Origin of the sequence: Sulfitobacter indolifex, assembly GCF_022788655.1 — a bacterium.
GTDB lineage: Bacteria > Pseudomonadota > Alphaproteobacteria > Rhodobacterales > Rhodobacteraceae > Sulfitobacter > Sulfitobacter indolifex.
The window spans coordinates 1-56,679 of record NZ_CP084956.1 but is presented as its reverse complement, the minus strand read 5'-3'; the positions used below and the strand labels follow the sequence as shown (position 1 = coordinate 56,679).

General features: G+C 56.1%; 56 protein-coding genes (1 of these 56 only partly in view). 35 read left to right on the top strand and 21 right to left on the bottom strand.

Features of this window, described 5'->3' with window-relative positions:
• Positions 1–1,278, top strand: partial view of a phospholipase effector Tle1 domain-containing protein gene (locus tag DSM14862_RS20850; RefSeq protein ID WP_040701697.1) — the 3' portion only. The gene continues 144 nt to the left of window position 1, outside the view; only the last 1,278 of its 1,422 coding nucleotides appear in the window; its start codon lies off the left edge, out of view; its stop codon occupies positions 1,276–1,278.
• Between the two features lie 40 nt (positions 1,279–1,318).
• On the top strand, positions 1,319–2,044 hold the full coding sequence (locus DSM14862_RS20845) for a helix-turn-helix transcriptional regulator (RefSeq protein ID WP_243254684.1): 726 nt from the start codon (positions 1,319–1,321) through the stop codon (positions 2,042–2,044).
• Positions 2,045–2,287: 243 nt separating this feature from the next.
• Here the strand turns inward: DSM14862_RS20845 and DSM14862_RS20840 are convergent, their stop codons facing one another.
• The 4 genes from DSM14862_RS20840 to DSM14862_RS20830 all read right to left on the bottom strand — a co-directional run bounded on the left by DSM14862_RS20840 (position 2,288) and on the right by DSM14862_RS20830 (position 4,977).
• Positions 2,288–2,857, bottom strand: a complete 570-nt coding sequence (locus DSM14862_RS20840; RefSeq protein ID WP_007120574.1) for a contact-dependent growth inhibition system immunity protein — start codon at positions 2,855–2,857, stop codon at positions 2,288–2,290.
• On the bottom strand, positions 2,854–3,201 hold the full coding sequence (locus DSM14862_RS20835; RefSeq protein WP_040701632.1) for an endonuclease toxin domain-containing protein: 348 nt from the start codon (positions 3,199–3,201) through the stop codon (positions 2,854–2,856). The genes DSM14862_RS20840 and DSM14862_RS20835 overlap by 4 nt, the downstream gene beginning before the upstream one ends.
• Before the next feature lie 15 nt (positions 3,202–3,216).
• On the bottom strand, positions 3,217–3,345 hold the full coding sequence (locus DSM14862_RS21850; protein ID WP_007120576.1) for a hypothetical protein: 129 nt from the start codon (positions 3,343–3,345) through the stop codon (positions 3,217–3,219).
• A 258-nt stretch (positions 3,346–3,603) separates the two neighbouring features.
• A complete protein-coding gene (locus tag DSM14862_RS20830) occupies positions 3,604–4,977 on the bottom strand; it encodes an aspartate aminotransferase family protein (RefSeq protein WP_040701702.1) in 1,374 nt (457 codons plus the stop codon).
• A 551-nt stretch (positions 4,978–5,528) separates the two neighbouring features.
• Between DSM14862_RS20830 and DSM14862_RS20825 the strand changes: the two genes are divergently transcribed.
• The 9 genes from DSM14862_RS20825 (at position 5,529) to DSM14862_RS20785 (ending at position 17,071) form a co-directional block, all read left to right on the top strand.
• Positions 5,529–6,491 carry a helix-turn-helix domain-containing protein gene (locus DSM14862_RS20825; protein ID WP_007120578.1) on the top strand — a complete coding sequence of 321 codons (963 nt, stop codon included), beginning with the start codon at positions 5,529–5,531 and terminating at the stop codon, positions 6,489–6,491.
• Between the two features lie 87 nt (positions 6,492–6,578).
• Entirely contained in the window at positions 6,579–8,606 is a 2,028-nt protein-coding gene (locus tag DSM14862_RS20820) for a hydantoinase/oxoprolinase family protein (RefSeq protein WP_007120579.1), read from the top strand.
• A gap of 4 nt (positions 8,607–8,610) precedes the next feature.
• Positions 8,611–10,566: a hydantoinase B/oxoprolinase family protein gene (locus DSM14862_RS20815; RefSeq protein WP_007120580.1), complete on the top strand. Its 1,956-nt coding sequence runs from the start codon at positions 8,611–8,613 to the stop codon at positions 10,564–10,566.
• 83 nt (positions 10,567–10,649) lie between these two features.
• Positions 10,650–11,390, top strand: a complete 741-nt coding sequence (locus DSM14862_RS20810; RefSeq protein WP_007120581.1) for an ABC transporter ATP-binding protein — start codon at positions 10,650–10,652, stop codon at positions 11,388–11,390.
• Positions 11,390–12,124 (top strand): ABC transporter ATP-binding protein, encoded by a 735-nt coding sequence (locus tag DSM14862_RS20805; protein ID WP_007120582.1) that lies wholly within the window; start codon positions 11,390–11,392, stop codon positions 12,122–12,124. Before DSM14862_RS20810 ends, DSM14862_RS20805 begins: the two co-directional genes overlap by 1 nt.
• Entirely contained in the window at positions 12,121–13,035 is a 915-nt protein-coding gene (locus tag DSM14862_RS20800) for a branched-chain amino acid ABC transporter permease (RefSeq protein WP_007120583.1), read from the top strand. Before DSM14862_RS20805 ends, DSM14862_RS20800 begins: the two co-directional genes overlap by 4 nt.
• Positions 13,036–13,038: 3 nt before the next feature.
• The gene (locus tag DSM14862_RS20795; protein WP_007120584.1) at positions 13,039–14,067 is read left to right on the top strand and encodes a branched-chain amino acid ABC transporter permease; all 1,029 of its coding nucleotides are present in this window, start codon (positions 13,039–13,041) and stop codon (positions 14,065–14,067) included.
• A gap of 41 nt (positions 14,068–14,108) precedes the next feature.
• Positions 14,109–15,278: an ABC transporter substrate-binding protein gene (locus tag DSM14862_RS20790; protein WP_007121029.1), complete on the top strand. Its 1,170-nt coding sequence runs from the start codon at positions 14,109–14,111 to the stop codon at positions 15,276–15,278.
• 518 nt (positions 15,279–15,796) lie between these two features.
• Positions 15,797–17,071: a helix-turn-helix domain-containing protein gene (locus DSM14862_RS20785; RefSeq protein WP_007121030.1), complete on the top strand. Its 1,275-nt coding sequence runs from the start codon at positions 15,797–15,799 to the stop codon at positions 17,069–17,071.
• Between the two features lie 577 nt (positions 17,072–17,648).
• Here the strand turns inward: DSM14862_RS20785 and DSM14862_RS20780 are convergent.
• Both DSM14862_RS20780 and DSM14862_RS20775 read right to left on the bottom strand, forming a co-directional pair.
• Entirely contained in the window at positions 17,649–17,981 is a 333-nt protein-coding gene (locus DSM14862_RS20780) for a type II toxin-antitoxin system HicB family antitoxin (RefSeq protein ID WP_007121032.1), read from the bottom strand.
• A complete protein-coding gene (locus DSM14862_RS20775; RefSeq protein WP_007121033.1) occupies positions 17,978–18,232 on the bottom strand; it encodes a type II toxin-antitoxin system HicA family toxin in 255 nt (84 codons plus the stop codon). The genes DSM14862_RS20780 and DSM14862_RS20775 overlap by 4 nt, the downstream gene beginning before the upstream one ends.
• Positions 18,233–18,386: 154 nt before the next feature.
• Here DSM14862_RS20775 and DSM14862_RS20770 point away from each other — a divergent pair, with 154 nt between their 5' ends.
• Positions 18,387–18,839 (top strand): helix-turn-helix domain-containing protein, encoded by a 453-nt coding sequence (locus tag DSM14862_RS20770; RefSeq protein ID WP_083790418.1) that lies wholly within the window; start codon positions 18,387–18,389, stop codon positions 18,837–18,839.
• A gap of 17 nt (positions 18,840–18,856) precedes the next feature.
• On the opposite strand, the gene DSM14862_RS20765 is transcribed toward DSM14862_RS20770, so the two are convergent.
• Positions 18,857–19,435, bottom strand: coding sequence for a hypothetical protein (locus tag DSM14862_RS20765; RefSeq protein ID WP_007121035.1), 579 nt, complete (start codon positions 19,433–19,435; stop codon positions 18,857–18,859).
• Between the two features lie 132 nt (positions 19,436–19,567).
• On the opposite strand from DSM14862_RS20765, the gene DSM14862_RS20760 reads away from it, so the two are divergent.
• The 13 genes from DSM14862_RS20760 (at position 19,568) to virB11 (ending at position 30,823) form a co-directional block, all read left to right on the top strand.
• Entirely contained in the window at positions 19,568–19,882 is a 315-nt protein-coding gene (locus tag DSM14862_RS20760; protein WP_007121036.1) for a hypothetical protein, read from the top strand.
• Positions 19,845–20,519: a lytic transglycosylase domain-containing protein gene (locus DSM14862_RS21845; protein ID WP_279291309.1), complete on the top strand. Its 675-nt coding sequence runs from the start codon at positions 19,845–19,847 to the stop codon at positions 20,517–20,519. Before DSM14862_RS20760 ends, DSM14862_RS21845 begins: the two co-directional genes overlap by 38 nt.
• 14 nt (positions 20,520–20,533) lie before the next feature.
• Entirely contained in the window at positions 20,534–20,815 is a 282-nt protein-coding gene (locus DSM14862_RS20750) for a TrbC/VirB2 family protein (protein WP_039965702.1), read from the top strand.
• Positions 20,816–20,830: 15 nt separating this feature from the next.
• Positions 20,831–21,109: a type IV secretion system protein VirB3 gene (locus DSM14862_RS20745; protein ID WP_007121039.1), complete on the top strand. Its 279-nt coding sequence runs from the start codon at positions 20,831–20,833 to the stop codon at positions 21,107–21,109.
• Entirely contained in the window at positions 21,084–23,474 is a 2,391-nt protein-coding gene (locus DSM14862_RS20740; protein WP_007121040.1) for a VirB4 family type IV secretion/conjugal transfer ATPase, read from the top strand. Before DSM14862_RS20745 ends, DSM14862_RS20740 begins: the two co-directional genes overlap by 26 nt.
• Positions 23,475–23,673: 199 nt before the next feature.
• Positions 23,674–24,786 (top strand): transglycosylase SLT domain-containing protein, encoded by a 1,113-nt coding sequence (locus DSM14862_RS20735; RefSeq protein ID WP_007121041.1) that lies wholly within the window; start codon positions 23,674–23,676, stop codon positions 24,784–24,786.
• On the top strand, positions 24,783–25,550 hold the full coding sequence (locus tag DSM14862_RS20730) for a type IV secretion system protein (RefSeq protein WP_007121042.1): 768 nt from the start codon (positions 24,783–24,785) through the stop codon (positions 25,548–25,550). The genes DSM14862_RS20735 and DSM14862_RS20730 overlap by 4 nt, the downstream gene beginning before the upstream one ends.
• A 119-nt stretch (positions 25,551–25,669) precedes the next feature.
• Positions 25,670–25,969, top strand: a complete 300-nt coding sequence (locus DSM14862_RS20725; RefSeq protein WP_007121043.1) for a hypothetical protein — start codon at positions 25,670–25,672, stop codon at positions 25,967–25,969.
• Complete coding sequence (locus DSM14862_RS20720) at positions 25,970–26,983, top strand: type IV secretion system protein (protein WP_007121044.1); 1,014 nt, start codon at positions 25,970–25,972, stop codon at positions 26,981–26,983. It abuts the gene before it with no gap.
• A 19-nt stretch (positions 26,984–27,002) separates the two neighbouring features.
• Positions 27,003–27,674, top strand: a complete 672-nt coding sequence (locus DSM14862_RS20715) for a virB8 family protein (RefSeq protein ID WP_007121045.1) — start codon at positions 27,003–27,005, stop codon at positions 27,672–27,674.
• A 4-nt stretch (positions 27,675–27,678) separates the two neighbouring features.
• Positions 27,679–28,410 carry a TrbG/VirB9 family P-type conjugative transfer protein gene (locus DSM14862_RS20710; protein WP_007121046.1) on the top strand — a complete coding sequence of 244 codons (732 nt, stop codon included), beginning with the start codon at positions 27,679–27,681 and terminating at the stop codon, positions 28,408–28,410.
• A gap of 2 nt (positions 28,411–28,412) precedes the next feature.
• Complete coding sequence (locus tag DSM14862_RS20705; RefSeq protein ID WP_007121047.1) at positions 28,413–29,846, top strand: TrbI/VirB10 family protein; 1,434 nt, start codon at positions 28,413–28,415, stop codon at positions 29,844–29,846.
• Between the two features lie 11 nt (positions 29,847–29,857).
• Entirely contained in the window at positions 29,858–30,823 is a 966-nt protein-coding gene (gene virB11 / locus DSM14862_RS20700; protein WP_040701958.1) for a P-type DNA transfer ATPase VirB11, read from the top strand.
• 139 nt (positions 30,824–30,962) lie between these two features.
• Here virB11 and DSM14862_RS20695 read toward each other — a convergent pair whose 3' ends face one another.
• Positions 30,963–31,781 carry a heme-copper oxidase family protein gene (locus DSM14862_RS20695; protein WP_007121049.1) on the bottom strand — a complete coding sequence of 273 codons (819 nt, stop codon included), beginning with the start codon at positions 31,779–31,781 and terminating at the stop codon, positions 30,963–30,965.
• A 315-nt stretch (positions 31,782–32,096) separates the two neighbouring features.
• Positions 32,097–32,729 (bottom strand): tyrosine-type recombinase/integrase, encoded by a 633-nt coding sequence (locus DSM14862_RS20690; RefSeq protein WP_040701957.1) that lies wholly within the window; start codon positions 32,727–32,729, stop codon positions 32,097–32,099.
• A gap of 384 nt (positions 32,730–33,113) precedes the next feature.
• Here DSM14862_RS20690 and DSM14862_RS20685 point away from each other — a divergent pair, with 384 nt between their 5' ends.
• From DSM14862_RS20685 to DSM14862_RS20660, 6 genes are all read left to right on the top strand, one after another.
• On the top strand, positions 33,114–33,965 hold the full coding sequence (locus tag DSM14862_RS20685; protein ID WP_152467648.1) for a transketolase: 852 nt from the start codon (positions 33,114–33,116) through the stop codon (positions 33,963–33,965).
• Positions 33,962–35,005 carry a transketolase family protein gene (locus DSM14862_RS20680; RefSeq protein ID WP_007120917.1) on the top strand — a complete coding sequence of 348 codons (1,044 nt, stop codon included), beginning with the start codon at positions 33,962–33,964 and terminating at the stop codon, positions 35,003–35,005. The genes DSM14862_RS20685 and DSM14862_RS20680 overlap by 4 nt, the downstream gene beginning before the upstream one ends.
• 49 nt (positions 35,006–35,054) lie before the next feature.
• Complete coding sequence (locus DSM14862_RS20675) at positions 35,055–35,807, top strand: SDR family NAD(P)-dependent oxidoreductase (RefSeq protein ID WP_007120918.1); 753 nt, start codon at positions 35,055–35,057, stop codon at positions 35,805–35,807.
• Positions 35,808–35,880: 73 nt separating this feature from the next.
• Positions 35,881–36,846: a TRAP transporter substrate-binding protein gene (locus tag DSM14862_RS20670; RefSeq protein WP_040701884.1), complete on the top strand. Its 966-nt coding sequence runs from the start codon at positions 35,881–35,883 to the stop codon at positions 36,844–36,846.
• Complete coding sequence (locus DSM14862_RS20665) at positions 36,846–37,418, top strand: TRAP transporter small permease (protein ID WP_007120920.1); 573 nt, start codon at positions 36,846–36,848, stop codon at positions 37,416–37,418. The genes DSM14862_RS20670 and DSM14862_RS20665 overlap by 1 nt, the downstream gene beginning before the upstream one ends.
• A gap of 12 nt (positions 37,419–37,430) precedes the next feature.
• Positions 37,431–38,687, top strand: coding sequence for a TRAP transporter large permease (locus DSM14862_RS20660; protein ID WP_007120921.1), 1,257 nt, complete (start codon positions 37,431–37,433; stop codon positions 38,685–38,687).
• Here the strand turns inward: DSM14862_RS20660 and DSM14862_RS20655 are convergent.
• The 8 genes from DSM14862_RS20655 to DSM14862_RS20620 all read right to left on the bottom strand — a co-directional run bounded on the left by DSM14862_RS20655 (position 38,684) and on the right by DSM14862_RS20620 (position 47,350).
• The gene (locus DSM14862_RS20655) at positions 38,684–39,670 is read right to left on the bottom strand and encodes a LysR family transcriptional regulator (RefSeq protein ID WP_007120922.1); all 987 of its coding nucleotides are present in this window, start codon (positions 39,668–39,670) and stop codon (positions 38,684–38,686) included. The genes DSM14862_RS20660 and DSM14862_RS20655 overlap by 4 nt on opposite strands.
• A 404-nt stretch (positions 39,671–40,074) precedes the next feature.
• Positions 40,075–41,988, bottom strand: coding sequence for a type IV secretory system conjugative DNA transfer family protein (locus tag DSM14862_RS20650; protein WP_007120923.1), 1,914 nt, complete (start codon positions 41,986–41,988; stop codon positions 40,075–40,077).
• 15 nt (positions 41,989–42,003) lie between these two features.
• Positions 42,004–43,932, bottom strand: coding sequence for a relaxase/mobilization nuclease domain-containing protein (locus tag DSM14862_RS20645; protein WP_007120924.1), 1,929 nt, complete (start codon positions 43,930–43,932; stop codon positions 42,004–42,006).
• Positions 43,925–44,647: a helix-turn-helix domain-containing protein gene (locus DSM14862_RS20640; protein ID WP_007120925.1), complete on the bottom strand. Its 723-nt coding sequence runs from the start codon at positions 44,645–44,647 to the stop codon at positions 43,925–43,927. Before DSM14862_RS20640 ends, DSM14862_RS20645 begins: the two co-directional genes overlap by 8 nt.
• 512 nt (positions 44,648–45,159) lie before the next feature.
• On the bottom strand, positions 45,160–45,336 hold the full coding sequence (locus tag DSM14862_RS20635; RefSeq protein ID WP_007120927.1) for a hypothetical protein: 177 nt from the start codon (positions 45,334–45,336) through the stop codon (positions 45,160–45,162).
• Positions 45,337–45,721: 385 nt separating this feature from the next.
• Positions 45,722–45,883, bottom strand: a complete 162-nt coding sequence (locus DSM14862_RS20630; protein ID WP_007120928.1) for a hypothetical protein — start codon at positions 45,881–45,883, stop codon at positions 45,722–45,724.
• Positions 45,884–45,885: 2 nt separating this feature from the next.
• Positions 45,886–46,551, bottom strand: coding sequence for a DUF6088 family protein (locus tag DSM14862_RS20625; protein ID WP_040701892.1), 666 nt, complete (start codon positions 46,549–46,551; stop codon positions 45,886–45,888).
• Positions 46,552–47,011: 460 nt separating this feature from the next.
• Entirely contained in the window at positions 47,012–47,350 is a 339-nt protein-coding gene (locus DSM14862_RS20620; protein WP_007120930.1) for a DUF736 family protein, read from the bottom strand.
• A 560-nt stretch (positions 47,351–47,910) separates the two neighbouring features.
• Here DSM14862_RS20620 and DSM14862_RS20615 point away from each other — a divergent pair.
• From DSM14862_RS20615 to DSM14862_RS20600, 4 genes are all read left to right on the top strand, one after another.
• Positions 47,911–48,243: a helix-turn-helix transcriptional regulator gene (locus DSM14862_RS20615; protein ID WP_050770458.1), complete on the top strand. Its 333-nt coding sequence runs from the start codon at positions 47,911–47,913 to the stop codon at positions 48,241–48,243.
• On the top strand, positions 48,233–49,549 hold the full coding sequence (locus tag DSM14862_RS20610) for a type II toxin-antitoxin system HipA family toxin (RefSeq protein WP_007120932.1): 1,317 nt from the start codon (positions 48,233–48,235) through the stop codon (positions 49,547–49,549). The genes DSM14862_RS20615 and DSM14862_RS20610 overlap by 11 nt, the downstream gene beginning before the upstream one ends.
• A 182-nt stretch (positions 49,550–49,731) precedes the next feature.
• Positions 49,732–50,286, top strand: a complete 555-nt coding sequence (locus DSM14862_RS20605; protein ID WP_208855124.1) for an ankyrin repeat domain-containing protein — start codon at positions 49,732–49,734, stop codon at positions 50,284–50,286.
• A 206-nt stretch (positions 50,287–50,492) separates the two neighbouring features.
• On the top strand, positions 50,493–51,221 hold the full coding sequence (locus tag DSM14862_RS20600) for a hypothetical protein (protein ID WP_007120933.1): 729 nt from the start codon (positions 50,493–50,495) through the stop codon (positions 51,219–51,221).
• A gap of 163 nt (positions 51,222–51,384) precedes the next feature.
• Here the strand turns inward: DSM14862_RS20600 and DSM14862_RS20595 are convergent, their stop codons facing one another.
• The 4 genes from DSM14862_RS20595 to repA all read right to left on the bottom strand — a co-directional run bounded on the left by DSM14862_RS20595 (position 51,385) and on the right by repA (position 56,679).
• Positions 51,385–52,671: an ATP-binding protein gene (locus tag DSM14862_RS20595; RefSeq protein ID WP_007120934.1), complete on the bottom strand. Its 1,287-nt coding sequence runs from the start codon at positions 52,669–52,671 to the stop codon at positions 51,385–51,387.
• A 629-nt stretch (positions 52,672–53,300) separates the two neighbouring features.
• Positions 53,301–54,353, bottom strand: coding sequence for a helix-turn-helix domain-containing protein (locus tag DSM14862_RS20590; protein ID WP_243254683.1), 1,053 nt, complete (start codon positions 54,351–54,353; stop codon positions 53,301–53,303).
• 170 nt (positions 54,354–54,523) lie between these two features.
• Positions 54,524–55,495, bottom strand: a complete 972-nt coding sequence (repB, locus tag DSM14862_RS20585; RefSeq protein WP_007120936.1) for a plasmid partitioning protein RepB — start codon at positions 55,493–55,495, stop codon at positions 54,524–54,526.
• Complete coding sequence (repA, locus tag DSM14862_RS20580; protein ID WP_040701888.1) at positions 55,495–56,679, bottom strand: plasmid partitioning protein RepA; 1,185 nt, start codon at positions 56,677–56,679, stop codon at positions 55,495–55,497. Before repA ends, repB begins: the two co-directional genes overlap by 1 nt.

The window sequence follows — 56,679 nt, the reverse complement described above, 5'->3', positions numbered from 1 at the left end:
GCTTTTTACGACCCGGGCTTGGGAACAGGAGAACGCGGTGGGTTTTTCGGTCGGATCAAGCCCATCCTGGAAAGCGCCGTCGGAACTGGCATCGACCACAACATAATCGATTGCTACGAGCAGATCATCGCCCATTACGAGCCCGGCGACCGTGTGTTGCTGTTTGGGTTCTCGCGCGGGGCCTACACAGTAAGAGCACTTGCAAACGTTATGAACCTCTGCGGTGTCCCGACGCAGATGCCAGATGGTTCGCCGGTCCCGCGTTACGGCCCCGGATTGCGCAAGATCGCCAAGGACGCTGTAAAATTCGTGTATAATCACGGTGCTGGAAAACCGCGCGGACAAGATCCTTACTTCAAGAACCGTGAAGAACTCGGCAAGCGATTTCGCAAGAAGTATTCGAGCTTTCCGCTCGTAGGCGAAGAAAATCAGGGAAACGTTCAGCCAACATTCATCGGGGTCTTCGACACGGTGGCATCACTGCGAACGGCAGTTGTCCGCACCTTGGTCTGGGGCGTCACGTTCGGGGTCGGGGCGGCTTTGGCCGCAGGCGTTGCACTCGGATGGTCTTGGCTTTTGGTTGTTCCGCTTGGCGTACTTCTAGTCGCGCTTCTTTGGCAGCTAGGTTCCCTGTTGCTCGACAACTTCAAGTATTTCTCGGACGATCCCGAGCGCAAACTGAAGCTCTGGCGCCCAACCGATTGGCCGCAGATTCTCAAGACGGGTCATTTCGCGGCTTGGAACAAGCGCAACTACGACAAGTGGCTGGATCCCGATGTCCAACACGCCCGTCACGCCATGGCGATCGACGAAGACCGTGCTGACTTTCCAAGGGTTGGATGGGCATCGAAGGCGGCCGCGATTGAGACCAAAGATCGAGAGCCGAAGTGGTTGAAGCAGGTCTGGTTCCCGGGCTGTCATAGCGACATCGGTGGAAGCTATCCTGAGGCAGAGTCCCGCCTGAGCGATATCGCCCTCGATTGGATGGTCGACGAATTGAAAGACTGCGTGCCGTCGATCCAGATCAACGAGAACGTCTTGAACCGCGCCCCTGACCCTCTGGGTTTGCAGCACCGCGAAGACGCGATGGTAGCATTTGGCCCCCTCCGCATCCGCTGGAAGAAGGGAATTCGCGCAGTTGGCGACGACTTCCCGCTCCATCCTTCAGTCGAAGAGCGCATGCGAGCCAAGGCCGTCGCCCAGTGTGGCGAGGTCAAACCCTACCGACCTGCCCAATTGAAAGAGCGACGCGACTTGAAATTCTACTACGACGAATAGGGGACTAGTCGACGGCGCTCACCCTCCCAACAATTCCTCGATGAAGTCCTCCTGCCGGTCGAGCGCCGCCTTCCAATCCTTCGGCACGGCGGCTTCCCTTTCGAGCGTCTCGGGCTCGGGCTGCCCGCGTCCGGCCTCAATCGGCATCACGCTCCTGCGCGACATCGCCGCCTTGCGTGACGAAGGCTTTGTCATCCATTCCGAAAGCGGGCGCGGCGGTGGCGTGCAGCTTGACCCCCAGTCCATGCAAACAACCGCCCGCCTCTCTGTGGCCGAAGTCTTCGCGCTGCTGATCAGCGTGGCCGCCGTGCGCGCCGCCCAGAACCTGCCCTTCTCCGATCTCGCAGATGCAGGCCTCGCCAAGATCGAGCGCGCCCTGCCGTCTGACAAAGTGCGCGATCTGCGCCGCTTCCTCGCCTGCCTGCACATCGGCCAACTCTCGCCCAAACAGGACCTGTCTGACCTGGGCACAATCGACCCCGCCCTGCTGCCCGCTTTTGAAAAAGCCTTTCTGGCGCGCCAGCACCTCCGCTTTGAGTATCGGGATGCCAAAGGCGCGCGCAGCCTGCGCAATGTCGAGCCGCAGGCCATGCTCATCTTGCAACCGCTCTGGTATCTTGTCGCATGGGATCCGGCGCGCGAAGATTTCCGGCACTTCCGCATGGATCGCATCACAGGCCCTGAGCTTGTCAGCGGCCCGCCCTTCCGGCGCAGGCATGTGCCCTTTGAAAAAGATGTTTGTCCCTACAACGACCTGCCGCGCTGACCCCCAAAACCGCGCCACCCTCAGGCGCGCACACATCACGCTCAACATCAGAGGCTTTCGCAATGAAGGAGCGGCCGCCCCACAAGCATGCCCGGCACTCAAGACTGCGTTCCGCGCAAAGGGCAAACCGCAGAAACCACGAATTCGCTGCGTCCGCACCAAAGGCCCGCGGTGCGGTACTTTGTGAGCTTTCGCTGCGTTTGTGCCAATGGTTGCTTTAGCAGGCGTCGTCGACTCAGGGACCTACGCTGAGCGGCTTATGTCCAGTGCGTCCAGAATAGCCCTGCCAAGCTCTTCGACTGACACGTCTTCCGGCAAGACCGTATCTTCTTGGCCGCGAATACCCTCCCAATGGCCATGTCCGCGATAGCGCGTTGGCTTGATTGCGATCTTGCCGTCCCGCAATGTTAACGAAACATGGCCCGCACCGTTAAACAGCGCTTTCAAAGTCTTGACACCAGCGCGCGCCTTGTCTGCTTCCTCCCACGCCTTGAATTCTTCCTTTGTCGGAATCCGGATGACGTCGTCCCACTCTGGATGTTTTGGCGTGATGAACCGGCTGGCCAAAAGGGCGGCCCGCGCGTGGCCAGCGATTTCGAGCGCAGTTAGGTCTGGCGGTAGATACTCATGATATCCCTTGGGGTCCAAATGCGCGCTACCATACACCGCTTGTGAGGCGATTTCCGTGAATTTGCGATAGCTCGTAACAAAGGCACTTTTGCGTTCTTTGGGAGGCTTGGAGCGCTTTTTTCGCTCCGCCGCTTCAGCACGCCGTTTCGCAATCCATTCTTCTGTGGTCAGGACTTTTTTCATCGGATACGGCTCACTTCTACGTCGATCCCCAAACTCTCAGCGTAGTCTATCGCACGTTGAATTTGAGTAAACTGTTCCGGGGTGGTTCCGTCGGGCACGGCAAGTTCCAGGCGTTTGATGTCGATTTCGTCCGCGCTGATTTCAATGCCCTTCTTGTTGTCGTACTCGAAGTGGTCAATTTGGTCGATGTAACGCTTCAAAGCACCAAAAATACGACTGGGCCGGTCCACATATCCCGGCGCGCGGGTTTCGAGCGTCTTTGCGCTTGTGGCAAGGCCTCGATCTTCGTCGAAGAAATCGAACGTCTTGAAGTTGTCGGGCGTGCGCTCTCCCAAACCGCCCAATCGTTCCAGGTGATCCTACCACGGTCCACCCTGCTCCCTGATCGGCCCGCCCCAGGTGAGGCCGGAGTTTTCGATGACGTCCCAGTCAGGATCAGAGGGCAAGCGGCGCGCCTCTGCCGCCTCATGCAGAAGCGCGTCGCGCATGTCGTCCGCGTCCTGCGCGTCACAGCTCGGCCCGCGCCGCCGCAACGCACCAAAGCAACGAAGAGGCCGTCAACAAGAACGGAGTCTCGCCGGTCTGAAAGCCGCTCAGCAAAGGTTCACCCGAAGAAGCTCTTGGTTGAACGAGATTTGTAAAGATCAGCTCGCGTGACAGGCGCCACCCGGAAAATGTGTAGACAGGCCGACCCAAGTTTTTCCCGGATGGGAAAGGGTAAGAGTTCTGGCTTGTCGTTCCCCTGACTAGGCGGCCCCGTTTATGTCTGCGGCCAGTTCCTCCAGACTCTTTTTTGTGATCTGGATGATTTCTCGCACGTCATTCGCGCCCACTATCAATGGCGGACAAAATGCCATCGCGTCTGTCATATTACGTGAGATGAGGCCGTTGCGCAGCATGATTGCGTTCATTTGGGCGCCGAGTTTTCCAGGGGCAAAATCGCCTGATTTACCCTCTGGGGCGATCAATTCAAGTGCGCCTATGAGGCCAATGCCACGTGCCTCTCCAACGAGAGGGTGGGACGTCAGGTCGGTCAATCCAGCTTGCAATTCTGCACCGCGTTCGGCGGCATTGGCCACAAGATCGCGCTCTTCGATAATCTTGATGTTTTCCAGCGCTACGGCTGCGCCGACGGGGTGGCCACCGCCCGTATAGCCATGCCCCAGAACACCGATGCGCCCGCTTTCGTCGGCGATTGGCTGATAGACCCGATCGTTGATCATGAAAGCCGAAAAGGGGAAATAGCTGGAGGTGATCTGCTTGGACATGGTGAGAATGTCGGGCTTTATGTCAAAGGTTGTAGAGCCAAACATGTTGCCCGTGCGGCCAAAACCGCAAATCACTTCATCTGCGATAAGAAGGATATCGTATTTCGCCAGAACCGCTTGGATTTTCTCCCAGTAGGTCGCCGGAGGAACAACAACACCGCCCGCGCCCATGACAGGCTCGGCGATGAATGCGGCTACAGTTTCGGGGCCCTCTGATTGGATCATATCATCAAGATCTTGGGCACAGCGTGACGCAAAAGCTTCTTCGCTTTCGCCGTCCTGACCTTCGCGCCAGTAGTGCGGGCAAGTGGTGTGCAAGATGCCCTCCATCGGCAGATCGAAGGACTTGTGGTTATAGGGCAGACCCGTCATCGACGCGGCTGCGACTGTCACGCCGTGATAGCCGCGCAGGCGCGAGATGATCTTCTTTTTCTCGGGCTTGCCGAGCGCGTTCGAGCGATACCAGACCATCTTGACGATCGTATCGTTCGCCTCGGAGCCCGAGTTGGTATAGAAAACCTTGCTCATTGGCACGGGGGCTATTTCGATCAGCTTTTCAGCAAGATCAATCGCCGGACCATGCGAGCGGTGCGAGAAGTTGTGGTAGTAAGGCAGCTTTTGCATTTGCCGGCTGGCGACATCCACAAGGCGTTGTTCGTTGAACCCGACTGCCACGCTCCAAAGGCCGGACATGCCCTCGATATAGCGGTTGCCGTTTGAGTCGGTGACGTGGATTCCCTCGCCTGATTCAATGATCAGCGGACCAATTTTTTCATGCGCTTCGGCATTGGTATAGCTGTGAAAATGATAAGCGATATCACGGGCTTCGTCTGAATTTGGTCGCACATCCATGGCAGGCATCACTTCTTGTAAGTTGGCGTTTTTCACGCGGCAGGGGGCCGCGATTTGCCCTCAGTGCTATCGCCGCTTTCTTGCTTTTAGCAAGCAGTTTTGTTCCGAGCATCCTGTCTGCGGGCCAGCGAGGCCGCCCATTTGAAGCAGAAACGCCCGCCGGGATTTCGGTCGTGGTTTGAGGACACTTCCATCCTGTGATTCTGTTTGGATGCTTCGTTTTTTTGAAGCGCAGCGGCCGTGAATCTTGGGGAAAATGCGGCCCAATCCCGCTCAGGTTGTTGCCTTCGCAGCTTTCCGTTTCACAAAACCAAGACCCGATTTGGCGGTGTTCTCGCGCTGCAAATGGTTGGTAAAAATATGTTTTAGTTAGATATTTAGGATTTTCCAGGGCCTTTCTGGGCCCGATGAAAGAATCGCAAGTGCGCGAATTGACACGTGACACAAGAGTTTGTGCGTTTTTTGCCAAAGTGGTTGGCCGGAACGGTGCTACGATCATTTTAACACATGAGACAGTTGTGTTTTCGCCATTTGTGTTTTGGGGACGTTAGATGAATCAGAAGGACAAAACTGCAAACAAGCTCATGACTGCCACCCAGTGGCAGGCGGCTGTCTCAGATACGTTCTTTCCCCTAGAGACCACGATGGCGGATGACCAGTCCTTTTCAGGTGATCTCAATACTTGGAACCTCGGTATCGTCGGTCTGTCGCAGATGCGTTGCGATGGCATTCTCTACAAAAGGCACAAGCGGCACTTTCTGGACGAAGTTGAAAGCAGTCTGCTGATTACCATTCCAAGATTGGGGACGGTCGGCTTTGACCAGAATGCCCGCCAGGCGAAATGTTCACCGGGCGAGTTTCTGGTAGAACGGGGCGATTTGCCCTACGAGTTCTGGCATGAACAGACGAACGAGCTGTTGGTGCTGAAGGTGTCTTCCGAAAGCGTGCGGGCCCGCATCGGCCCAACAGACCGTTTGGGCGCGCTGAGTTTTGATGGCACAGCCGGCGTGGCCAGTTATTTTCTGGATACCGTCAAGACAACGGCGCTGCACGTCGATTTGCTTGATGAGCAGGCGCGCGCGGCCGCTGGCAAGCACATCCTTGATCTGCTGTGCCTCTCAATCCGCAAAGATGACCGTGTGCTGGACAGCGAAACCTCGACAATCCGCGCAGCACATCTGTACCGCGCAGAACAGTTTATCCGCAACAACCTCTTCAATGAGAATCTCTCCTCAAGTCTTGTGGCAGAGGCCTGCAATGTGTCGCAGCGCTATCTGCAACAACTGTTCTCGGAGTCGGGCAGGTCGGTTTCCGGGTTCATCCGCGAAAAGCGTCTGGTGCGCGCGCGCGAGGACCTGAGCGTCGTAGGGCCCATCACAATTGCCGAGATAGCCCATCGGTGGGGGTTTTCGGATCAATCCCAGTTTAACAAAGCCTATCGTGCGCAGTTCGGCTGCACACCGACCGAAACGCGCAAAGCCGCGCAGCAAGGCCAGAAGACGGCCCCTCCGTAACCCTTAGCTAAAACCGAAAACCCCCAAGTAGGGTCGGCTTTCGCCGGCGCCTTCCTGATTCCCTGTTGTCTTTTGAAGGATGTAGACATGAAGAACACAAGAGTTGCCGTAGATGTGGGTGGGACGTTTACCGACGTCGTCATTATGGACGAAACAACGGGTGCGATCCGCATCGAAAAGACGTCATCGACACCGGATGACCCGATGGTTGCCATTCTCAACGGGATTGATCAGGGCGGCATCGACCTCAGCGAGGTGTCGATGTTTTCGCACGGGACAACCGTGGCAACAAACGCGCTGATCACACGTAATTTGGCGCGCTCTGCGATGATCTGCACCGAAGGGTTCCGCGACGTGGTCGAAATCCGCCGGGCCAACAAGGAGGATCTGTGGGACACCTACAAAGATGTGGCCAAGCCCTACATCCCGCGTCGGGACCGTCTGACCGTCCGTGAATGCGTCGACGCGAACGGCACGGTTCTGGAAAAGCTGGACGAAAAAGAAGCGCTGCGCATCGCGCATGTTTTGAAGAAGCGCAAAGTCGCCTCTGTTGCTGTCTGCTTTATGAACTCTTACACCAATGGGGCCAATGAAGAGCGGATGCGAGACATTCTGCTGAGTGTGATGCCGGATGTGCCGGTGTCGATCTCTTCACAGGTCCTGCCGGAGATTTTTGAGCACGAGCGTTTCTCGACAACGATGGCAAACGCGGTCGTGTCGCCTTCGGTCGTTGATTATGTAGCGCGCCTTGAGGGTAAGCTGGCTGACGGCGGCTACGAACGCGATCTGCTGTTGCTGCACACGGGCGGCGGCGTGATGACCCCGGCCAGCGTTAAAGACTTTGCCGCGCGTCTGGCAGGGTCGGGCATTGCCGCGGGCGCGATTGCCAGCCGCTTTATTGGCAACCTTTGCGGGTTTGACAATTCTATCGGTTTTGACATGGGCGGGACCAGCACGGACGTATCCTTGGTGTATGAAGGCAAGTCGCGTGTCACCAAAGACTGGTATATCGAATATGGCTATCCGATCCGGTTCCCGTCGATCGAAGTGCTGACCATTGGTGCGGGCGGCGGATCTCTGGCGTGGAAAGACGAAGGCGGGTCACTGCGCAACGGACCGCAATCTGCGGGCGCCTTCCCTGGGCCTGCCTGCTACAAGAACGGCAATGAAGTGGCCACAAACACGGACGCCAATGTTGTGCTGGGCCGCCTTGGCACATCGCTCGCGGGGGGCAAGATTACCCTTGATCCCGCCCTGGCCGAAGCGTCGGTCAGAGAGACTGTGGCCGAGCCTTTCGGAATGGAGCTGCACGAAGCCGCCGAAGCCGTGGTTGCGGTTGCAAACGCAAATATGGCCAATGCGGTGCGTTTGCTGTCGATTAGCCGAGGTTATGACCCACGGGACTTCGCGCTTGTGGCGTTTGGCGGAGCCGGGGCGTTGCATGGTGCGGCAATTGCCAAGGAGTTGTCGATCCCGACTGTCATTATCCCGCCCAATCCGGGTGTGACATCGGCTCTGGGTTGCCTGCTGGTCGATATCCAGCACGACTTCTCAGACAGCTTCATGGCTGCTGCGGCTGATACCAAGCCGGAGGATTTGGAGGCCGCCTTCGAGCGGCTGGAGGCCATGGCCGCTGATCGTTTGAAGCACGAAGGCGTAGCGCCCAAGGACATTGTCATGCAGCGCACGGTCGAGATGATGTATCAGGGCCAATGGCGTGCCTTGGCAGTATCTGCGCCGTCCAAGGTCACCGATATTGAGGCCTTGATCGACGGGTTCCACAGCGAACACCAGCGCGAATTCAACTTCCGCCGGGATGACGCACCGGTGTCGATCTTCCGTGTGGGGCTGACGGCGACGGGTATGGTTCCCAAGGCCGAGCTGCAAAAGCACGAGGTGAGGAAGAACAAGCCCAAGACCGACAAGACACGCGATGTCTGGTTTGACGGCAAGGCCCACACGGCGATGATTTTCGAGCGTGAAAACCTGACCGCCGGTGCGACCTTTGATGGCCCCGCCATTGTCGAGCAGTTCGATTCAACCACCGTAATTCCGCCGAACACGACTGCTGAAGTCGATCAATACATGAACATTCTCATCCGAGTGCAGGAGTAATACTATGAGTGATTCAAAAGCCCTAGATCCCGTCACGTTTGAAGTTCTCAAGAACTCCTTCATCACATCCGTTGACCAGATGGCCGAGCAGATGCTGCGCACCTGTTACTCCTTTGTGATCTACAACCGAGACTTTTCTAACGCGCTGCATGATGCCGAAGGCAATTCGGTTGCGCAGGGCAACGATGACATCGCGGTGCACGTCGGCACGCTGCACTTTACCTGCAAAGACGTTATTCGCGTCTTCAAGGGCGACATGATGCCCGGCGATATCTACGCGATCAACGATCCTTACGCAGGTGGCACGCACTTCAGCGATGTCCGTCTGGTGCGGCCGATCTTTGATGAAGACGAGCTGATCGGGTTTTCGCAGTCAAACGGGCACTGGTCTGATCTGGGTGGCTCTGTGCCCGGTTCGTTTGATGTGACGGCGAAAGACATGTTCCGCGAGGCGGTTCGGATCACACCTGTCCGGCTATTCCGTGCCGGCGATTTTTGTTCCGACGTTGCCAACCTGATCGCAAACAACACACGCGACCCCGCGTCGATTATCGGTGACATCCACAGCCAGGCACAGGCCACGCAGGTGGCCGAACGTGAAATCCTGCGGCTGGTGCGAAAGTACGGGCGCGAGCAGGTCAAGCAGGGCATGAACGAGGTGCAGGACTACGTTGAACGCGCCGTGCGCCAGCGTATTGCGGCGCTGCCCGACGGCACATGGAAATCCGTCGACTACATCGACCGGGACCCGTCAGGTGGCGAGGGGATGATCCCGATCCACATCAAGATGACAATCAAGGGTGATCAGATTCACTACGATTTCGAAGGCAGCCACCCGACGATTGGTTCGATGTACAATTCCGCGCCGGGAGCCACATTCTCGGCTGTCGTCGCGGGGATGAAGACCTTCTTTCCTGACCTGCCGTTGAACTCCGGCTTCTATCGGATGCTCTCTGTCGCTGCGCCGGAAAATTCGGTGGTCAGTGCCCAGTGGCCCACGGCGGTCACCGGCTTCCTGATGCCGTTTGAAAAGATCATGAACTCGGTTTTCGAGATGTGGTCGGAGATCATGCCGGAGCGCGCCATCGCCTGTGCATTCAACCTTGAATACCTGTTGGCGGGGGGCACGGACAAGCGGCGCGAGGAGGACTCTACATTCATGTTCTACGAATGGCTCCCCGGCGGTTGGGGCGGACGGCGCGGTAAGGATGGCAGCGACGTCACCACAGCCTGCTTCGGAACCGGGCTCATGTCTCAGCCCAACGAAGGCAACGAGCGGGTCAACCCGACCCGGACGCTTGAATTTCAGATCAAAAAAGACAGCGCAGGCCCGGGCAAATGGCGCGGAGGGACAGGGGTGCAGAAAACCTCCCTGCTTCTGGAAAGTGAAAAATCCGTCATGTCCTATGTCTGCGACCGCGAACGCGCCGTCGTCTGGGGTGTTGATGGCGGTTTGCCCTCCATGCCGCATGGTCTGACCATCAAACGCGCCGGCTCGGACACGCACGAATGGCTTGGGTCTGTCTTCTCTGACTTCCCGATGTATTCGGGAGATGAGTTTGCGCGCCCGACCGCGGGGGGCGGCGGCTTTGGCGACCCACTTGAACGCAAGACAGAGGCTGTTCTGACGGATGTGGTGGATGACTATGTCTCTATCAAACGAGCCGCGTTGGACTATGGCGTTGTGATCAAAGAGATTGATGCGGACTTGTGTGAATATGAGGTCGATGAGGCCGAGACCGAGAAACTGCGGGCGCATATTCGTGAAAACCGCGTGGCTTGGGCCCGCATTGATCCTGAAAAGGTTGCCGAGATGTATCGCAAAGGCGAGATCGACGCGATGGACGCCGTGAGACGCTATGCGGTGATCCTGGATTGGGAAACCGGCGAGCCGCTGCCCAAGACGATCGAACAGTTCCGCGAGAGTTTCGAGCGGCGCAGCGTGGCGCACTGGACCTAGTGAGCATCACCAGGACCCACAGCCGCCATCGGTTGGCGGCTGTGGCGCACAACGGTCGGAACAGGAACGCGAAGGATAAGATTTTGTCATTGGAACTGGAATCAATCAGCGTTGCGTTTGGTGGCTTCAAGGCTCTGGATGACGTGACGATTTCGCTAAAGAAGGCGGAAATTGTCGGGTTGATCGGCCCCAACGGAGCAGGCAAAACCACCTGCGTCAACATCATCACAGGCTTTCAGGACCCCACGTCAGGCACGGTCATGCTGGATGGGCAGGACATCAACGCCAAAGCGCCCTATGACATTCGCCGCCGGGGTCTTGCGCGCACGTTCCAGGCCGGGCGCTTGTTTTCCGGGCTGGATGTACTGGACAATCTTGCAGTGACCGGGGTGGGCCTTGGCCATTCGCGGCGCGCCTCCGAAGACGAAGCGCTGCGCGTGTTGTCCTGGATGGGGGCCGGGCATCTTGCCGAACTGCCCGCAGCCGGGCTGCCCTATACGGACGAGCGCAGGGTCGGCATTGCGCGTGCGCTGATGTTTGCCCCCGATTACCTGCTGCTGGACGAACCCGCCGCAGGCATGTCCGAAACCGAAGCGGATGATCTGGCACAAATCATCAGGCGGATCGCGGATGAGCTGAACTGCGGTGTCCTGTTGATCGAGCATAACGTCGGGCTTGTCCTGTCATTGTCAAACCACGTCTATGTTCTGGACGCGGGCAAGATCATCGAAGAGGGCGACAAGACCGAGATCCTGGCCAGCCAGGCGGTACGCGAAGCCTATCTGGGCGCAGAGCATGCGCCAGAAAACATGGAGCACGCGTGATGTCAAAGCTGGGTGTTTTCGATGTCGCGGTTCGGTATGGCAAAGTGCCTGCACTGTCGGATGTTTCCTTTACTGTTCAAGAGGGTGAGAGGCTGTTCATCTCCGGGCCGAATGGGGCGGGCAAGTCCTCTCTGCTCAAGGCGATTTGCGGAGCCGTTGCCACGACCCATGGCCGCATTGAGGTGGACGGCGATGTGCTGAATGGCCGCTCGCCCGAAGCGATAGCGCGTTTGGGTCTGACTATGGTTCCGGAAGGCCGCGAGGTTTTCGGAACGCTGACAGTCGAGGAAAACCTGCGTGTGGGCACGGGCATCCGGAAGGACAAGGCGGCGATTGAAACGGATATCGACGGGATCTACCAGAGCTTTCCTATCCTGGGTGAGCGGCGGCATGCCAATGCCGGAGCACTGTCCGGCGGACAGCAACAGATGTTGGCGATCGGGCGCGGTTTGATGACCAATCCCAAACTGATGATGGTGGATGAACCTTCGCTTGGGTTGGCTCCGAATATTGTCGATCAGGTCTATGAAACGCTCGTCAATCTGCAGGCCGAACGCGGCTTGACCCTGATCATCGTTGAACAGAGCTCGGCCCGCGCGGCCCGGGTTGGCGGGCGCATGGTGTTGCTGCGCGGGGGTCATGTTGCCGGCGATGGCGATGCGGCAGGCTTTGCGGAAAGCGATCTGCTTAAGGAAGCCTACTTTGGGCAAAACCAGTCGGAGGATGCGACATGAACGCCGTTCCACAGCTGCTCTTTGATGCGCTGAGCCTTGGGGGCATCTATGCCATGGCCGCACTTGGGATTGCTCTGATCTTCGGGGTGATGAAACTGGTGAATTTCGCCCACGGCGAATACATCGCCTTTTGCGTTTTTGCATTGATTGTGCCCTCGACGGACGCAGTTGCCGTCATGTTCTTGGGCAAAGCGCCGGCGATTTTGCTGATCCCGCTGCTGCTGCTGATCGGCGCTGCAATCGCCGTCGCCTCCGAGTTCTTTGTCTTCAGGCACATGCGCAATGCCACGCCTGTGGCGATGATGATTTCATCTTTTGCCTTGGGGTTCGTGATCCAGAATACACTGCTGTTGGTCTACAGCAGCCGTCCCAAGGCAGTAAGCCTCTGGCCAGAGTTGAACCAGCCCGTCAGCATCGCAGGGGCCTCGATCCCTTTGCTACAGATCATCGTCATTTGCACCACTTTGCTCGTTGTTGTGACGCTTGCCTTGCTTTTGAAACGCACGCGGATCGGGCTGGAAATGCGCGCGGCGGCTGAGAATTTCACCATGGCGCGGCTTTTGGGTGTGCGGGCCAATGTGGTTATCACCGGCGCCTTTGCCCTGTCTGGCGCGCTGGCTGCCGCTGTGGCGCTGATCATGGTCACACAAACCGGTGTGGCAGACATTCGCATGGGCGGGCAGATCATGTTGGTTGCCTTCATTGCCACAGTGATCGGCGGTTTGGGCAGTTTGCCCGGTGCTGTAGCGGCGGGATTTTTGATTGGCGCTGCTTCGGTCATTTTGCAGGGGTTCCTCCCGCTCGAAGCACGGCCTTTCCGTGATGCGTTTCTTTATACGCTGGTCATTGTCAGCTTGCTGCTGCGCCCCGACGGATTGTTCGCTCCGAGATCTACGAAGCCGAGGGTTTAGCACATGGCACAAACACATAAACAAAAGCGCCTGAGTGCTTGGTCCACGCCAATCTTGCTGATCGCCATTCTGGTGGTGTTCACATTGCTGGTCACGCTTCTGGGTGACAAATCATTGGCGCGTATGGCGGCGCAAACCCTGATCCGCGTGACCTTTGTTGTCGGGCTTTGGATATTCGTTGGCAACTCCGGCCTCGTCAGTTTCGGACATGCCGGTTACATGGCGATCGGGGCCTATTGCTCTGCATGGCTGACCCTGAGGCCCCAGATGAAGGGGATGTTCCTACCTGATCTCTGGCCGTATCTGGCGACTGCTGAATGGCATGGTTTTCCGGCTGCTGTTGCTTCGGGCCTTCTGGCGGCTGTCATTGCACTGATTTCAGGTGCTGCGATCTTGCGGCTCTCCGGCATCGCCGCCTCTATCGCGACATTCGCATTTCTGGCAATTGTCTACACCGTTTATTCCAGCTGGGAAGGCGTCACGGGGGCCACGTCTTCTGTTGTCGGCCTGACACGATATGCCGATCAATGGGTTACTCTGGGGTGGGCCTCTGTCACAGTTCTGGCCGCTGCGTGGTATGCCAACTCCGCATCCGGACTGGCCTTGCGTGCCAGCCGCGAAGACGAAGTGGCCGCAGACGCCAGCGGTATCAACATGTATGGCCATCGGCTCATTTCTCTTGTGGTCTCTGCCTTCTTTGCGGGTGTCGCGGGTGCGCTCTTTGGCCATTCGCTTGGTGTTCTGAACCCCAACAGCTTCTACCTCGGCATTACCTTCATTACCCTTGCAATGCTTGTCGTGGGCGGCATTGGCAGCCTGACCGGCGCTGTCATGGGGGTCCTTGTTCTGTCCATCATCATCGAGGGGCTCGTGCGGATGGAGCGGGGCATGGAGATTGGCGAGACGACATTGGCTCTGCCAACGGGTGCTCAGGAAATCATCATCGGGATCATCATGATCCTGGTTCTCATTCTACGCCCTGCCGGTCTGACTGGCGGGCGTGAACTCCGGCTGCGGATCGGTGGCCGCTAACCGGAAAATCAAACACATCGAAACCTAAAGGGAGACGACTAATGAAACACTTCTTCACTGCAACAGCCCTCACGTTAGCGCTTGGCGCGCCCGCCATGGCCGATGACATAACAATCGGTTTTGCCATTGCAAAATCCGGTTGGCTCGAAGCCTATGACGCCCCTGCCGTCGCCGCGGCGCGCATCCGGATTGATGAGATCAATGCGGCCGGCGGTCTGCTTGGCAAGCAGATCAAATGGATCGAAGCCGATACCAAGAGCGATCAGGCACAGTCCGCAAGTGCCGGTCTGCAACTGGTCGATGAAGGCGCGGAAATGCTGATCGTGACCTGTGACTACGACTTTGGCGCACCTGCAGCCTTGGCGGCTGAGGCGGCGGGCCTGAACTCCTTCTTCCTCTGCGCAGAAGACATCAAGGCAGGTATCCAAGGGGTTGGCCCGAACAGTTTCTCCGCCTCTGTTCTGGCGGCTGTTCAAGGGGCGACGATGGCGGAATGGTCCGTTAAGGAGCGTTCAGCAAAAACCGGCTATGTGCTGCTTGATACGACAATCGAATACAACAAAGGTATCTGCACCGGATTCGACTGGATGTTCCCCAAAGCGGGTGGCGAGATTGTCGGTCGTGATACCTTCCTCAATGGCGATGCCTCCATCGCCAGCCAGATCACCCGGATCAAAGGCCTTGAGAGCGAACCAGACGTGATCATGCTGTGCTCCTACATTCCGGGGGCTGCGTCTGCTGTGCGCCAAATTCGGGCAGCGGGCATCAACTCGACCATCCTGAACGGCTCTGCGGTTGATGGCTCCTACTGGCTGGACGCCGCACCTGATTTGTCCAACTTCATTGTGCCGGTGCAAGGGTCTATCTACGGCGATGATACGCGTCCTGCCGTAAACGAACTCCGTGATGCGTTTGAGGCGGCTACAGGCGCTGGTCCGTCCAGCACATACGCGTATCCGGGTTATCTGCTGATTGATCTATGGGCCAAAGCGGGCGAACGGGCCGGAACTGTCGAAGCATCAGCCGTAACAGCCGAACTTGAGAAGATGGATGGCGAACCAACAGTCTTTGGTCCGCGCAGCTTCTCTGATCAGATCCACCACCAGAACTCTGCTGAAATGCAGATTGTCGAGATTACAGATGGCAAACCAGGTGTCATCGGCAGCTTTACAATCAGCGAACCTGTGCCGCTGGACGTGCTGCTGAAGTAAGCCGGCTCTGGATGCAAAACAATGCGGGTGTTCCATGTTTGGAGCACCCTTTTTCATATGCTTCTGGTGGCCAGAATGATTTGCACCCTAGGCTCGACATCGCAAATCAACGAAGAGAGACAACAGAGACGAGACAGTTATGCAGTGGAGGTGCTGCACCAAGGTGTCGCAACGTTCTCCCAATGCCAGATTTGGGCTGCCGTTTTTGAGGCAATTCCGCCTTCCCCAGACTGCAGACTTTAGCTCTACTGAAGAAAACCGTGCGCTCTGGGCTCTTGTTCCTGTTTCGCTGCATTGTGCACGAAGGTCCGGTTTCAGTTTTGGGTGAGTTAATTACGCCCTTGCTGACTACCGCGCGAGGCTAGGCCAGCCTGTTTGCCCTAAAGGCCGAATGCAGATGGCCCTTTAACCGCTTGCTCGGTTCGCAGAAGATAACTACGATTCAACACAGCCGGAGGATTGGTCCACTGGCTTTTGGTTTCAAGTCCAGTTTCAACAACAAATGGAGGATTATCGCTATGGATAATCGGTTCGCTTACATGCGCAAATACCTTGGGTTTTCCCAAAAGGATGCATCCAACATTTTTTCCACTCGGCTCGATACGATCAAGAAATGGGACAGCGGCAAACTGCTAGTGCCGGGTCCGGTTTTGGAAGAACTTTATGATTATATACGGTTCACAAATGATATGGTTGTCGAGTTTTGCGACGAGCGCCAAGCGGAAGATGAAGACGAGGGGATCGACGAAATCTACCTGCGCACCTTCACAGTTGAAGGTCTTGCCGAGCAAGGCTTGCCGCCCTCCCTTGGTTGGCAAGATCAAGTCATTGGTGCAATTATCGGTCGTCTTGCTTCCATCCACGTCTACGGCGCGGATACGCTGCCAGAGCATCATGACCCCGACTATCATTGGTATGAGTATTGGGGCCTTGAGCCAGTAAAGAAGCCAACAGAATTTTTCACCATCCAGGACGAAGCATTGTTCGCGAATGAACTTGCAAAAGCTGTTGAAGGTAACTTTTGGCAAGTGGATTTTGACCCAGACGAAAACTACTATTTGATTGGATTCCGAACAAAGTCAGTGTCCAAAGTTACACGCCATATTTGGATCAGAGCTGTTCGCGCTGGTCGAGGTTCGGAACTTGTAGAACGTTTCGCTGGTGAACCACTACGATATTGCGATTCATTTGGCGAAGGTGCCCCATACATCGAAGGACCAAACAAGGCCAAAATCCCTGTCGGTTTTGCGTCCGGCCATGACGATGACACCGTTGATCCGCATACATTAGCGGAGACACTTTTTGCGGCCCTCGCAACATCCTACCCAACCAAAGGCGCTATGCGTGAAGCGTGCCGCGACCGATATGCGGCATTGGTCGGTGCTGACGAGGGCTACACAGCCGATTTTATGAACGATTGGGACGTGAAAGACACTCGCTTTGTTTCTCACAACTTTATCGCAGCCCTGTTTTTTGAAACCCAAAAACAGACCGGCTTGACGTTGCACCCCGAAGCTATGGTTGAACTATGCTCGATACTCGCCAAGTCGGAACCGTCGATACGCAGCATGGATCACGAAGTTGTTGTGATCGACATGGGCGAAATGGTGTTCACCATCACGCTTGATCTACGCGACGTTCTTTCCCAATCGGGTGATGGCAGAGACTTTCACACCGAAGCAAGCAAAGCCCTTGATGTTATCCAAGCGTCAATCGGAAACGATGGTCTGACCCGTATAGAGCCGTTCAGCACAATCGAAATCGAATTTACTTCGGACGACGCAGAAGGATAGGACACCTACCTTTATCTTCCCCGAAATAATCCTCGGGGGAGCGCCACTGGCGCGGGGGCAGATAGCCCCCTTCGTAGCTTGTCTTAGGGACCGGTGTTGGTACAATAAAGCATTATTGACCGATTGAGAGTGGATTGAATCTTGCCGTTGAACCCACCAGAAACACCCAATGTATTAACAGAGGTCGCATTGAAACAGCGCCTTGAGACGGGTTCGAAACTCATCATTACATGCAACGTATCGCCAACGCGCAAAGCATCATCATGGTTTGGAGTTTGGACGATGCACGCAGAACATGCCGATGGGACTACGCAAATGTTGGTCACGGCGCGCTCTAGGATGGCAGGTGAAATTTCCATTCGTGAGTTCAAAACCGTGACGGGAATCGTGTCTTTTCTGACCGACTGCGGTTTCACCAAAATTTCCTTCCCCGTGATTGAGGGCGACACCGTGAGACTACCGCTGGATACTTAAATCTAAGCATACCCAGCAGTAAGTTTGGTTGCCAATGCCCCGCCCTGTTGGGCGGGCAGCGCGTTACCCACAATCCCGACGCTTCGATGTTCAGTGTCTTCGTTTACTCCGCCGCGCGACCAAGAACTTCTTCGGCCCATTGGTTCAGGCTTTTGCCAGACAGCTCCGCCGCGAGTGCCGCCTTGCGGTGTACCTCGGGATCGACGCGAAACATGACTTGACCCGAGAATGCTTTTTGCGGCTCCTTGCCGACCTTTGCGCAAGTCTCAACGTAGTCTTCAACCGCTTCATGAAAGGCATCCCGCAACGCTTCAACCGTGTCAGCATGAAATCCGACACCATCGCTGATACCGGCAAGGCGGCCAGTGAAAATGCCATCTTCATCATCATACTCGATGCGGGCTGAGTAGCCTTTGTAGGTCATGGTATTGGTCATGGCGTTACTCCGATCCGTTCCAAGAATGCGCGGGCGGCGCGCACCTGATAGCGTTTGGCTTCCTTGGCGGGATGCGGACGATGAAACGTCTCGACCTCGCCGTCCTTTTCGAACCGCACTCGTGAACCGCGTCCTTCGATGACCTGCGCACCAGCTGCGACAAGTAATCTCTCAACAGCGGACCATTCGACTGTTCCCGACACTGGGTCGGCAAAGACAACGGCCAGAGTCTTGCGGTGTTTGCTATTCATGGGTCTATATAGGTCATGCTTGCATATATTGCAAGCAAGTTGCTCACTAGGGTGTGTGCCGGTTTCTCATGATGCGCCGCACCAAACGTCAAAACAACAGAATCTGTAGTATACTCCGTCGCACTATCAGCCAAAATCAAGCCATTGATCTCGCATGGATTTACGAGATCGCGTTGGTGCAAATTTAAGAAAACTAAGGCGGCTTCAATCCCTTAGCCAAGAAGCCCTGTCACTTAAGGCAGGACTTGAACGAGGCTATGTTGGCCGACTGGAACGTTCACAATATTATACCTCAATGGCGACCGTGCAAAAGCTTGCTTTTGCTCTCGAAGTTGACCCCATCGAGTTAATCGAGCCAGTTCTGATAACCCGCGGTAAAAAGTCAGGAACCGCCGATCATGAAACCTCAGATGATCAAAAGGTGTCTGGAGGCTCACAGCTGCTTGCTGTGCCGTTTCAAGAGGGATTTGAGAAGCGGCAAGACGATCTTACCCTCGTATTGATCGACTATAGATGGAACGACGGATCAACTGTTCGCCGCTGGCTTGTCGATCCGAAGAAGGTCAAACAATCGGCCATTGTCGTGAAACCTTGCATACTGCTTTGACAAAGGCAGATACCTGCTCAGTAGGAAAACCAGTCTGAATGACCCATATTGCCTCCGTAGTCGCCATATTCGACCATGATATCGCGCGAGTAGAAGTTTCCAAAACCACGCCCAACGGGCAACAAAATAGTTTGCCCGCTTTCGGAGACAAATGAGCTCGGCCAACGCGTGTGCGAGCCGTAGACACGTGCGATATATCGGCAGGTTCGGTTTTCACGGTCACAAGACCGAATACTCCAGTCCCACTGCCTTGGATCGTCACGCGGCGTGTAAGAGCGGCCTGTGAACCAGATCACATGTGTGCGGTTGAGCCATTCGTATTCTGGAAGGTCCGTATCAACCTCGCCCTCACCGCCGGGGCCACCCAATTCAATCGGTACTGCGGCGAAGGTGCAAATCCCGAACGGAGGCCTACTCGGCCACGGCGTGATGCGGCGGATCATTGTGCGATAGGCCCGCGCGCAGACCGCGCTCGGAGGAAATCCACCCGCCATACAGAGCATAATCGCGCAATCTATATCGTAGGCCTGCGCCTTTTTAGGTGCGCCAAATGTCATCAAAACACCAAAGATTGCTGACAAAATAAGCCGTTTCATCGGAGACTCCTTTGTTTGGTTTCGTCCTATGGTTTAGCATTTTGTTAAATTCTGCAATATATCATATTGACTCAATGTGTCTTTCCGCTTGTACTAGGTCGGACTAGAAGGGCTCTCAGGGGGAGAGTCCAAATGCCGATAGCGCGCAATCAAATCTTGATCACACTCGATGGGGTCAAAGACCTTCAAAAGAGGGAAGTTGCGTTCCGCTGCCGGTATGAACTCGTGGGGTTCACGGACGATGGCAAGCCGCGCTACCAGTGCATCTACCTGCGTGAGGGCGAACCCGAAGCCATTCTTGTGTCCACGCGGATCACGCCTCTCGGGCCAGAAGCGCGATACTTCAATATCTGGCCGGGGCTTTTCAAACACCATCTCGAGTTTGGCGACGGGCGCGATTTGCGCTTTGGTGCTGACTACAACATTACCCTCGAGGGCAACGGCTGACGTTCTAGCCTTTCGCGCTGACGGAACGGCTACGGCGTCTGGGTGGACGTTTCACAGAACACGCCCGAGCTGGGCCACGTCCGACGATGCTGTGGAAGCGCAACCTGTTGCCGTTGCACCAATTGCGCCTGCGGCGGGAGCCTCTGCCCAAGTTCTCTCACTCATTCGTCAGACGGCCAGCCGGCACCAAAACAACAGGGCCATCGCGCAAGCAGGCCTTTCGACGCGAGACTGGCACGTTCTGTTTCAAGCGATGATTGAAGCGGAGAGCAGTTACAATCCGACTGCCATCAGCCCCAAGGGTGCCTATGGCTTAGGGCAATTGATGCCTGCTACGGCACGCGAGCTTGGTGTGGATCCCCGCGATATCTCTCAGAACCTCGACGGCGCAGCACGCTACCTGCTAACCCAACTGGCAGAATTCCGAAGCGTCGAACTTGCCTTAGCCGCCTATAACGCTGGGCCCCATCGCGTTGAGCAATACTCAGGCGTACCGCCGTTTTCTGAAACACGCGCCTACATTGCACGCATCCACGACATTCGTGAACGGCTGTCCGGTGGAACGTCGCAGCCAGCACCAATCCGCGTCGCCAATACAGCACCCACACGCGCTCCCGTCATTATTGAACTGAACTGATCAAGGACATTTTCATGCCAAGACACCACTCACGATACTTGCCACTCATGGTCGCAACCTTAGCGCTCCTTGCCTCCCCTGCCTTCGCGCAAGACTTGTCGCCCATTCAAACAATGTTGGAGACGGTCGAAGCCGCACTCACAGGACCAATTGGCATTGCCGTGGCTACTCTAGCGGTCATTGGCACAGGCTTCATGTGCATGATGGGGCGGCTGAACTGGGGATGGTTCGCCTCCGTGATCATCGGGATCGTGTTGATTTTCTCGGCGGGCACCATCGTCGACGGCTTCACCTAAGAGCAGGCAGAGCAGATGGCAGAACGTTCCCCACTTTTCCTCGGCCTCGCACGCCCACCCAAGTATCTGGGTCTCCCTGTCGGATATCTGGTGGTCTTGGCCATGGGGGTCGTTCTGCCATTTATCTGGACGAAATCTCTGATCTTTTTCCTGATCGGGATCATTGCCTATCCAGTCCTTTGGTTCGTTGCGGACAAAGAGCCTCATTTCTTTGAAGTGCTGCGCATCTCCTTTGGCACCGTGCGCCCGACCAAAAACCGCGCACATCATGGGGGTGACAGCTTTGGCGCTTGATGGTGGAACTTTGAGCGGCATCGGCCCTGCGGTGCGTGAAGCTGGGGGAACAGGATTTGCCCGTGAAAGCTACCTTGCGGAGCACCTGCCCTATTTTGCTTTGGCAACGGACGATGTGATGGTGCTGCGCGAAGGCGATCTTCTGGCAACCCTACGCCTTGATGGTCTGAACCCGATGACTACCGAGGACGATCGCCTTGATGCGCTCAAGCGCGCGGTTGCCGCAATCGTGGCCCAAACCGGGAATACGTTCGGTTTTTACATCCACCGCGTCTCTGTTCCACAAAACTTAGACCTTAAGCCCGTCGAGGGTGATACCTTCGCGTCCCAAGTCGATGCCCGTTGGGCAGCTCACATCAAAGGCCTGCGACCTTCCAAGCGGCAGATGTATCTCAGCGTCATTCGCCGCCCCAATCTCGCAGCCCGCATCCCATTTTTGCGCGCACTCGCCCGCAAAGCTTGGGTCAAAGACCGCGCAGCGCGTGTTCAAGAGCTCAACGAGGTTATGGGCTTCTTTGCGGTGGCCCTCTCTTCGGCAAACCCTGTTCGCTTAACAAAGACGGGCGGTGAATGGCTCGGGTATCTGAACACGCTCAACGCAGGCAGCTTTTCACCCATCGCATTTGGTCAAAGCCCCCTGCCCCTGTCTCATACCATCAGTGATTGCCGCGCGACGTTCGATGGAGATGTGGCGACGATTACATGTGCCACAACAGGTGCCGTCAAATATGGCGCGCTCTTTAGCATCAAATCCTATCCCGCACTGACAGACGTGACGCTTCTCGATGCGTTAGATCTGCCTCTCGATATCGTACTGACCAATTCATTCAGTCCAATCCCGAACAACATCATGGCCGAGCGCATCCAGCGCATCATCAGACAGATGCATGCGTCAGATGATGCCGCCGTGTCATTGCGCGACCAATTGGCCTTGGCTGCAGACGATCAAGAGGCGGGACGCATCGCCTTTGGCGACCATCACCTTTCCATCGCCGTCTATGCGCCTGACCGCGACACACTTGAACGCGCCGCCGCACAGATCAAACGGGTCGGCCAAGAAATCATGGCTGTGATCGTGCGCGAAAACATGGCGCTGAAAGCCACCTATTTTGCACAGAGCCCGGGCAACTTTGGCTATCGCGCCCGAAAGACACCAATCTCATCGACCAATTTTTCTGATTTTGCAGCCCTTCACGGCAGTGTTGAAGGGCGTAGCAATGACGAGAGCCCGTGGGGTCAGAGCATTGCGGTTCTGCCAACAGTGGGTACATCAGGCTACCGTTTCAACTTCCACGAAGCGGGTTCTGCAAGCAAAGAACCTACTGTGGGCCACACACTGGTTTTAGGGCGCACGGGAACTGGCAAAACATTGACGACTGCCTTCCTCACCGCGCAAGCGCAACGGATCGGCGCACGCCTGTTCTTCTTTGACAAAGATCGCGGCTTGGAAATGGCAGTCCGAGCTTTGGGTGGCCGTTACAATGAAATCCGCGCAGGCGTGCCCACAGGCCTCAACCCGCTCGCCTCTGAAATCGATGAACGCGGACGCGCTTGGTTATCCGATTGGTTGGCCACCTTGCTGACGCGCAGCGGTGCCTTATCCGGAGAACAATCGCGCCACATCCAGGGTGCGGTAACACAGAATGCAGATGCTGGCGCAGCCTTACAGCGCTTTGCCAGCTTTGAAACCTTGTTCCAGTCCTTGGATGATGATGGCGAGCTGCAGTCCCGCGTCGCAGAATGGGCCCCCGGCGGTCGGTTTGGCTGGGTATTTGATGAACCCGACCGTGGGCAGCGCCTCGATCTCTCTGGCGACATCGTCGGGTTTGATATGACTGAGATCCTCGACATGACAACGGAGCGCATGGCTGTGCTTTCATACATTTTCCGCCAGATTGAACGCGTAGTTGAAGACCGTCGACCCACCATCATCGTCTTGGACGAGGCGTGGAAACTACTGGATGATCCTTATTTCGGCGCACGGTTGGAAAACTGGCTCGTGACCCTGCGCAAGATGAACTGCGTCGTGATCATGATGACGCAGTACCCCAGCCAGTTGCGCGACAGCCGCGTTGGCAAAACCATTGTTGAAACCGTCCCGACGCAGATCCTGTTTCCCAACGACCGCGCCACGGTGGCCGATTACGATTTTCTGCGCGTGAACTCCAAGGAAGCTGCTTTGCTCGTCCAACCCACCATTGGCCAACGCATCGCGCTGGTGCGCTCCGCGGGTGACAGCGTCTTTGTCGATGCTGACCTCTCTGCCCTTGGCGACTTGCTGCCAATCTTGGGCGGCGGTGCCACAGGTGAGGCCCGCGTGCCAGCCGACTGGCGTTCAAACCCAGATTTTTGGAGACCACAATGAGATATTCCCAAACCATTCTTGTGCTTTCGGCTGCGCTGTTGCTATCGGCCTGCGCGCAATACACCGAGAAAACGTCCCCATGCTTTAACCGAAGCGGTGACCCGGTGGTGACACGCGCAACGCTATCCTTCGCGGCCACGGCACCAGTTTCAGCTGCGAGCGGCAAAGATTGTACTTTCGAAGCCCTGCCGCGCCCAGAATGATCCGCCCCGTCATCATATCTGCTGGGCTTTGGCTTTGCCTGCATGCAACCTCGGGCTTCGCCCAAGGTGTACCAACGCAAGACAACGCCGCAATCGGGCAAACCATTGCGCGTGTGACCGCATTGGTTCAGGATTTGGGAACCCAAGGTGACAAAGAAGCCGAGCGTTCTTCCATCGCCGAGGTGCAGGCAGATCAGCTGCGCACGCTCGAGGCAATTTCTGCCGCTATGACGGGTCCGGGCTTTGATATCAGCGCCCTTGAAGGCAACGCTGATTTTGGGGTCGCTTCCGTCTATCCCAACACCGATACAAGTCCGATGAACAGCCGCCTCTTTGGCGAGGGCCGCGAAACCGTCGAAATGATGATTGTGCGCGTTGCAGGCGAATATGCTGGCGCACCAGGCGTCGCACGGGCTGGTCTTTCCGCCACGCAATGGCGCTGCTTGTTTCAGGCACTGATCAAACAGGAAAGCCGCTTCAATATCACCGCCGAAAGCCATGTTGGCGCTTACGGACTGACACAGCTCATGCCCGGCACCGCATCGGACATGGGCGTCAATCGCTACGATCCTATGGACAACCTGCGTGGTGGCGCGCGCTACATCACGACCCAGCTGAACCGCTTTGGCAACATCCCCCATGCGCTCGCAGCCTATAACGCAGGCCCCGGACGCGTGATCGAGTATGGCGGCGTGCCGCCTTTTACCGAGACCCAAGGCTATGTGCGCAATATCTCCAAATTCTACAACGAATACCTTGCCGTTGTCGGTGGTGCGGAGGCGCTTGGCACATTGTCATCCTCAGATTTCGCCCTCGCTGAATACGCCAACATCTCGGATGCAGGCGTCTATTATGCGGCAAGCAGCCACGCCACGACGATGCAGGTCATCAACCGCCTGCGCGCGATCATTCTGCAAATCGACGCCCAACCAAATGCGAAAGCCGCGTGGGAACTCAACACCTACGCCAAAGCTGAAATCGCCCGCATCCTAAATCTGCGCGTCAGGCTGATGGCAGCCAATCAACAACGCGAAGCGACCCATGCCCAACATCTGGTCGCGGACCGCCTATCCGAGCGTGAATTCATGCAAATGGGAGTGCCAAATTGAAACAGCTTCTTCTTTCGGTCGCGGCGATAACCGCCCTTGGCCTTTCGACGCCAGCGCGCGCACAAGGCGTGCCAACGTTTGACGGCTCACAGCTTGGCCAGTTGGTCGCGCAGCTTGAGCACATGGCCGAAGACCTGAATGTTCAGCTGCAACAGCTGGCCACCATGCGGTTGGAGCTCGAGACCCAGCTTTCCCAGCTTCTTAACTTGGACGCCCAGTTGGCATCTCTTATCGAAGGCAGCGGGCTGAGCGGTCTCTTTGCATCGGTTGAAGAATTCCGCGCCTTGCGGGGCAAACTTGTTGGCCCGTTAAATACAGCGCGCTCACTGGCGAGCGGAGATTTCCTGAGTGGCTTTAATCCAGGCGCGGAACTGGAAGCATCAGTAGAGCGTGTGCTCTCCGGCAGTGGGTTCACGCCTGAGACGCTCAGCACTCTTTCGTCATCGCCACAACCTGCTGACAACCGCATTGCGACGTCCGCAGGCGCCAGCGCTATGTTGTCGGTAGCCGCGCAAGAAAGCCATGCAGAAGCAGGCCAAAGTCTGGAACGCCTTGAAACAATGGTTGGCTTGATCGACGATCAAGACGGCTTGAAAGCGGCCGTTGATTTGAACACGCGGGTCACTATCGAACTCGGGATTATCCTGACGCAAATCTGGCGCTTGGAAGCGGCACAAGGTGTTAGCGCAGGACAGCTCGGTGTGGTTGATGCGGCGACACTGGCCGATGAGCGCCGGTTCAGATCAATGGCGGTGGATCCGTGATGATGCGCCTCCCGCGTTCAATTCGGTCTACAGTTGCAGCGCTGCTTATCGCGCTGCCTGTCTCCGCTTTTGCTGAAACACCTGATTCAACATCCGGTGGGCCAAAGCCATTCAGTTCGATGGCTATTACCCCTGATGCTGGGGAGGCCTGCCGCATTCCGCGTCCTCCGGTAGATCTTGCGGAGACGGCTTATCTACGCAACGGATACCGCGCAATATTGCGTATTCTCGTTGCCGAACGGCAGTTGGAAACCGAAACCTGTGATTGCCTCTTGGGAGAATTCACATGGGACATTGCTCTCGCAGAGCTGCCGCGCTTTCGAACGTCCGACAATCCGCGCCTGCCGTTCAAAGTCCTCGACCTCTATGCCATGGCCGATGCGCTCGAGGCTGAGCACGCCGAGGGTTGTGCCGAATAGATGGGGATTATCAGCGATATCCTCGACCAGGTCGATGCAGCTGTAGACAGCGTCGCACAAGATGGCTTCATCTCGTCGGCTGCAGCAGTGGGCAATGTCATCACAGCAGGTGCTGTCCTGTTGTTGATACTGCTGGGCATCAATGTTGTGATGCAACTCAAGCCCATGACCTTTGGCAGCGCATTTGCATTTGGGATCAAAATCTCGCTGGTCGCCATTTTCGCCCAGAGTTGGGATAATTTTAGCGTTATCTACGGCATTGTAACGCAAGTACCGGACTCAGTCGGCGCATCCATTCTCGCTCTCACGGGATCTGGCGATGAGGCCGGCGTATACGAAAGTCTCGACAACATGGTGGCCCGGATCACGGCCTACGGCGACACGATCGGCGATCAAGCCGGCTGGGTCTTTGGGGCTGTGCTTGGCGCAATTTTCTTCGTTCTTTCCGCACTCTTCGCAGCCGTTACTGCTGGGATCATTGCATTCGCCAAAATCGTCTTTGCGCTGATGATCGTGATTGCCCCATTCATGATCATCACATCGCTGTTCAAGCCAACCCAGTCTCTCTTTGAGGCCTGGAGCCGTGCAACTATCGGCTACGCCTTGATGCCCGTCGCCGCTGCAGGTGCTGCTGGCATTATCGTTGCGATCGCAGAAGCCATTGGCGATGCGTCCGCCGATCCCGTCGATGTCGAAACCGTCAGTCTCATCTTGCCATTCTTGGTCATTCTGCTCCTCAGCGCCGGGATTATGGCATCCGTCCCTTACATCGCCTCCAACCTAACCGGCGTGATGGGCATCGCCTCCAACGCTGTCGGCCTGACGGGGCTGGCACGTCGCGGCATCGTCAACACGAGCGATTATGGCACGGGCAGTGCCACGCGCCTCGCAACAGGCAAATCACCGCAAGAGCTCCAGCAAGCGGTGAACAGCGGCGTTGTCAAAACCGGCGAAGCGATCCGCAGAACACCAGCCTCAGCCCTGAACACCGTCAAATCCTTCCGCGCCTCATGATGAAAGACCAACACCAAAAATGAAAAGCCAAACAAGCCAAGATCAAAGTGACGCTTTTGCAGTGGATTTTATTTACGGCCCGCGAAGACGCGAACGCTTTGCCTATTTTGTGGCCGCCGCTGGCGTTCTGGTCGGGCTGGCAGGAATTGTCGCTGGAGCGAGTGTGTTTCCACTCAAGTCGATCGAGACATTCGTTGTCGTCGTGGACAAGGAAACCGGCCAAATGGACCGAGTGGCTGCAGTCCAAGCACTGTCCCTGTCCGAGAGCGATGCCATTATTCAGGCCAACCTTGTGGCTTATGTGGATGACCGAGAAACCTATGACCTGACCGACGGCGAACAACGGATCAATTCCGTTCTTGAACGATCCGACGGAGATGCCGCACGCACCCTGCGCGACCTTTGGACCTCGTCCAACGAAGATTACCCAATCGCTGTTTATGGCCGCGATGCCGTCATCGAAGTTGTGATCAAGTCCGTGAACCAGATCGAACCTGGCGTCGCACAGATCCGCTTTACCCGCACCCTGCGCCGCACGCGCGATACCCGCACCGTGACGCGCAGCTATGTGGCCACTGCTGGCTACGCCTTTGAACCAGAAACTCGCCAGCGCCTTCAGGATGTCTGGGCCAACCCCTTGGGCTTCGTGGTCACCTCATACCGCGTCGACGCCGAGACTTTGGAGAACTGATCCCTTGAATATCGCTGCCCGTTTGATCTGCGCTGCCGCATTGCTTTCGGCGTCCCCTGCCCTGTCAGAGTCCGTGCCGCGCAGCGGCGCGCTCGACGATCGTGTGCGCATCGCCACTTACTTCGAAAACCAAGTCTTCGTCATCGAGACTGATCTGCGCCACTCAACAACTATCCACTTCGGGCCAGGCGAACGGTTTGATGCGGTCATTGTTGGCGACACCGAGAGTTTCCAAGTCGATCCGATCCCCGAGCTCGGAAACGTGCTGACCATCAAGCCGCATGTGCAAGGTGCCTCGACCAACATGACAGTGATCACCAACCGCAGGACCTATTCCTTCCATCTGCGCGAAGGGGCCATTCCGGGTCGCTCGGGCATGTTTTTTGAGGTGCGGTTTCTCTATCCAGAGGATGAGCGTCGCGCGGCAGCTGCTAGTACCCAACCCAAAGGCTTTGAGGCCCCGCGCAACTACAGCTACCGCGTCGCGGGCGAAGGGGATTTCCGTCCAACCCATATCTACGATGACGGGCGGTACACATACTTCACCTTCCCCGAAAACGGACGCCAACCCGCAGTCTTTAAGGCCGACGATCAAGGCCGGGAGCGCACCGTGAACTGGACTCAACAAGGCAACATCGTGCGCGTGCTTGGCGTGAACCAATTCTGGACCTTGCGGATTGGCGACGAGGCCATCTGCGCCTTGCGCGATGACAGCGCAATTTATGTGAGCAACTGATCATGGCTGATGAGAACACACCCGACCTTCAGGACCGCCTGAGCACGTTCAGCCAGAAGAACAAGACCAAACGCCGTGGCGGTAATATAGGTGTCGGGGCATTGGCGATCGCGCTTGCGCTTGGCGGCGGTGGTGCTGCCTACTTTCTGGCAACAAATCTGCAAGAAAGAGCCAAAGGCTTAGAAACGTCTGACGTTGAGACCTTTCAGGATCAACGCACCGGAAATGGTGGGCGGTTGGAATTTCCGCCGGATGAAGCGGAACAACGGGTCAACGATGCACTTATAGCAGTTGAAGAGGCGCTCGATGTGCCGGCCCCTGCGCCGGCACCCGCAGAACCCAGTGCAGCGGTGCTGGAGGAAATCGCGAAACTGAGGGAAGCGCTTGCTGCGAGCCAATCTGCCCGCAACGCCGAAATTCAGGAAGCCGTCTCTGATCTGCGAGAGGCGTTCCAAGTCCAAACCGATGCGCTTGAAGCCTCCATTGCCGCCAAAGACACCGAAATAGAAAACGCGCAGCGGCAGAACGAAGCACGTTTGGCCGGCCTGCAGGCCATGCTGGACGCTGAACGTGCGCAGCGCGAAGGTCTTGAGGCAGAAATGGCGCGCGATGGTCTGATTGCAGATCAACGGTTGCTTGAAGAACGCCAGCGGCAGGAGGAAGAGCAGCGTCAGCGTGAAGCCGAACGTGTTGCGCAAGAATTGCTGACCGCCCAGATCGTTTCTCCTTCGGTCGTTTATGCAGATGGCCCACGGACCGCATCCGCTGACGGAACAAGTCCAAATGCTGCTGTGGCAGGAACAGATGGACCCACCCTGACCGAAAACGAACAGTATCTCCGGCAAGGCGCAAGGCCACTGGAAATTCAAGAAGCGTCCCAGATGGCCTTTCCAGAGAGAACGCTCTCCCAAGGCTCTGTCATTCAAGCTGCCTTGCAAACAGCTATCAACAGCGACTTGCCGGGCTCTGTTGTGGCGGTTGTGTCTGAACCGGTGCCTGCCTTTTCTGGCGATCAAATCCTAATCCCGCGCGGCTCGCGTCTTTTTGGCCAATATCGGTCTGGAATTGAGTTGAACCAGAAACGTATCCTGATCCTATGGACCCGCGTTCTAACCCCAGATGGGACGTCGATTGAAATTGCCTCTGTTGGCGGCGACCAGCTTGGGCGCTCTGGGTTAACTGGGATCGTCGACACAAAGTTTGCTGAACGTTTTGGTGGGGCCGCGCTGATCTCCCTCATTGGCGCAGCACCAGCAGTTGCCGCAAACAGTACTGACAATGAAACAGCCAGCGAAGTGCTTGAGGGGGTTTCCGGAGATCTGGAAGACGCTGTGGGGTCTGTGATCGCCGAGCAGGTTTCGATCTCACCCACTATTTATATTGATCAAGGTGCATCCGTGACAGTTCTCGTCGACCGCGATGTGGTGATCTATTGAGCCAACCCCCGCTGCCTGCGTCCTACTTAGAGCGATATCTTGAGCCGTTTCGCGATTTGCTGCTGCGCGACGATGTCGTCGAAATCGCAATCAACCCTGATGGAAAAGTCTGGGTCGAAGCCGCAGGTGACGCGGCAATGCGTCATGAAGGTCAGACAGTTGACCGTAGCACGGCATTCAATATGGCGCAGACAATCGTCGGTGATGCCAATGCCCGCGTATCAGAGAAAAACCCGCTGGTGTCTGGCAAAGTTGAATATGCAGGCCGACCTCTGAGAGTTCAGGTCGCGGTTCCACCTGCCATTGAACAGGGTGCCTCGATCACTATCCGTCTGTTCGCTACAGCGGGCGTGCAGGGGTACAAACCATCCTATCTTTTTGGCAAAGCTGTCTCGCTCGACCAACTGAGAGCTGAAAAGATGAAAGACATTGCCAGCCAAGCTGAAGAAAACCTCGAAGCCGCGTTAGAGGCCTTGGTACATCAAAGGCTCAATATATTGATCAGTGGTGGCACATCGACTGGCAAGACCACCTTTGCCCGACATCTTCTTACTCATGTCGATGATGGCGAACGGCTGATCACGATTGAAGATGCGTTTGAACTGTTCCCTAGCCAACCCAACACCGTAGCCCTGCTGGCAAGTCGCAGCACTGGATCACAGAGAAGCGCTCACGCGCTTCTGCAGGCGTCTTTGCGGATGCGCCCGGACCGTATCATCGTTGGGGAACTGCGCGGGGACGAAGCCTTAACTTACCTCGAAGCGATCAACACCGGACATGGTGGGTCAGTCTCAACCATCCATGCGGAAACAGCTGAGCTGGCAATCGATCGGTTAGCCATAATGGTCTTACAAGCGGGCACGCCGCTCACCTTCGCTGAGGTGCGGAAGTACATTCAGAAGTCGATCGATGTTATCGTCCAATTGGGTCGAATGGACGGGAAACGTGGAATCGCTGAGTTCTATTTGCCCAACTAGGCTCAATAAAGCGCGACGATTGCGGCCATTCGCTGCGCACCGTATCAACTTACACTACGCGGGACATTTCAGACCTTCGCTGCACGTGCGCGAATGTCCTGTCCAGCGAACCGTTCAACAAACGGTCCTTTTTGGAAGGCTATGTTCGTCTAGCTAAAAACCAAAGAACCAAACAACAGAGTGCCGGCGCTATGTACCATATTTCTGGGCCGTCCAAAAGTTCTAAAAAACGTGTCGGAAAGTCTTTGTCCGGCTGCAAGGCGGGGTCAAAAAATACGGTCCCAAAATTCCGATCCATACTTATGAATCCCAGAAAATAGCTTAGCCGTGAGATGAGCATCCAGGTCATCCAGATCATCAAAGTGGCGAAACCTATTCGCACGACCTTTGAAAAGGTGGAGCGCAGTCGATTAAATCCGGCAATTGTAAAACCGAACAGGCTTAGGGCTAAGAGTATCGCAACTACCACCTTGTTCATTTGTAGCGAATTAAGGATCGCATCAATTTGATAAGACGAGGAGGATGACGACAAAGGTGGATAAAGCGTCCAGCCATCTGGCGCGACAGGACCCGATAACGATGAGGGGAAATTTATACTGGTGATTGGAACGGCGAGGTAACATGCAAGAGCTAGCCACATCGCCGCAACGACCCATGCCTTGAAATGAAGTGGCATGGTTTTTTGTAGGCGCATCACAAGCACTGCGAGGAATGCGGGAATCAGAGCCAAGTAAACTAGGAATGCCAAAGGGGCGCGCGAAATCGCGCTGGCTTGATCAACATTTGCAAAGCAAAATGTTAACTGGCCCTCAGCGCAAATATACTGAAGCCCAGGGGCCATCAACTCCATCCGTAGGATCATCTGCAACGCTAAAAGTGCAAGCCCGACAAAAAGGGCAACTACCGTAAATATTGCTGCAGGGATCTTCGCATTCCTGCGGACATCGGCGCTCATCATTCCTTAAACTTCCATGTCGTTGACGTGCTCTGATCACTGATGGTCGATGCACTGTTTCTCTTCAAGTAGATTTAAATTCTGCCTTGTTCCAAAAACCCTCCTTTTTGGCACAACCACGAAACTCCTCGTTCGATGCTGCCTTAAACCCCGTTCAAAACCCAAGTGGTTGTTGAACGTTTTTGCCTCCACCGGGATAGCAGACTTTAGCTGCATCGCAGAAATTCGGCAAAGAGGGCTCAATCAGAACCACCGCTGCGCCGCGTACGCAAGTCCGGTCTGGATTGGCGAACGGCACATGCCGTCCGCCAACGTGGCTCAAATGTCGATCTGCTCGGCGATGCTCAGAGCGTCTTCCAGCTCAACGCCAAGGTAGCGCACAGTGCTGTCCACTTTGGTGTGACCAAGGAGCAGCTGAACTGCGCGAAGATTGCCAGTCTTTCGGTAAATTTCGGCCGCTTTCGTCCGACGAAGCGAATGGGTGCCATACCCGCTCGGTTCTAAACCAATCGCGGTCACCCAGTCGCGGACGAGCCGACCGTACTGGCGCGTCGAGATGTGTGGGCGGTCATGGAACCGACTCGGGAACATGTACCGGCACGCAAACATCTCGGGCGACTTGACCCAAGCCAGGACAGTTTGGCGCGTGTTTTCCGTCAGTTCGAATTGAACGGGCCGCTTGGTTTTGCTCTGGATCACAGAGACTCGCTCCCGCACGCGGTCATCTTTGACCAGATCAGCAACCGCCAGTTTCACCAGATCGCATCCTCGCAGTTTGCTGTCGATGGCCACGTTGAAAAGCGCAAGATCGCGCAGGTTGCCCGACAGTTCGAGCCGCGCGCGGATCGCCCAGACCTGTTTCGGCAACAGTGGTCGTTTCTGGCCGATGATCCGGCCCTTGTTCCAGGGTCTTCGTTTCGGGGTGACAGCGGGAAGTTGGACTCTTGGCATATTACGCCCTCCAATCCTCCCGCCAAACCCAGACATCAGCACCGCGCTGACACCTAAATTTTACAGGCAGTTTGAATGGCCGTTGTCAGGTCGCCTGTTTTTTGGGACACGCCGCAGACGCATTCGGCAGCAAAGAGCGCATTTTGACCAATGCTGCGTCGGGCGCGAACTGGTACAATCCGTGTCAGACAGACATTGCAGCGGCCAAACTTGGCCGATGCCAACGACCTGATTTGAGAGCGGCCGGTCTGGCTGTAGTCGTTCCGTAGATTATGAAAATCATTTAAGCTGAGCTAACAAAGTCTGTAAATTTAGATAAAAGACCGGTGAAGTGTGCTCTGCTATCAATTCCTCCGACGCCCAACTGGGCAAAGGGAGGAAATCATGGAAACAGTCCGTCGACATTCTGAATCCAACGTCTCGCTCGAGCGACGCGCGTGGAACATCCGGCGCAAAGCGCTCTTGATGGGCGAGGTTCAGGGACAAGGCTATATCGGCCAGGCTCTCGGCGTGGCGGACGTACTTGCCGCGTCGTATTTCCATGCACTCGAATACCGGCCAGAAGACCCTGAATGGGAAGGTCGGGATCGCTTTTACCTCTCTATCGGTCACTATGCCATCGCGCTTTATTCGGTGTTGATGGAGGCAGGAATCTTGCCGGAGGACGAGCTTGAAACCTATGGTATGGACGATAGCCGGATGCCCATGTCTGGCATGGCGTCCTACACGCCCGGTATGGAAATTACCGGTGGATCGTTGGGTCACGGTCTGGGCATCGCTGTCGGCGCGGCTCTTGGCCTAAAGCGCAAGGAAAGCCCCGCCTTCGTCTACAACCTCATGTCGGACGGCGAACTGGGTGAAGGATCGACCTGGGAAGCGGTCATGTCTGCCGTTCAGTGGAAGCTCGACAACCTGATTTGTCTGGTCGATTTCAACAATCAGCAGGCTGACGGGCCGACGCGCGCGGCGCTGGCGCAAGGGGATGAAGAGAAAAAATGGGCCGCCTTCGGCTGGCACGCGCAGCGGGTGGATGGAAACGATCTTGATGCCGTCGTGACCGCATTCGATGAGGCACGCAACACCGACCATGCCGGACCGCGTGTCATCATTTTCGACACACGCATGTGCAAGGGCGTAGATTTCCTGGAAAGCCGCGAAATCACCCACTTCGTGCGCGTGGAAGCCGACGAATGGTCCAAAGCCCTGGCCAAGCTGGAAGAAGGAAAGCCGCAATGACCCTCGCCTCGATGAAGCGCAAATACGAGCCGCGCACGGTCCGGCTGGGCCCGGACGGTCAGAAGGTTGCAACGACCGCGATGATCGCCTCCTTGGCGGCAGAGGGCTATGACACGGTGGCGGCGCCTTTCGGCCTTGCCCTGGTCGAGGCCGCCCGGAAAGACGACAAGATTGTCGGTCTGTCCGCCGATCTCGCCAAATACACAGATCTGCATATCTTCGCCAAAGCGATGCCGGACCGGTTCTACCAAATGGGTATGGCGGAACAGTTGTTGATGTCGGCCGCCGCCGGGCTGGCACGGGAAGGTTTTAATCCCTTTGCCACGACTTATGCTGTCTTCGCCTCGCGGCGCGCTTATGACTTCATTGCAATGGCGATTGCCGAAGAAAACCTGCCGGTCAAGATCATTTGCGCCCTTCCAGGACTCACCACTGGCTACGGTCCCAGCCACCAGGCGACAGAGGACCTGGCGATTTTTCGGGGCCTGCCGAACATGACGATCATTGACCCGTGTGATGCTGACGATATCGCAGGCATGGTGCCGCAGATTGCTGCGCATAACGGTCCAGTTTATTCGCGACTGCCACGGGGCAAGGTTCCGAGCGTTCTGACTCGCCACAAACCAGACTACAAGTTCGAGCTGGGCAAAGCGCAGATCATACGCGACGGGAAGGATGCCTTAATCATCTCGACAGGTTTCATGACCATGCGTGCGCTGGACGCCGCCGTCCAACTTGAGGCGGATGGGGTAGAGGCTGCCGTGCTGCATGTCCCGACGATTAAGCCGCTGGATACCCAGACAATCCTTGCGGAAGCGCAGAAGGGCGGTCGTCTGGTCGTTACGGCCGAAAACCACACCGTTGTTGGCGGGCTTGGTGAGGCGGTTGCGCGGACCCTGCTGACGAACGGAGTAACCCCGACGTTCCGAATGATTGGTCTTCCAGACGAGTTCCTTGAAGCGGGCGCTTTGCCGACTTTGCACGAGATGTACGGCATGACAGTCAGCCAGATCGCGGCGAAGATCAAAGATTGGCTATGACGAATTAGGGTTTAGTCAGTCCAACACAATTTAAGGGAGGAGAGAGGCTATGGGGCTTCTGAAGAACAAGTACGCCATTGTGACCGGCGCGGCCTCGGCCCGAGGTCTCGGCAAGGCGACAGCGCAAATGTTCGCCGAACACGGCGCAACAATTGCCATTCTTGATCTCGACGCTGACGCGGCAAAGGCCGCAGCGGCGGACCTCGGTAAGGGTCATGTCGGTCTCGCCTGTAACGTCACTGACAAAGATGCCTGCAATGCGGCAATCCAGACGCTGATGGACAGCTGGGGCCGGATTGACATTCTGGTCAACAACGCCGGGATCACCCAGCCACTCAAGATCATGGAGATCGAGCCGCAGAACTATGACGCGGTGACAGACGTGAACCTGCGCGGCACGCTTTATGTGAGCCAGGCCGTCATCCCCGGGATGATAGCGCAGAAATCCGGCTCCATCGTCAACCTGTCGTCCGTCTCTGCGCAGCGCGGCGGCGGTATTTTTGGCGGGCCGCATTATTCCGCAGCCAAAGCCGGTGTCCTTGGTCTGACCAAGGCAATGGCGCGTGAGCTGGCCCCCGACAACGTGCGCGTGAATGCCATCTGTCCCGGCTTCATCGCCACTGACATCACAGCAGGTAAGCTGACCGCTGATCAGCAACAGATGGTGCTGGACGGCATTCCCATGGGCCGAGCCGGAGCGGCGTCAGACGTCGCCGGCTGCGCCTTGTTTCTTGCGTCCGACCTTTCCGCCTACTGCACAGGCACTGAGGTCGACGTCAACGGAGGCTCTTTGATCCACTGATCCCCGAGCTAAAAGCCGGCGTCATGAGGAATGGCGCCAAAACCTGAAGTCTTCTCAAAGGGAGGAACCTACAATGAAGACAACACTAATGGCCGTTCTGGCCACCACGACCATAATCGCGGGCACCGCACAAGCGGACGAGATCATCTTCGCCCACGGCTCCAACCCAGGCAATCCGCGCTATGTCGCAGCAGAGAAGTTCGCCGAACTTTTCACCGCGTGCACGGGCGGCGAGCACACCGTGAACGTGGCAGCCTCTGCTACGATGGGTGACGACTCCGAGATGCTAACCTCTGCCACGGCAGGTGTCATCAACATCACTGCGAATAGCCAAGGCGCAATGAGCCAGATCGTACCTGAAGTGGGCCTCTTGGGGTTGCCCTTCCTGTTCAAGGATCTGCCGACCGCTTGGGCCGTGCTTGACGGGGAGGTCGGTGATATGATCGACGCACGCGCCAACAACGCAGGCCTCAAGGTTTTGGGTTTCTGGGACAACGGCATCCGGAACGTCACTCATACTGAGAAGGGCGTTCCAACCCCTGCTGATCTGTCGGGCATGCAGATCCGCACCCCCCCCGATCAGATGACGGTCGACATCTTCGAGGCTCTGGGTGCATCTCCAGCTCCTCTGGCATGGTCAGAACTGCCGACCGCGCTGCAATCCGGCGTCTTTGACGGGCAGGAAAACCCGCTTGTGAACATCTACTCGGCCAACCTGCACGAAATTACCCCCTACGTCACGCTGACCGGCCACAAGTACGAATCCACGCCGGTCGTCGCGGGTCTGGCTTGGTGGTCGGGCCTTGACGAGGCGACGCAAACCTGTGTCACCGACGCCGTGGCCGAAGCTGGCGAGCTTCAACGAAATCTGGTACTGGCCTCTGACGAGGAGCTTCGGCCGACGATGGAAGCCGAAGGCGCGATCTTCGCCGAAGCCGACAAGGCGGCATATCAAGAAGCAACGCAGTCCGTCTACGACCAGTACGCGGAGCAGTACCCTGAGCTCGTTGCGGCACTACGCGAAGCGGCGGGCCTGTGATGTCCGCCGGGGACCGCAAGTCCCCGGAGAATGGCGGGAAGGGGCAGAACAGCCCCTTCCTCAGCCTGGCTCGCGGGGCTACTAACGTACTGGACTGGAGCGGCCGGATCATCGTGGCAGCCTGTCTCGCGTCAATGTTCGTAGCACTTCTCGTCAATGTGATCCTACGCTACGCTCTTGGCTCCGGCATCCCATGGGCTTCTGAAATACATGCGATCCTGCTGCCTTGGTTGGTGGCTGGTGGGCTCGTGATTGCTTCAGCGCGCGGGCGCAATATTGCGATCACGCTGCTTTCTGATCTGCTGAAAGGCCGGGCGCTTCTCGGGCTCAATCTGATCATCCAAGCGATTATCCTGATCATTGCCATCAGTGTTCTCTGGAGTAGCCAGCCAATCCTGAAGGCCTCGCAGTTCCAGACCCTGTCGACCCTCGGCATAAAGCAGGTGTGGGGGTATTCGAGTCTTGTCTACGCTTTCGCGGCCATGGCGCTCATTGCCGCGCTTAACCTCTTTAGGGCGCTGTCCGGCGAAGATGTTGCCAATCACGATCCCCAACACGCAAGCCTGAGCTGAAAGGAGACCATCATGACCGCTCCCCTCGTCTGGATTTTCTTCATTCTGCTGGCAATTTCGGTCCCTGTCGCCCATGCCATGCTGGGCGGGGTCGCTGCTGCGCTCTGGCTCGACGGCAAGCCGATGGCGGTGATCGCACAGCGACTCTATACGCCGACACAAAGCTTCCCGATGCTGGCGATCCCGTTTTTTATCCTCGCTGGCAACCTGATGATGTCGGGCAAGTTCGGCGTCTATCTCGTCAATATCGCACGACTGATTGTCGGCAATTTCAAAGGGGGTCTGGGCCAGGTCTCGATCATCGGTTCGGTGATGTTCGGCGGCGTCTCTGGCTCGGCGGTGGCCGATGCCTCCGCGCTTGGTAATGCGCTGATCCCGGTGCAGAAGAAAGAAGGTTATCCGGCCGGGTTTTCGGCCGCGATCAACTCGGCCTCGTCAACCGTGTCGGTCCTGATCCCGCCGTCTATTCCGCTGATCCTGTTTGGCCTCGTGTCCAATGTCTCAATCGTTGACCTGTTCATCGCCGGTATCCTGCCGGGTGTCATGCTCGGCGTTGGTATGTTCGCGGCAGTCGCCGTGGTGTCGGGAATAAAGAACCTGCCGCGCTCGCCGCTCGAAGGCGGATTCCGGGCGTTTAAGTCGCAGATTTTCGCAGCGATCCCCGCGCTGCTTATGCCTATCTTCGTGATCGGCACCCTGCGCTTCGGCGTCGCCACGCCGACCGAGGTCAGCGTCATGGCGGTGGCCTACGCACTTCTGGTGTCCGGTCTTGTCTATCGCGACCTCACATGGCGCGGAATCTGGCAGGCTTCGGTCGACACCGGGCTGATGACCGGCGCAGTCATGATCATCATCATGGCATCCTCGACGATCCAGTGGGTTCTGACAGCCGAGCGAGTCCCACAGGAGCTTGCTGAATGGGTACAACTGACCTTCTCAGAACCCTGGATGGTTATCCTTGCCTTGAATGTGGTGATGCTGATCGTTGGCGCGTTTCTCGATCTGCCTGCCGCAGTTCTTCTTCTCGGCCCACTATTCGTCACGATCGGCAATGCGATCGGTCTGGACCTTGTGCAGCTTGGTCTGATGATGGTCGTCAACTTGGCGATCGGTCTTTACACCCCGCCTGTTGGCACGACTTTGTTCATATCCTCGGCGATCTCGGGTGCGAGTATTGGCCAGACCGTGAAGTGGTTGCTGCCGTTCTACGGTGTGGCAATCGTGGTCCTTTTGCTCATCTCTTACGTACCCGCCTTGACGATTTACTAAATACCCCAAGGTTTCACATCGATCAGTTCCGGCCCGGATTCGGGCCGAAAGCTGCACCCCAAGCCGGTCAGAAACTTGCGCGCGCCGGCTTCGTGCTCGTCTGCACTGGACTGAAGCCAGCTCGCAAATCGGCTCACGATACGGCGGTTGAAGTGGCGTGGCGGACAAACGAACCAATAGGCCGGGAAATCTATAACGTCGAAATTCGTCGAGAACGGTACAAGCTCACCGCGCTGTAATTCCGGCAGGCAGAGCGTCACGCTGTCAAGCGCAAGCCCGCCGCCCTGCTTTGCCAGTTCAATCGACATCGAGGATCGGTCGAAGCGAAAAGGATATGTCAGGCCCTCGATCTCGATCTTGTTCGAAGCAAGCCATAGATCCCAACGATACAGCATCTTCACGCTGTCGATCAGGCGCGCCGCCTTGATCTGTTCGCGCGGATCGTCGGAGTGTTCCTGCAACGAAGCAAGGTAATCCGGACTGCACAGCGGAAGCACAAGATCATGTATGACGTTGTTGACTGTCAGGCCCGTCCAACCGCCCAAACCGTAGCGCAGGTCAAAATCGACCGCCTCGGTATCGAATGCGGTGAAGTCGGGCGTTGCGTCAATGCGGATGTTCCAGTCGGGATTTTCTGTCGCAAAATTTGCGATTTTTGGACCAAGCCAACGAACGCCGAAGCTGGGGCTGACCCGAAGGGTCAGATTGCGTGTATCCCGCTGGCGCGAGATCGCGCCTCGGGCGTTTCGGATGGCACTGAAGGCCTGGGTCGTGGTTTGAAACAGACGATCTCCGTCCAGTGTCAGAATAAGCCGTCGCTTTTCGCGGCGAAAAAGTTTGACGCCAAATTGCTCTTCTAGGATTCGTAGTTGCTGGCTTACGGCCGATGGCGACACGCCGAGTTCCTGCGCGGCCTTCGTAACCGTCCCGAGCCGCGCCACGGATTCGAAGTATTCGGTTGCTCTGATGTTTATGTCACGCATTTGACGCCGGACCCTGAGGACTTAGAGAGTAGAGTCTATTAAGATGGGCTGAAATTGTCGAGTAGCACTCCTAACAAACGAAGGGGCGGCCAATACGTTGGGATCTCGTGGAGCGCTGCCCGACCTACATCTAATGCAGTCGCGATGCTCATCGACCGGCCGTTGTCGCGCATGCAGTGAATTCACCCTTTGTTCGCAACCTGTGAGTTGCCGCCTCAATCTTTGCTGCGCCTTGCACCAATGGCCGGTTTTCCCGCCGCCTTGCAGCGCCATGAGCAAAGCTGATGCAGCGATTTTCTTGCTGCGAGCGCGCGCAGCGAGAAATAGCAATGACCGCCTCGGGCTCGAATTGTGAATCCGCTACGGCTTGCTCCAACGTCCGCTGTTGTTCGCGACAACAGCCTCTAGTACCCTAACAATTCCTCGATAAGCTCTTCCCGCATATCCAGCGTCTGCTCCCAAGCCTTCGGCACATCCGCCTCTCGCTCGAGCGCCTCTGGCGCAGGCTGCTGTTCCATCTCAACCCCTTCACCCATCACCCGCATCCCCCGCGCCTCGCGCCGTTCCGCACGATCTCGCGCCGGCGGATGGCCCCCGGTTTCATTTGCCCCCTGCGCTCTGTTCTCGTCACTCCCAACACCCCATGGCCCAACACCTTCCACACTTGGCGGATAAGGAAACGGCTTGTCCTTCTGTTTGGCGTCCATCGCCTTAAAAAGCGGATCATCGTAGTACTTGATGCGCTGCGCTTTGATCGGATGCTGCGGCGACGCCAAGATTATTACCTCGTCGGGATCCATCAGCCGCGCCTCTGTCTCCGATAGCAGCGGCCGCTCCTCCAATCGGGCAGATGTCGACGTCGCACCAAGTATCCCTTTGTTCCGCCCGTACATCCGCGTCACCGCTTCCCGTGTCGTGCTGCCCACAGCCACCGAAACCTCCTTTACCGTGCGCTGATCCCGCGGCGTAATGTAAAGCTTCAGCCCTGCACCGTTCTCCAAACTTTCACGGCCCTCGGACCCATAGATGCGATCCAACGATGCCAGCGACTGCGCGATCATCGCTACCCTGCCCCCATAGCTCGCCAGCGAATGGATCGCGCGTTCCAAATACGGCATTGCGCCCATCTGCTGGAATTCATCAATCATCATCATGACTGGCCACGGCTCATCTTGTTCTGGCTCTTTGAGACGGATCGATGCAATCAAGTCCGCGAACATCAGCCGCAATAGTGGTGCCAGCGTCGCGATGTGGTCTTCTGAAACCGCGATGTAGAGTGACTGCGGTGTTTTGCGGAACGTCGCGAAATCGAAATCGCTGACTTGAGTGGCTGAGCGGACCGCCGGATTGTCCCACTGTTTCAAGCCCGCCGTCATCAGCGCCTGAATATTTGAGGTCAGCAACCGCGATGACGCGCTGGCCGCGTTGGTCCAAAGTTCGCGCAGAATAGCTTCCTCCGCCTCATCGGCATAAGTCTTGTATTGGGCGTTCTTGTACTCACCACCCGCAACGATCTTGTTCACCTCGCCAAGGTTTGCTGTGCCGCGCTGGATCGCCAGCAGACAGGCTGCCACAAAGATCGACTTGCCTGCCTCTGAAAACGTATCCAGCGTCTTGTTGTCCTTATCGAGGAACAGATCAGCCAAGATGCTGACTTCCGTAAACCGCTGCGCAAAGGTTGGCGCTTTGGCGATGCGCGACAGCGGGTTGTAACGGTGCGTGGCATTGGACCAATCAAACGGGCTGAAGCGATAAACCTCATCGCCATTGAGTGCACGCAAGCGGGATGTTTTCTCGAAGTTCTCGCCTTTGACATCGAGGACCACCACAGATCCTGCGAAGGCCATCAGGTTTGGGATCACGAAGCCCACACCTTTACCCGCCCGCGTTGGCGCCACCATCATCACATGCGGGATTGCCGCAGAAGAAATAAATCCGCCCTTTGACTTTGGCAGTCCGAGCTTGCCGCAAACAAACCCCTTCCCCGGCTTATGCAGCATGTCGTTTTTCATAAGCTCTGGTTTGGTCTGCCAATGGGCCGAACCGTAGTCATCCCGTTCTTTCTTCCAGGTCCAAGCAAGTGCAAGGCCACCGAGCCCGATGGATCCAAAGCCAACTGCACCGTAAGCCACCTTGAAGGCTTCAGGGTGTGCCGCGCGCAATCCAGGACTGGCGTTCCACACAGCCAGCATGTCGAAATTGCCAAACCCCGTTCGCAGCGCCAATGCCAAATAGAAGCTTGCGACAATGGTCCCGAGGATCGCACCGCAGATTGCGCCAAAGGGCAGTGCGGCCCAAAGAGGAAATGCTTTGTTCATGTGTTCATCCTCGCTCTAGAATTCCATCTCGTCGTCGAGACCACGATCACGCCCAAGGTCTTTGCCTAAGGTCTGCGCCTCTTGCTGCCCTTTGAGCTGCGCCACTTCGGTTGCCTTGTCCTGCTGCAGACTGGATGCACGATCAGTGAAGACCTGGTCGCCGGTTTCTTCAAAGGTCATTTCTAGGAATTCTTGTGTGACGGTGATCTGATCGATCTTGCCCGGCAGCACGTCGTTGAGGACTTCGTAGTTCCCGCGCCGCAGCTCGCCGAGGCCTTCCTCGCCCAGCTCTTTGAACAGCTCAGCCTGCAGAGTGCGCTCAACAGTTTCTTCCTGAACTTCTGACAACTGCCCATCGCGCAACATATCCGCCAGATCCTGCAGATAGGTATTGGGGCTGCGATCATCCTCATCGATCAAGGGCAGATCTGCCGCCTCTTCCTCTGCAAGGCTCAACCCGATTGCGACACCGAGTTCTTTGGCCCGCTCGGTCAGGGCTTCCATCACCCCATCGACACGTTCCAACGCCCCATCGAGTTGCTCATCATTCGCACTCTCGACCGTCAGTCCATCTTTGCTGAGGACGGCATTCATGTCCCGCTCAACCCAGTCTTGCGCCATGCCGTAATTCTTCGTGCCGCCAGCTGTAATCCGCGCCACCAACTCATTGCTATCCATGCCCGCCTCATCGGCTTGCGCTAGGACATCTTTCAAAGCGTCGTCATTGCCAGACTGCAGCGCTGCGGTCAGCACCTCGTTTCCAGCACCGGGCGGATAGGGCTCTTCAAGCTGCTTGCCAAACCGCGCGCGCAGTTCTGGATCGGGCACCATCTGTGACAAGTCCGCAATGACGGGAGCGGCCTTGGCTTCAAACGCGGCGCGCTCGGTTACATCAAGCTCTTCGGCTTTCAGCCGCAACGCTTCGATCGTGCGCTCGGAATAGTCGATGGCATCACCAACGGTTTTGATGTCTTTCATATCGATCTCTCCTTCGGTGAATGTCCAAGGGGTGCCAGTGCCCAGATTGGCGGCCATACCGCGCACGGCGCGGGCCAGATGGCGCTGGTCCATGCGGTCCAGCAGCTCGGCAAACTCTGTGTAGTCTTTGGCAAAGCCCACGACCTGCGCTTGTGCGACGGCGGATTCCTCGGCCGTCATGATGATCTCGCGCGGCAAGCGCGCTTCTTCTTTGGCGCGGTAGATTTCAGCAAGACCCGCTGGCTTCTCAAAGATACCCCGCTCGAGACGGGTCGTCGCGTCGAGTATGACGCCATAGCCTTCTGCGATCTCGGCCTGCTTTTCGCGCATTAGCTGCGGCGACATCACGCCCTCAGCCCAGCAAGAAAACCATGTGCCCTGATCGAGCCCACGGTTGTTCAGAATGATGTGCGCATGTTTGTGGGCGCGGTCGTCATGTACGGCGAGAACGTAATCCCACTGATCACCGTACTCACCGCTCTCGAAAAAATGCTCCGTCCAGTCCATCGCGATGTCGCGCACCTGATCGACGGTGACGTCTGTCGGGAACGACAGCAGCATGTGTGAGGTGAACCCGAGCTTGGTCGATCCGCGCCAGGTCTCCGACCAAGCCTCGATGATATCTGACTTCTGATCTTCAGACAGCACCGCGTCATCCGTCAGCGCATTGGTCATGGTCGAATAAGTGTAGACGGCCTTGTCATTGATATAGGCAAGCTGATTGCCAAGAGAGGCTTGTGTTTTGCACCCCCCTGCCCTGATCCGCTTGAACACAGCCGCCTGGCTCTGGCCACTGGCAGCCTTGGCGACGTTGCGCGCCGACATGGATCCGACGCGCCCAAAGCTGCGCCCTTGCCGCCGGCCCGCGATACGCGCATCAATCCGCGCCGCGGCTTTGCCCCGGATCCGCTCATCCTCCCAGAGCTTCCCCATGACGGAACTGTAAAGAGCGAGCGGATCAGCCATTGGAGATGTTCCGATCAATCACGATCGCGCCCGCTTGCAGCGCAGACCCGCCGTTCGGAACCAAAGCAGCCGATTCCCGCACCCCTTCGCGGCCACCCTCCCCTGCCACCAATCTCAGTCCCGATGCCACGCGCGCAGTCTCATCTGGATGCGCCCGCAGGGTGGCATCCCCTTCTTCCTTTAACGGCCAATCCTGCTTGCGTCGGACCTGCGCTGCATACTTCATCTGGCCGAGCTCACGGCTCATGCACTGCGCAAGATCAAGCAGGTCTACAAGCAATGCGCGGTCCTCAAGCGACACGGAAATCTTGCCGCGATGCACAGCCTTTGCGAGCGCCAAACCAGCATCACTGACGTCCTTGGCTTGTCGCCAACTGGCACAGAATTCAGCAACTAGATCGCGCGGCACATCAAGGAACCCACACCGTCCGCGCAGCACTGCATTGAGGGCTTGGGAGCGGTTGGCGAAACCACGTGTCTGCCACTCTGCATCAAAGGCTGCGAGCTCTGACGCTGAGGCGCGGAAACTGACCCGTTCAGAGGGATCACGCACCGCCAGTCCTTCGCCCTGCTCTTCCTTTGCAAGCCGCGTCACATGCCTGCGAGAGACGCCATAGGCTTCCGCCAATACCTTTGGGGTTTCACCTGCATGATAGCGCCGCGCCAGCTCAATGCGCTGCTCCAGCTTGAGGCGTTTTGGTCTTCCTGTCTTCATCACAAGTGCACCTCGCTACATTCAAAATCAAATATCCGGCGGCGCGTGCGAGGCAGCGCTTGCTTGCAAGCGCGTTCGCGCGTGTTGGTGGATTCTTTCTTGCGTGGCACGCTCTCAGACCCCTCGGACAAATGTCGCAGACAAGTGGCATATCCTGCCAACGTCCTTTTCTTCTCCTTCCTTCATATATCAATAATACATATTGTGCAATTTATCTTTTTGCATGAGTTCAATTTCTATGCGCTTCACGCCGCCTCCCAGAGGCCACACCAACTATCAGAAACATTCTGACTGACCCTGTTGGCAGCTCGCACAAAGCGAGCGCGGGCCTTCACATACAAAACAATACGCAAGGATATGCGCCCCCAAGGCGCATCGAGTGATCAACATGAAAACAGCAAAAAAGCTGACGCCCGACCGCGTCGGTGTCAGCTTCTACAACTGCCTGTCTGGGGCCTCCCACAGGAGGTCGCCCTCCCCTGCGGATCACTCAATCCGCAGGGGTATCTGGCTCAATGAGCCAGATCCTGAGAGCGCAAATCTGCGCAGCGATCTTGGGCAATCAGAGCCTCGGTTGCGAGGCTGTCTATGACTTCAGGATGGTCACCCTCCTCAAAGGCTGAGAGGTAGGTTTCAAAGGCCATGTCAGCTTGCAGTTCTGCGAGGTCGAGAGATTGTTCGAATGTCATGTTGTGATCCTTTCCATTGATCGTCGTTGGACGGATCGTGGAAAAGACCGGAGGCATCAGAGCGGGCTGCACCCAACTTGGGGCGCAATGAAATGGAGCACGTGAAGGGCGATTTTTGTTGTGGGCGATGCAAAGCAGCGCGCAAGGCGCCAGCCGTCCAGAAACCTTGCCCAAGCGTTGCAGCCCGCTCGCCTCCGGGCTAGCGATCTGATGGGCCAACAGGTCAATGGGAAGAGCACAACACGGTGAAGAATTGAACCGTCTCTCACCAGTTTTCCTGCAGGCGAAAGAGGACGGTATCCCACACTCAGATACGAAGTTGCTGCTCACCTGATCTCAACCAAGCCGCTCCAAAAAACCGAACGACAGCTTCAAAGCCACAAGATCAAGCTTGGTTCAATTGGTCCTCGAGAGACCCAGTCGACGCCAGGATTGCATCAAAGGATGGAGCCTCACCGAAGATCATGGCCTCAGCATTTTGGTAATCACCGATCATCCGAGCGGCCATTTCATCATCTGGAGAGAGCGAGGCGTTCAAACCTTCCATGCTCAGCCTCGATCACCCGCAGCCGCACCAAACAGATGCCCACGCAAAATGTCCTGCATCCAAATTGGCGTAGCAGCGAAACCACTTTTCAGATCGTCCAACAGTGCCGGGCCAGTTTCGTGGCTGGCTAGCAGGCGACGCACTGCGCTTTGAACAGCCGCCTGTTCTTCGTCGCTCGACATGACGTCATGAAGCCAGTGCAAGGCCTGCACCAGATACATGCCAGGGCGCCCTGCCCAATACAGCCGACTAGGTGCCGCTTGTTTGAAGACGATCTTTTGATTGTCTAGAGTGACAGGCTTTAACCGCGCATCAACAAGCACTTCGATTTTGGCCGGCACCGCGTTGGTGAGGCCGAGCGTGTTGGCAGCCGTCATACCATCGATCAACCAGCGAACCTGATCGCGACGCGCGATTGCATCGATGACGGCGCGGTAGTCTGGTACGGTAGATTTGCCTGTCAGCGCATTCTGGGATGGTTTGTCGTAGAGCCCGCGCTGGATGCGGCGCAGCTGACCGGACGTGACCATGCGCTGCAGTGCCTTATCGACAGCTGCGCGACCCCCGATGTCGGCAAAATCAGCTGGCGTCCACACTTGTCGCGGCGCGTCATCTACACGAGCGCGTAGGCGGTCTGGCAAAGTTTTCAATTGTGCAGATCCGATCATGTCCGAAATATACCGCAAAATTCGGACAGAAGCGAGTTCAAGCTGATGTACCGCCTTAAACGACGATGGCTTTCAAATTGGCAACCAGATCATCCATATCGGTTTGATGCTGTCACAATCGGTAAAATTGGTTCGTACCGCAGCACACTCGGTCATGCAGATAACTCAGTAAAAAAGAGCTGCTCCGAGATAAGCTTGTAACTGCGGCTTGCAACCTTGCCTTTGGGGCTTGGGTCACCGCAGCGCTCGCACTGCACACAGCATTACGGGTCGCCGACAGTTTCCTGCCTTTTGCCTGGTTAATTTGATCGAGAACAATAATCAAACATCTCTTCAACTATTCGACCCCCGCGCGCTTTGCAGAAAATGTACTGCGCATATCAGCCGCTTATTCCACATGAGCAATGCTCTCTGCCGTGCGGGAAAGTGGCCAGACCGCCGAAGCGGTCTGGCCCGTGTGTTAGGCGGCCTCTTTTGGGCCCCAGGGGATGATGGCTTGCAGAGACATGTCATCCTGGCTCGCGGCCTTGCCAAGGTTGGCGTTGAAGGCGTGATCGCGGACCGTCAGGGTGAAGTAGTCAGAACCGGTGTCTTTGTTCTGCTTCTTCCAGATGCCACCGCATTCAACCAGTTTGCCGCGAGGGGAGCGGCCGAGGACGCGATGCGTTGGTGCCATAGGGTTGCTGCTGGCAACGGGCTCGACTGTGATGTCGAGGTCGAATGTCAGGGTTGAAATTGAGCCGATACCTTTTGCTGTTTCGATGTCGTCGCTGGTGAATTTGATGCAGTTCGTGGTCATTGCTTTTCTCCTTGTTTGCGTTGCAATGATGGTCACCTTGCAGCTGGCCAAGGCCCGGACATACCGAAGGCGAAGCGCAGCGGAGAGGGGCAGGCCCCGCTCTTTTTGTTCCGCGAAGAATGGCCCGCAGGGACAGGGGAAAAAGAGCGGGGACAACCTTTGTGGACGGGGCGACAGCTGCGACCAGAATTATCGAGCAACTCAACACATCAGGAGAAAGCCTATGGCCACGTCGCTGATAGTGAACACTGACAAAAGAAATTGCGGGAAGGCATCTTCATTTCCAATTTGACTGACAACGCGCCGATCAAAAGACCCTGCCTCCGTCAGACCTGGGAACGACACATCTCGCTCTCTTCCATCTCCCCCCAAGCTCTGGTGGGGCCGGTTTGCTGGAATGGATGCACCAAAGACCAGTTTCGTTCACTTACCTGAACATTCGCTTCATTACGTTCAGAATACTGGACAACATCTTGACTCGACGCCAGATTGATAATACTTGTCCAATATACTGGACGTAAGACATCTCACGTTCATCTAATCAGACAATGGCAGCGCACATGAAACGCAAAAGAAGTTACTCACGGGTTACGAAGCAAGCTTTGTCTACCTTCGGCAAGCTGATCCGCGTCGCGCGCACGGAACGCGGCATGACAGCGCAAGACCTTGCGGACCGTGCAAACATTAGCCGCACGACACTGTATAACATCGAAAAAGGTGCACCCGGCCCTGAGATCGGCACGGTCTTCGAGGTCGCAGCGCTTGTTGGCGTGCGTCTGTTTGATGCCGATGACAGTACGCTGGCAATGCACAATGCCCGCCTTGATGAAAAACTAACACTCCTGCCAAAGAGCGTCCGGGCATCCAAGCAAGAGGTCGACGATGACTTCTAATTTTGCCCAAGCCTCGGAGGCCTTTGTCTGGATATGGCTGCCCGAAAGCACCGCCCCTGTCGTTGCAGGGCGCATCACGCAAGATGCGGACCGGTTCGTATTCAATTACGGTGCAAGCTACCTCGAGCGCACCGATGCAATACCGATATACGCACCCGAACTCCCGCTGCGTCGAGGCATCATCGAACCTCAGGCCGGTCTTTCGATGGCCAGCTGCATTCGCGACGGCTCTCCGGATGCATGGGGGCGGCGTGTCATCATCAATCGTTTGGTGGGCGCAAAGGCGAGTACAGCCGAAGTCGGCAACATCACAGAAATATCCTACCTGCTTGCATCCGGTTCTGACCGCATCGGTGCCCTCGATTTCCAAGCGTCGGCGACGCAGTATGTGCCGCGCCGGAAATCCGAAGCCACATATGAGGAACTCATCGAGGCAGCCAGTCTCATTGAAAAAGGCGCGCCCCTGACGCTTGGCCTAGATCAGGCGCTCAATCACGGTACATCAATCGGTGGCGCGCGGCCCAAGGCGCTGATCGATCGCGGAGATCGCAAGTTGATCGCCAAATTCTCGGCAAGCGGCGACCTCTATAGCGTCGTCAAAGCGGAATTCATCGCGATGAAGCTCGCGGCTGCCTGCGGCCTAGACGTCGCGCCCGTCTCGATGATTGAAGCTGGCGGCAAAGACGTGCTCTTGATCGAGCGCTTTGACCGGACCCGCGCAGGTGAGGACTGGCATCGCAAAGCGATGGTGTCTGCACTTACAATCCTTGGGCTGGATGAGATGATGGCGCGCTATGCCTCCTACGAGGATCTGGCCGAGATCATTCGTCACCGCTTCGCCAAGCCCAAGGAGACGCTGCGAGAGCTGTTTGGCCGAATCTGCTTTAACGTGCTGTGTGGCAATACGGACGATCACGCCCGCAATCATGCAGCCTTTTGGGACGGCGAAATGCTTACGCTCTCCCCCGCTTATGACATCTGCCCTCAAGGCCGCACCGGGAATGAAGCGACGCAGGCGATGCTAATCAAGGGCGACAATCGGATGAGCACTTTGGCCAGTTGTCTAACCGCCGCACCAGATTTCCTACTCACCGACGACGACGCAATCGAGGTCATCACGCAACAGATTATCACGATTGCCCGTAAATGGGACGCGGTCTGTGAGCTCGCAGACCTCAGCGCAACAGACAAAGCCCTGTTTGGCGGGCGACAATTCCTGAATCCGTACTGTATCGAAGGCTTGAGTTCGGATCATGATACTCTGACTGATCAATTTGAAGGGTCGCGAGGGCAATTGCTAGCTTAGTCAGGGGTCGTTTCGATAGGTATTTGGCCTTTACGGTAAGCGAAAGCAGCCGTTCGTAAATAGCGCAGCGAATGCTACAGAAGAGCCCAAATTGACCAATGCTGCGCTACGCACGAATGTCTGTTATCAAAAGTAGATAAATTGAAATCGAACCATATTCGTCGGTAGGGACAAGTCTACAAATGGCCAGAACAGGTTGGGCAGATTACGGATTTAAGAAGGAGGATGACCCTTCATACAAAGAACTGTTGGAGGTTGGAGCCTGGCTTGCAGAGGGAGATTTGTCTAACCTCGAATTTGCGTTGGAAGTGGTCGACAGTTTTCCACACGGCGAGGATAGCTGGCTTAACAGCAGCTGGATTTGTCACGCAGTTGGAAGCGGGTCTGTAGCATCTGTTAAATGGATGATTGAAAAGGGCGTAGATCTAAGCCCTAAAAAGACGGGAGGCTTTCCACCGTTGATGGAATGCCTCGACGACTTGGTTCAAAACAGACATCGGATCCTTGAACTACTGATTGAGGCGGGAGCCGATCTAAATCAACGTGGGATCAACGGTTGGACGCCGCTGCATCTGGCGGCAATGCGGGACGACGAAACGGCGATGCGCATGCTTCTTGAAGCTGGTTCAGACAGGTCCGTTACGACGCTTTGTGACGACGATGCCAACGCCGAAGACGAGGCGCGGAATCTCGGTCACATCAGATCAGCCGATTTTATTTCAAATTTCGAAGTCTGACCAATAGCGGCTATTAGCGCACCCGCAGCGAATTCACCCTTCGTCCGCTTCTTTCCCCTTCGTTGCGACCGCGCCGAATGGCCGGTCTACGGTTACAGCAAGCAACAATCATTGGTTGCATGAGTCAGACGATTGATTATTGAAGTAGGCAACCTTCAAATTTTGCTTCAATCGACATTGGCTCGGCCAAAGTGGTAGGCAACCAGATGATTAAGTTCCATGACATTGCTGATGGTGATCCAGTACTCGATCACTCCCGCCTTCTGAAAGCGATGGAAAACGCATTCGAATATGCCGCAGCGCACGGCGGGATTGGGCTTACGCAAATCAAGGCCTTCAACCGCAAGTTTGCCCATTGGATGGCAGATCATTCGCCCTGGCCGCAATATCATACTGATGAACTGATGCGACTCAACAAAGTCTTGAACGAATGGGACGTGCCGCACGCGATGGTCGTCCACGATTTGATGACTGTCGCCAAGTTCGGGCGTCATACAAAGGGAAAGTTCCAGGTTTCAAAAAAGGCGCAAGACCTTGCCAGCCAGCGTGGTGCGTTCTTCGCGAAGATCTCAGAAACTTACCTGTTCGAATATAGTCACGCGCGAAATGCCCGATCAGAGTTCACAGCTCCCGGAAACTGGGACATCTTCCTCAACATCATCAACGTCGAGGCCGAACAAGGCCTCACAGAAGCGCATCTCGTCAAGACACTCTATGGTCTCGAAAAACGTGCGCATGTGATTGATCGGGAATACTATGACCACGCCGGGTTCATCTTCACGCATGTCCTGCAACCACTCAGCTGGATTGGTTTTCTGGAGGAAACATCCGACGGTGGGAGACTAACAGATCGCACCTACTGGAAAACGCCATTGTGGCGGGCGTGTCTGCAACTGGAAACCGACGGTATGGTCGACGTACCACATCGCCACTAAGGCTTCACTCAAGCTGTTGGCATCAAAATTGAGCCCCCTGCCCTCCTTGCTTTGCGTAAGCGTCTTCGCATCATCTATTTTTGCGGCAGACCAGTGATCATTTGCAATCTCGATGACACGAAGCAAACAGATCAAGCCGGGGATCAGGGCATTTGAAACATAATCAAAAATTGATCGTGCTCCAAAGCGCGCTCACCGGAAGGGCGAAGTTCCTGTCGCCAAAGGTGAGCTTTTCTTGGCCTAGGTAGAACACGATCCCCGTGCATTTTTTACTACGACCAGGCCCGTCTTTTGAAAACCATTTGAGGTGTTTAAAATCATCTCCAGTGACTGATGCAGACGCCTTGATCTCAACGCAGACCAAGTGGCTGCCACCGTCGATCAGGATGTCAATTTCCCGCTGGTCTGCACTGCGCCAGTGATAGAGCCGGTAGTCAGCGTCCTGCATTGGGACGGCACGCTGGATCTCGTTCAGAACAAAGCTTTCTAGCAGGCCGCCAAGCGCCTGCGGTGTGTTGTCGATAGTAAAAGTATCTTGGGTGAAACGCCGAAGGGCACAGGCGATGCCCGTATCTGCAAAATGGTATTTAGGGTTCTTGATCTCCCGCTTGCCCTCGCCTGATGTCCAGGCACCCAGCTTGGTCAACATTGACAGCCGTAGCAGAATATCAAGGTATTGATCGACGGTAACCCGTTGCAGTTTCGTCAGTTTGGAAAGCTCGGACGTGCTGATTTCCTGCGCGGAGCGTGCCGCCATCTGATCTATCAGGATACGCAACGCATCCGGTTTTCGAACCGGCATGATATCAGCGACATCGCGCTCCACCACTGCGTCAATGTAATCCCGATATTGCCGCTGACGGGATCTGATTGACAACTCTCTCACCTCTGGAAAACCACCTTCTAGGATGAGATCTATGTAGTCTCCTCGACTGACCTGCTCTGGATCACCCACCTGCCCTAGTTTCGGTTCGTCCTGCATCGCCCAATCCATGATGCGATTGACGGGTGCCTTTTTGACTTCAGCGACGGATAGGGGCCAGAGCTTAAGTGTTCGCATTCTCCCCGCAAGCGAGTCAGCCACATCAGTGGTTGTGAATACGTTGGAGGAGCCGGTAAGTACAAATTGCCCCTTACGCCGATTGGTATCGACGACCCTCTTGATCGCGAGAGCTAGTTTTTTGGATCGCTGGGCCTCGTCAATGATAAGCGGCTCGCCGTTCAAATTTTCCATTAAGCTGGTAAGCTGCCCCTCCGGGTCCGCTTCAATGGCCGCCAAGACAGCTGCGTCATCCAATGTGATGAAACGGCCATTGCCAAACAAGTCTCGTACAAGTGTTGTCTTGCCAACTTGCCTTGGACCAATGAGGTTGACCACACGTGCTGATGCAAGTGCATCTTCAAGCTCTGGGATGAGGTGCCTTGGCAGATATCTTTCTGTATCAGTCATGAACCTTTGGTCTCTCTCTCGCCTGATGAAGCCCAAACCGAAAAAGAGGTCCGCTTCCTTGTTACAGAATGCATATTAGAGGCTCCACCATTTGTCTATTAGATGCCTCACCATTTGTTCATTAGTGCATCTACAGTTTGCCTAGAACACAGGTTTTCTGGGAATTTCGTAAAGTTCACATTCACTCGCTCTCTCGGCTTAGCCAGGTCACGTGAGCGATATTTCTCGAAGATCACCAAGAATTTTCTAGTGGTAAAACATGGAAGGGCATTGAGTGTAGGGCGCGGCGAAATGCGCGCGGTCCACTGATGCTCCTGTGATGCCATAACTGGTTGTACGCCCTTCTCCGAGATTTACAATTGCTCGCCCTCGATAAGGCTTTTCAAAGAGTGCGAACTGGTCGTTCTCCCAGCTTTTTGAGCAACGCCTTTGCGGATTACCTCGCGGCCGCATTTGGGTGCGCAGCATTGAAATCCATGACAGCCTAGTCTGTGAGAACCATGAAACGAAAGTCTGAGAAAGCGAAACGATTAAGGCATTGAAATCGTTCCAGCAGAAATGAAACGCAAAATTCATCACATTGCGAAGGTAATAGTACAAAATACCAGAACGCAGTCATGCTATCAGTCCTATTTTGACCTCGGTTTCTTCAGGAGCGTACGCCAATTAAGGCTCTTATTCGCAAGGTCTTGGGACAATTTGAACGCGTAACCACGGTGATTGCTGATCGTCTCTGTGCGTTCCAAAAGATATCCTAAGATCATGAAACTGAGCGCTGGACCAAGATCCTTAATCGAAAACCAAGTATTCCCAAGGTTGAGATATCCAGCAATGTCATCCATTAAGCGACGGCAGTCTTCTTGGTTCTTAGCAAACCTGAGTTCTGCGCAGAGCCTTGGGTAGGCGCGCTCCATCTCATCTTGGCCTACTTCTATCTGAAAAGAATTTTCTTCTTTAACATACTGAGTCTTGGAAGTCTCTTTGTGCCCCTCAATTTCGGGGTCAGTGGCCCTCAAATCATCTGGTTTTGCAGAGCTTATCTTCGAGATTTCCACAGTGATTTCATCCAGAAGATCGCTTAAAGCTTGCTTGTCTGGCTGGCGTCTCAATAGATTGCGTGCTTTTGAGAGCAAGCCTTCATCCCAATTGACGTGCATGAGATGTGCTTTGAGGTTGCTCAGGGCGGCTGAGCACATGTCTCTGAGCCGTCCCAGTTCGTTTTGATGATCCTGGTGATCTTGCGCCATGCGCAGGAATTCAGGGTAACGCTCTGCGAGCGGCAGAAGTGACAGGCCTGTAGCAAGGACAATGCTGCCCTGACGGTCTCGGCGGGCCCAGCGTTTGCCATTGCCGCTCGATCGCCGCGTCAGCAGGCCCAAGGACACCAGTTTCGCAATATGACGCTCAACGGTTTGAATACTGACATGGGCGCGTTTTGCGAGGGAGGCATTTGAAGCAAAGCAAATATGCCCGTCGTCGCGTGTTGCATCGACTTGATCTACACGCAGGAACGAGATCATCGCTCTGAGGAGAGAGATGGATGTGCCTTTTAAGCCAAGCGGCTCTCTGATGTCTTCGATTACCTTTAGGAGTTGCCATTTGTTTTGGGCAATACCTCCCTGCCCCGTCGCTTTGTGCGACGAGTGTGCTCCAGCAGGAGCCATTCCTTGAATTGTTCTCATGATTTGCCTGCAGGCAAAGATTTCCCGTTCGCCCAAGAGCGTTTTTTATTGCTTAGCGATTCGGTGACTGCTACGATTCAGGTGTCTAATCTGAGAAGCGTAGAAATACGTTCAGCCCTCGAAGCTTCGGTTTCGGGGGTTTCTCTTTGCTTACGTCCTCCTTTGTTGCTCTAGCCTCTGGTGTCATCCGCAGGGTTTACAGCTGTAAACTCCTGGTAGGATTTCTTGATGATGCCTTCGAGCTCACGGTCGAGCCACTCAGCAAATGCTGCGTTCTCCCCTGCCCTCTTGATGGACATCGCGATTGATCCGCGCCCCGACTTAATTGTGACGCCTGGGACCGGTGTTGCCTCCCTGCCCTCGCTTGGACGTGCGCCGCGCTGCGTAATCTCTCTCATAAGCTGCTCAAGGCGGTCATCTGACGATAGCTCGGCGTTCAACTTTGACAGGATTGCGAAGGATGATGCTGCATTTACCTTCTTGGATGCGAAGGCTTCTGCCAAGGCGGTCCATTTCGGCCGTCCCGACTTTGGAGCGGCTCCAATTTGATCGCCAACATCGTCGGGAATATTGTCCGTGACCTTGGTCAGGTGGGATAGCCCAGACGCGGAAAGGCTGAGAACTTGGCGGATGGTTTTGGTATCGTGACCAGCCGCCCGTATGACGGCGGCAAACCGCGCCTTTTCGTAAAACGACAGGTTGCGACGTGCCGCATTCTCAAGGCCTTTGGCGAGAAGAGCTGTTGCGTCATCGAGGTCCTGAACATTGGCGCGGACTTTCAGGCCGAGCTCTCGGCAGGCCTGCAATCTTCGGCGGCCATAGATGATTTCAAACCTACCCTCGGTCCCTGCCCTGCGAACCAAAATCGGAACCTGTTGGCCGTCGTCTTTGATGCTGGATCTAAGGGTTTCAAAGCCGTCGCCATCATCTTCAGAGTTTACAGCTGTAAACCCATCAAGGCGATCTTTGGGTCCCCAGTCATCAATGAGCGATGGGTCAAGCTCGCGAATGGCTGACAGCGACCCCTGCAGGGCACCCAAGGCGGGTGCTGTGGGTTTGGTGGTTCGATCTTTGGGTTGCGGGCTGGAATTGGCAATCGTCTTGGCAATGCCGCTTAGATCCTGAAGTGATTTACGTGCCATCAGCTACGCCCCCATGCTTGGTGAATCATTGCTTCAACCTCGCTGCCAATAGCATCCATGGATTGCTTGGCGCGGTCATAGGTCGCCCGTGTCATCTCTGAGCGCACGACTTCGTAGATTGATTGTTTGAGCATCGTGGCATCGCTGATTGCGGTGCTTTTGAGCGCAGTGGCTGTCATCACGCGGTCCAAAAAGAGCGCGCGCATGAATGAGGTCAACTGTTGTGACGGCACATCTGTTGGCTCGTCGCGGGTGATCAGAAACTTAAAGTGATCATACTGAAGCTCGGCACCCGCATCCTCGATGACACCCATATAGGCACCGGCAAGCTCAAGAAACTGGGCCGTGGATGACACGTCGAGCATTGAGGGCGTGAGAGGGACGATAAGGGACGTTGCGGCGGCCATGCCGGAGATCGTCAGAAAGCCCAGCTGTGGAGGGCTGTCCATCAAGACGATGTCGTACTGATCTTCTACCTGGGCCAATGCATTGCGGATGCGCAGGAAGAAAGGTTGGTCAGGGTTTGAGTTTACCGCTGATTCAGTCTCGAATTCGGAGAGCAGCAGGCGTGCTGGAGCAAGCGACAGTCCCGGAAAATACGTGGGCATAATGACGTCAGAAAATGGCACCGGATCATCGTAGCGGATCGCATCGTAGACGGTGAGGCCATCGAATTCGATTTCTGGATTGATGCCGCACATAGACGTCAGCGATCCTTGCGGATCCAAATCGACCACCAGCACGCGGTAGCCATGAAGGGCTAGGTAGTGCGCAAGGTGAATTGTCGATGTACTTTTGCTGCTGCCGCCTTTGAAGTTCATCAGCTGCCAGACTTGCAGTCGTTCGCCTTCTTTGCGGCCAGGGACGTATCTGCCCTTTGTTCGAGACGCTTTTTCAAGAATTTGGCGGGCTTCCCACAGCTCTTGGGCACTGTAGTATCGGCGGCCAGCGCGGACGTCTTTTGGCTCTGGTATCGTGCCTTCGCCGTGGACTTTACGCATGAACTGGCCCGACACGCCTAGTAATTCGGCGGCCTCTGGGGCCGAAAAAAGGCGCAGGGATTTTGTGTTGTCTGGCGCGAATGCAGAGAGCAGATGCTCACTGATCGCACGGTTTAGCCGCTCGGATATATCCGTTGCCAACTCTGATGGTCTGTCTGTTACGCTCGGTGTCGCGGGAATCAT

Excerpts from the sequence above, each read along its gene's own strand:
- DSM14862_RS20800 (WP_007120583.1), top strand. The coding sequence starts at position 12,121 with ATGAACGCCGTTCCACAGCTGCTCTTTGATGCGCTGAGCCTTGGGGGC.
- DSM14862_RS20765 (WP_007121035.1), bottom strand. The coding sequence starts at position 19,435 with ATGAAACGGCTTATTTTGTCAGCAATCTTTGGTGTTTTGATGACATTT.
- DSM14862_RS20720 (WP_007121044.1), top strand. The coding sequence starts at position 25,970 with ATGGGGATTATCAGCGATATCCTCGACCAGGTCGATGCAGCTGTAGAC.
- DSM14862_RS20795 (WP_007120584.1), top strand. The coding sequence starts at position 13,039 with ATGGCACAAACACATAAACAAAAGCGCCTGAGTGCTTGGTCCACGCCA.
- DSM14862_RS20785 (WP_007121030.1), top strand. The coding sequence starts at position 15,797 with ATGGATAATCGGTTCGCTTACATGCGCAAATACCTTGGGTTTTCCCAA.
- DSM14862_RS20605 (WP_208855124.1), top strand. The coding sequence starts at position 49,732 with ATGGCCAGAACAGGTTGGGCAGATTACGGATTTAAGAAGGAGGATGAC.
- DSM14862_RS20695 (WP_007121049.1), bottom strand. The coding sequence starts at position 31,781 with ATGATGAGCGCCGATGTCCGCAGGAATGCGAAGATCCCTGCAGCAATA.
- DSM14862_RS20740 (WP_007121040.1), top strand. The coding sequence starts at position 21,084 with ATGGGGGTGACAGCTTTGGCGCTTGATGGTGGAACTTTGAGCGGCATC.
- DSM14862_RS20625 (WP_040701892.1), bottom strand. The coding sequence starts at position 46,551 with ATGATCGGATCTGCACAATTGAAAACTTTGCCAGACCGCCTACGCGCT.
- DSM14862_RS20650 (WP_007120923.1), bottom strand. The coding sequence starts at position 41,988 with ATGAACAAAGCATTTCCTCTTTGGGCCGCACTGCCCTTTGGCGCAATC.
- DSM14862_RS20635 (WP_007120927.1), bottom strand. The coding sequence starts at position 45,336 with ATGACATTCGAACAATCTCTCGACCTCGCAGAACTGCAAGCTGACATG.
- DSM14862_RS20705 (WP_007121047.1), top strand. The coding sequence starts at position 28,413 with ATGGCTGATGAGAACACACCCGACCTTCAGGACCGCCTGAGCACGTTC.
- DSM14862_RS20845 (WP_243254684.1), top strand. The coding sequence starts at position 1,319 with ATGAAGTCCTCCTGCCGGTCGAGCGCCGCCTTCCAATCCTTCGGCACG.
- DSM14862_RS20775 (WP_007121033.1), bottom strand. The coding sequence starts at position 18,232 with ATGAATAGCAAACACCGCAAGACTCTGGCCGTTGTCTTTGCCGACCCA.
- DSM14862_RS20725 (WP_007121043.1), top strand. The coding sequence starts at position 25,670 with ATGGCTATTACCCCTGATGCTGGGGAGGCCTGCCGCATTCCGCGTCCT.
- DSM14862_RS20760 (WP_007121036.1), top strand. The coding sequence starts at position 19,568 with ATGCCGATAGCGCGCAATCAAATCTTGATCACACTCGATGGGGTCAAA.
- DSM14862_RS20830 (WP_040701702.1), bottom strand. The coding sequence starts at position 4,977 with ATGGATGTGCGACCAAATTCAGACGAAGCCCGTGATATCGCTTATCAT.
- DSM14862_RS20840 (WP_007120574.1), bottom strand. The coding sequence starts at position 2,857 with ATGAAAAAAGTCCTGACCACAGAAGAATGGATTGCGAAACGGCGTGCT.
- DSM14862_RS20735 (WP_007121041.1), top strand. The coding sequence starts at position 23,674 with ATGATCCGCCCCGTCATCATATCTGCTGGGCTTTGGCTTTGCCTGCAT.
- DSM14862_RS20675 (WP_007120918.1), top strand. The coding sequence starts at position 35,055 with ATGGGGCTTCTGAAGAACAAGTACGCCATTGTGACCGGCGCGGCCTCG.
- DSM14862_RS20645 (WP_007120924.1), bottom strand. The coding sequence starts at position 43,932 with ATGGCTGATCCGCTCGCTCTTTACAGTTCCGTCATGGGGAAGCTCTGG.
- repA (WP_040701888.1), bottom strand. The coding sequence starts at position 56,679 with ATGATTCCCGCGACACCGAGCGTAACAGACAGACCATCAGAGTTGGCA.
- DSM14862_RS20630 (WP_007120928.1), bottom strand. The coding sequence starts at position 45,883 with ATGGAAGGTTTGAACGCCTCGCTCTCTCCAGATGATGAAATGGCCGCT.
- DSM14862_RS20655 (WP_007120922.1), bottom strand. The coding sequence starts at position 39,670 with ATGCGTGACATAAACATCAGAGCAACCGAATACTTCGAATCCGTGGCG.
- DSM14862_RS20620 (WP_007120930.1), bottom strand. The coding sequence starts at position 47,350 with ATGACCACGAACTGCATCAAATTCACCAGCGACGACATCGAAACAGCA.
- DSM14862_RS20825 (WP_007120578.1), top strand. The coding sequence starts at position 5,529 with ATGAATCAGAAGGACAAAACTGCAAACAAGCTCATGACTGCCACCCAG.
- DSM14862_RS20670 (WP_040701884.1), top strand. The coding sequence starts at position 35,881 with ATGAAGACAACACTAATGGCCGTTCTGGCCACCACGACCATAATCGCG.
- DSM14862_RS20640 (WP_007120925.1), bottom strand. The coding sequence starts at position 44,647 with ATGAAGACAGGAAGACCAAAACGCCTCAAGCTGGAGCAGCGCATTGAG.
- DSM14862_RS20790 (WP_007121029.1), top strand. The coding sequence starts at position 14,109 with ATGAAACACTTCTTCACTGCAACAGCCCTCACGTTAGCGCTTGGCGCG.
- DSM14862_RS20750 (WP_039965702.1), top strand. The coding sequence starts at position 20,534 with ATGCCAAGACACCACTCACGATACTTGCCACTCATGGTCGCAACCTTA.
- DSM14862_RS20780 (WP_007121032.1), bottom strand. The coding sequence starts at position 17,981 with ATGACCAATACCATGACCTACAAAGGCTACTCAGCCCGCATCGAGTAT.
- DSM14862_RS20660 (WP_007120921.1), top strand. The coding sequence starts at position 37,431 with ATGACCGCTCCCCTCGTCTGGATTTTCTTCATTCTGCTGGCAATTTCG.
- DSM14862_RS20690 (WP_040701957.1), bottom strand. The coding sequence starts at position 32,729 with ATGCCAAGAGTCCAACTTCCCGCTGTCACCCCGAAACGAAGACCCTGG.
- DSM14862_RS20595 (WP_007120934.1), bottom strand. The coding sequence starts at position 52,671 with ATGACTGATACAGAAAGATATCTGCCAAGGCACCTCATCCCAGAGCTT.
- DSM14862_RS20745 (WP_007121039.1), top strand. The coding sequence starts at position 20,831 with ATGGCAGAACGTTCCCCACTTTTCCTCGGCCTCGCACGCCCACCCAAG.
- DSM14862_RS20610 (WP_007120932.1), top strand. The coding sequence starts at position 48,233 with ATGACTTCTAATTTTGCCCAAGCCTCGGAGGCCTTTGTCTGGATATGG.
- DSM14862_RS20600 (WP_007120933.1), top strand. The coding sequence starts at position 50,493 with ATGATTAAGTTCCATGACATTGCTGATGGTGATCCAGTACTCGATCAC.
- DSM14862_RS20685 (WP_152467648.1), top strand. The coding sequence starts at position 33,114 with ATGGAAACAGTCCGTCGACATTCTGAATCCAACGTCTCGCTCGAGCGA.
- DSM14862_RS20590 (WP_243254683.1), bottom strand. The coding sequence starts at position 54,353 with ATGAGAACAATTCAAGGAATGGCTCCTGCTGGAGCACACTCGTCGCAC.
- DSM14862_RS20680 (WP_007120917.1), top strand. The coding sequence starts at position 33,962 with ATGACCCTCGCCTCGATGAAGCGCAAATACGAGCCGCGCACGGTCCGG.
- DSM14862_RS20805 (WP_007120582.1), top strand. The coding sequence starts at position 11,390 with ATGTCAAAGCTGGGTGTTTTCGATGTCGCGGTTCGGTATGGCAAAGTG.
- DSM14862_RS20770 (WP_083790418.1), top strand. The coding sequence starts at position 18,387 with ATGGATTTACGAGATCGCGTTGGTGCAAATTTAAGAAAACTAAGGCGG.
- DSM14862_RS21850 (WP_007120576.1), bottom strand. The coding sequence starts at position 3,345 with ATGCGCGACGCGCTTCTGCATGAGGCGGCAGAGGCGCGCCGCTTGCCC.
- DSM14862_RS20615 (WP_050770458.1), top strand. The coding sequence starts at position 47,911 with ATGAAACGCAAAAGAAGTTACTCACGGGTTACGAAGCAAGCTTTGTCT.
- DSM14862_RS20815 (WP_007120580.1), top strand. The coding sequence starts at position 8,611 with ATGAGTGATTCAAAAGCCCTAGATCCCGTCACGTTTGAAGTTCTCAAG.
- DSM14862_RS20820 (WP_007120579.1), top strand. The coding sequence starts at position 6,579 with ATGAAGAACACAAGAGTTGCCGTAGATGTGGGTGGGACGTTTACCGAC.
- repB (WP_007120936.1), bottom strand. The coding sequence starts at position 55,495 with ATGGCACGTAAATCACTTCAGGATCTAAGCGGCATTGCCAAGACGATT.
- DSM14862_RS20715 (WP_007121045.1), top strand. The coding sequence starts at position 27,003 with ATGAAAAGCCAAACAAGCCAAGATCAAAGTGACGCTTTTGCAGTGGAT.
- DSM14862_RS20665 (WP_007120920.1), top strand. The coding sequence starts at position 36,846 with ATGTCCGCCGGGGACCGCAAGTCCCCGGAGAATGGCGGGAAGGGGCAG.